This window comes from Pseudomonas entomophila, from assembly GCF_029478665.1.
GTDB lineage: Bacteria > Pseudomonadota > Gammaproteobacteria > Pseudomonadales > Pseudomonadaceae > Aquipseudomonas > Aquipseudomonas entomophila_F.
In genome coordinates, this window is record NZ_JARPQB010000007.1 from 53,229 (window position 1) to 101,342 (window position 48,114).

The following is a 48,114-nucleotide window of genomic DNA, read 5'->3' on the forward strand; positions in this document are numbered from 1 at the left end:
TGAGCTGGATATCGACCCTGGCCAGATGGTCGAGGGGTTGCGGCCCTTGAACGGCTGGCTGTGGTGCCGAAGCCTGCGCAATGGCGAACTGGGCTGGTTGCCATTGGCGAAGTTGCGGCTGATGGCCTGAGCTCAGTCAGTGGCCAGCACAGTGGCCGTGTCGAGGATACGGGCATAGTCCATGGCCAGGTTGCTCAGTGACAGGGCATGCACCTCTTCGGCAGGCCAGTGGCGGCCTTGCAGGTCGTGCTGGTCGAAGGTGTAGCAGGCATCGCCTACCACCACGGTGGCGAACCCCAGATTACCGGCCGAACGCGCAGTCGACTCCACTGAGTTGTTGGTGATCACCCCGACGATCACCAACTCGGTGATACCGCGTACCTGTAGCCAATGCTCAAGGCCACTTTGGCAGAACGCATCGGGCACCTGCTTGGTGAAGACGGCTTCGCTGGCCAGTGGCGTGAATGCGGCCTGGAACTCGCAGCCAGGCTGTCCGGGCCAGAACACCGATTCGGGATCGCGCGAAGCGTGTCGCACGTGCACCACTGGCCGGCCATGCAGGCGCCAGGCCACCAGCAATTCGTGCATGCGAAGCTCCGCCTCGGGGTTGTTGCGCCGGCCCAGGCGGGGGTGGTGGATGCCAGTTTGCATGTCGATGATCAGCAGGCTGGCGTTGCTGGTGAGGGCGGTCATGCGTGGGGCGCTCGTCGGTGAGTTTCACGGACCGTAGCACAGCTCGCGCCGGCAGCGGATCAGCGCTCCATCTGATCCGCTTTTTTTCCTCGAACCTGCATCTGTAACCGTATCAGTAAGGCGCTGACAATAGCCACCAGGCCCAGCCTTGCGAACCGGCGTGCTGGGCAGGGTGGCCTCCCTCGGCCGGCCCCGCCGTCTAGTCATCACATTGTAGAGGTTCCAATGGGCAAGCTCGCTCTGTTCCTGGGTGGTTTTCTGCTGCTGACCATCATGATTGGCCTGCTGGGAACCATCCCGCCAAGCTGACACGCACATTTTCCTTGTCTCAGCCCGCCTCGCCGCAAGGCGGGCTCGATCCCTCCCCCTGGCTGGCAAGCCGTCTTTTTGCAGTTGTCTGGACAAGCGGTAGCTGCAAGTCATTCTCAAGTGCAGGACGCTCGTGTAATCTCGCGCCCCCATCTATCAGGTCCGGGCACACGGGCCAATCACCTGCCTTGGAGTCGAAGTTCACTATGGAATGCAAGAAAGGCACTGCAGCGATGCTGGAGTGGCGCGGTCGTTTTCTTGGAGAAGGTATCCTGCACGAAGAAGATTATGACCAGGCACTGCGCCGTGCCGAGGCGTTGGAGCGTTCCGGGGTGATCAGCCCAAGCGAGTGGATTGAACTGGTCAGGTTGGCCAATGCGGCTTTGCTGCGATTGCGATAAGTCCTACAGCCCCTGCTGAAACTGTCCACAAAAAACGTGGGTAGGTCTGTGGATAAAACGCTACAGGCCAGTATTCGCAGGGGTTCTGTTAGATTGAGCAGAATTTGAACAGCCTTTTCACTCAGGTATCTGCGGCCGAGGATGAGCCTCGCGCAAGGCCTGCAGCAGTTCGCGAACCCGTGCAGGCATATTGCCTGCGGGGTACACCGCATGCATCTGTGGGTCATGGCCGCTACTAGAGGTCAGGTGGTACTCCGGGCAGATCTTCACCAGGCGTCCAGCCTGCACGTGTGGCTCGGCCAGCCAGTCGGCCAATCGCGCGATACCCGCGCCAGCCAATGTACTTTGCAATACGGCGACGCCCGAACCCAGCCGTAACCGTGGTTGTGGGCGCAGGCTGGTGATCTGGCCGTCGCGGCAGAAGTGCCAGGCCTTGAGGATGCGCGGGGCGGTGTGCAGGATCAGCGCGTGCCGCTCCAGCTCGTCCAGCGTTGTGGGTGTACCTGCGCACGCCAGATAGCGTGGGCTGGCATAGAGGTAGCGACGATAAGCCCACAGTGGGTAGCCGATCAGTTCACTGGACTGTGGAAAAGCTCCGCGGATGACGAAGTCGAACTTGCCCTGCAACGGGTCGAGCGCCTGGTCGCCGAACTGCACGTCGAGGGTCACTTTCGGGTGGCGCTGGGAGAATTCGGCCAGTACCGAGGGCAGCACATGCTGGGCCAGCGCCTCGGGTGCGGCCAGGCGGATCCAGCCCTGGGCCGAGCCGGTCAGTGCCGCGAGCTCGTCGGCGGCATCCCGTTGCACATCCAGCAAGCGCTCGGCGTGGGGCAGCAGCCGCTCACCGGCCTCGGTCAGGCTGACGGCACTGGCACTGCGATTGAACAGCTTGGCGCCGGTATTGTCCTCGAGCGCCTGTACCGCTCGGGTCACGGCGCTGGGCGAACGTCCCAGCGAACGGGCAGCGCTGATGAAGCTGCGCTTGTGCGCAACGCTGACGAAGGCTTGTATCTCGCGCAACATATCCAGGGCCATGGGTTTTACTCATTGCGGTTTTTGCAATATGGCATTTCAACACAAGCGCGATGCTTTGATTAGTCTGGCAGCCAGTTTTCCCCTGCCCGGACATTCAACATGATGGATATTGCCCTGCTTTCACTGTTCGCCTTCGCCGCCGGTTTGATCGATGCCGCCGTGGGAGGTGGCGGGCTGATCCAGATCCCGGCGCTGTTCAACGTGTTGCCGAACGCACAACCTGCCGCGTTGCTCGGTAGCAACAAGCTGGCGTCGGTGTGCGGCACAAGCTTTGCCGCGCGCTCGTTCATTCGCAAGGTGAAGCTGGACTGGGGGCTGATCGTGCCTGCGGCGTTGAGCGCCTTCGTCATGTCGTTCTTCGGCGCGGCCACGGTATCGCTGGTGCCAGCGAGCGTGATGCGGCCGATGGTGCTGGTGCTGATCGTGGTGATGGCGGTCTACACCTTCTGCAAGAAGGATTTCGGTACCCTGCACAAGCCCACTGTGATTGGCCGCAGGGAACAATGCCTGGCGGTGCTGATCGGTGGCGCCATCGGCTTTTACGACGGGCTGTTCGGCCCGGGTACCGGCAGCTTCCTGATCTTCCTGTTCATTCGCTTCTTCGCCCTGGACTTCCTGCATGCCTCGGCGTCGGCCAAGTTGGTCAATATCGCCACCAACCTGGCCGCGCTGGTGTTCTTCATCCCTTCCGGCAATGTGCTATGGGCCATCGCCCTGCCCATGGCGGTGTTCAACATCCTTGGCGCGCTGACGGGAACCTGGCTGGCTGTGCGCAAGGGGGCAGGCTTTGTGCGGGGGTTGTTCCTGATCCTGCTCTGCGTGCTGATTGCCAAGCTGAGCTGGGACCTGCTGGCCAGTTGACTCAGACCAGCTGGCGTAGCGTCTCGGCTTGCTCGATGCGATTGCGGCCATGCGCTTTTGCCCGGTACAAGGCCAGGTCGGCCTGGGCCAGCAGTTCGTCGAGGCTGGAGGATGGATGTTCGCTGGAGCAACCCGCCAGGCCGATGCTGACGGTGATCTGCAGGCGTTGATCCGCTTGGCTGATGTACAGCTCCTGCACCGTGCGGCGCAGGCGTTCGGCGCTGAACCTGGCCTGTTCGAGCGCAAGCCCGGGCATGACGATGGCGAACTCTTCACCTCCCAGGCGGGCGAACAGTTCGCCTTCATGCAACTGATCCTGCAGGGCCAGGGAGAATTGACGCAGCACCTGGTCGCCAAGTGCGTGGCCATGGCGATCGTTGATCGTCTTGAAGTGGTCGATGTCGAGCATCATCAAGGTCAGCGGCATGGGCTGGGCATCTTGCTTACGGCTCTGCAGCAGGGTGTTGGCGCGCTGGGTGAAGGCGCTGCGGGTGAGGGCGCCGGTCAGGTGATCGATGGAGGCCTGGTGCGCCAGGCGGGCCACCAGGTTGCGGTTGGCGCTGCTCACACAGGCCAGTACCAGCGGGCCCAGCACGAGCATGGCGATGCCCAGCCGCGCCGACATCAATGCGGTGACCCCAGGCTCGCTCTGCGGCACGCTGAAATGCATGAGGTTCTGCGCCACGGCGACGATCAGCGTGCTACCGGCGGTCAGCGCCAGCAGCGAAACCAGGAACGGCGTGTAGCTCAACGCACACCACAGCAGTGCGGCGATGGGGAAGGCGATGGCGCCGGGGCCGCCGAAGGCGATGCTCAGGGCGAGGGAGGCCAGCAGTACCAGCAACGGCGCAATAGGGATTGACTGGCTGCCGCTGCGTGTCAGGGCGCGGGGCGAGGGGGCGGTGAGCAGCACCGGCAAGACCAGCACGCTGGTGGATAACTGCTCGCTGAACCAGGCCAGCCAGGTGGCGCGCAAGGATTGCTCGAACCACGGTGTGGCCATCACGCAGGCCAGGCTGGCGGCCACCGCGGCACCGGCGGCGCAGGCGCCGAACAGGCAAAGCGTGCCGTGTGGTGTTCGCAGGCGACGGTGCTGGCGCGGCAGGCGTGATACCAGGTACCAGATGGTGGCGATGGCGCCCAGGTTGCACAAATTGAACCACAGGGCCGGTTGCCAGGCTGTCCCGCAGGCCAGGTCGGCGATGACCATGGCCAGGTAGACCAGGCCGAAACCTGCCGGCGTGGCTTGGCGTGGGTTGCGCAGCAATACGCCGGCGAGCACTGCGTTGACCGGCCAGAACAGTGAAAGGGACTCGATCGGCCGGGCCAGGATGCCGCCCAGGGTCAGAGCCAAGGTGAGGCCGAACAGGATCAGGGCTGGCAGCAGGCGCGAAGTGACTGGAGACACCATAGGCTCGACCGGCAAGCGAGGACGGAATCCAGGAAAGCGGCTGTAGGCACCTGGGATGATGTCGTGTCAGTGTCTTTCAAGTCGCCAATTGATGTCAATTCACGGAAAACCGTGGGGATATTGCCAGGGATTACAAGTCGAACACCCAGGGCACCATCAGCACGGTCACCAGCATGACCAGCAGCGTGAAGGGCACGCCAACCTTGACGAAGTCGGCGAAGCGATATTGTCCCGGGCCGAGCACCAATGTATTGACCGGTGACGAGACCGGCGTCATGAACGCCGCCGATGCGGCCAGGGCCACGGTCATGGCGAAGGGGTAGGGCGACATGCCCAGTTGCTGGGCAGTGCTGATCGCCACCGGGGCCATCAGCACCGCGGTGGCGGTATTGGAGATGAACAGGCCGATCAGCGCGGTGAGGGCGAACAGGCAGCCGAGGATCACGCCAGGGCCGGCGCCACCGAGCAGACCGACCAGCGCCCCGACCGCCAGGTCGATGCCACCGGTCTTCTGCAGCGCCAAGGCGAAGGGCAGCATGCCAACGATCAGCACCAGGCTCTGCCAGTGGATGGCGCGGTAGGCGCTGTTCATGTCGATGCAGCGGCCGGCCCCCATCAGCAGGCAGCCGATCAGCGCGGCGATGACGTTGGGTACCAGGCCGCTGACCATCAGCCCGACCATCACCGCCAGGCTGATCAACGCGTAGGGCGCGCGGGCGCGTGCCGGCGCCACCTGGTCGATCTCGGCGGGCAGGCTGAGCACCAGGAAGTCGCGTGGCTTGCCTTGCAGTTGGCGCACCGCTTTCCAAGGGCCGACCACCAGCAGGGTGTCGCCCAGGCGCAGCTTTTCGTCCACCAGTTGCCCTTCGATGGCCACCTGGTCGCGGCGCAGGCCGACCACGTTGAGGTCGTAGCGGGTGCGGAAGGCCAGTTCGAGAATGGTCTTGCCGATCAGTTGCGAGCCGGGCGGCAGCGAGATCTCGGCCATGCCCACTTCCTGGGACTGGTCGATGAAGTAAGCCGCCTTGAAGTGCAGCGGCTCGAGTAACATCCCCTGGCACAGGCTGCGCAGGTCGTCGCGGTTGGCGAACAGGTCGAGCAGCAGGATGTCGCCTTGCTGCAGCAGTGTGCCGGAGTCGGCGGGGATCACCCGGGTGGTGAACTTGTGCTGGCGCTCGATCCCCACCACGTTGGCGCCGTGGCGGGTGCGCAGCTCCAGTTCGCCCAGGGTGTGGCCAATCAGCGGCGAGTGCGGGCGGATGCGCAGGCGCCGCTCGCGACCGTTGAGCTTGTAGTCCAGGACCAGGTCGAGCAGGGTGCGACGGGTCTCCACCCGGCCATCCTTTCGCACCTCACCATTGAGCCAGTGGCGCGTCAGCAGCATGTAGCCGATGCCCAGCACCAGCACCACCAGGCCGAAGGGGGTAAAGCTGAAGAAGTTGAAACCCTGTTCGCCGTGGCGTACCAGCTCACTGTGCACCACCACGTTCGGGGGCGTGGCCACGAGGCTGAGCATGCCGCTGATCAGGCCGGCGAAACTCAGGGGCATCATCAGGCGGCTGGGCGAAAGCTGCAGGCGTGCGGCGATGCTCAGCACCACCGGGATGAAAATAGCGACTACGCCGGTCGAACTCATCACCGAGCCAAGGCCGGCCACCGCGATCATCAGCAACACCAACAGGCGGGCCTCGCTGTTGCCTGCGCGTTCGCTCATCCACTCGCCGATACGGTAGGCGATGCCGGTGCGGACCAGGCCTTCGCCGATCACGAACAATGCGGCGATCAGTACCACGTTGGGGTCGCTGAAACCGGCCAGGGCCTGTTCCACGCTGAGGATGCCAGACAGCGGGAGCGCGAGTATCACCAACAGGGCGACCACATCCATGCGCGGGCGGTTGATGATGAACAGCACGACGACAACGGCGAGCAGGCCTAGGACCCAGAGCAGCTCATGGTTCATGGGGGGAGGGGGTTCCTTCACACGAGGGCACGAAAGGTAATGGCACCAGTGTGGCAGCTTGGCGTGAAGGGGGTGTTGACGTGTTGCAGTATTTTGCCGGAGGAGCATCAGCACGGTGTGCGGGTCCGTCCGGTAGGCACCGGCTTGCCGGTGCCATTCACCGTGTTGGCGCCTTCGCGGACAAACCCGTTCTCATGGAGCAAAACCTATCCTGCTGACCAGGCACAGCCTCCGTAGGAGCGGCTTTAGCCGCGATCACCCGCAGGGCGGGTGCCAGAGACCGCGATGCCCGTATCGCGGCTGAAGCCGCTCCTACAGGACCGATTCAGTTTGGGCGGAGGCCTGAATCAGTGACGGTGCTTGTGCTTGCGGTTGTTGTCGCCCATGTGGTTGCCAATGGCACCACCGGCCGCGCCACCCAGGCCTGCGCCAATGGTCGAGCCATTGGAGCCACCCAGCTTGCCGCCGATCAGCGAACCGCCAGCTGAGCCCAGGCCGCCACCAATGGCCGCCTCGGTGCGGTTGCCCTTGCGCGCACCCACCGCGCTGCCGGCGGCGCCGCCCAGGCCGGCACCGATCGCAGCGCCGGTGCTGCCACCGATTTGTTTACCGACGACATTGCCCAGCGCACCGCCCAGGCCACCACCAATAGCGGCGGTACCGTCACCGGCGAAAGCGCCTTGGCACAGCAGCAGGCCGAGGGCGAGAGAAGGCAGAGTCAGACGCATGTTATGAACCTCAGGGGGAATCATCAGGGAAGTTGCCGCACGGTCAGCGGCGAGTCAGGGATGCAAAGACGTTTCAGCGGTAGTAGCGGTCACGGTACTGGCGGTCATCGTCATCGCGGTCGTCCCGGTCATGGCGATGGTGGTGCCGGTGGTCACGGTCACGCCAGCCGTCATCGTCGTCGTGGTAATGATGGCTGTAGCAGCCCCCAAGCAGCAGGAAGGCGGCAACCAGCGAGGCACTTGCGAGGCGCGAAATCATGAAGTAGGTCCTTGATCCGAATAGGTTTACCGGATATGCGATCAGACCTGGGCCGATTCATTTGGTTCTTTGTCGCGCAAAATTTTGTCGTGACGTATTCATGTGGATCGCACAGATCTTGGGCTCACTCATGAGGCCTGCACGATGCTAGAGTCGCCTTCTTTTTTGTCCCGAGGATGGAACATGCGAGCGATTCTGCCGATCACCGTGGCGCTGCTGCTGGCGGGCTGTGCGTCATCTACCATGGAGGCGGCGCGCAATGGCACGCCGACCGCGCGCCTTGACTCGCACAAGACCCCGGACGTGGTTGCCCAATGCATCCAGTTCAGTTGGCAGGAGGAGTCGTCGTTCGGTGTCGATGCCAGCGGTTACCTGGAGGCGCGCAAGCAGGGTGGATTTACGGTGTACACCCGTGAAGCGGAATCGTTCGTTGATGTCTATGCACAGGCGGGCGGGACGCGGGTGGACTACTACGCCCAGCGAGATGACGGCATGGCCCTGCGGCGGCGGGCGGCGGCCGCCACTTGCCTGTGATGGTGGGCAGGGCCAGCTTCCACTCCCGTAGGAGATGGTTACCCGGCCCACTGTAGGAGCGGCTTCAGCCGCGATGAAGGCACCGCGGTTATACCCGAGCTGTCAACCTGAGGTTGACGGAGTGGTTGTAAGGCGATTCATGGGCGGTTAACGTGGCGCCACGCCATCAAGCCAAGGAAGGACCGCATGAGCCGCTCACTGGAACTCAACCGCGCCAGCTGGGATGAACGAGCCCCCCTGCACGCCGCGTCAAAGGACTATGAGGTCGAGCGTTTCGTCAGCCACCCAGGGCATCTCTCCGAAGTGGTACGTTTCGACCTGCCGCGGTTGGGCGACATCCGTGGCTTGCGCGCGGTGCATCTGCAATGCCATATCGGTACCGATACCCTGTCACTGGCACGCCTGGGCGCCCAGGTCAGTGGGCTGGACTTTTCAGAGGCCTCATTGCACCAGGCGCGGCAACTCGCCGAGCGCGCCGGAGCACGCATCAATTACGTACAAGCAGATGTCTACCGGGCGGCCGAAGTGCTGGAGGCGGGCAGTTTCGACCTGGTCTACACCGGTATCGGCGCCCTGTGCTGGCTTCCCAGCATCGAGCGCTGGGCACGCACCGTGGCGGCGTTGCTGAAGCCAGGCGGGCGGTTGTTCCTGCGTGATGGCCATCCGATGCTGATGGCCGTCAACGAAGACCATCAGGACCGCCTGCAACTGGATTACCCGTACTTCGAGCGGGAAGCGCCGACGATCTGGCACAGCGACCAGACCTACGTCGACACCGACCAGGCCCTGACCCAGACCGAAACCCATGAGTGGAACCACGGCCTGGCTGAGGTCATCACGGCTTTGTTGGCCAGCGGCCTGCGGATAGCTGGCCTGGAAGAGCATCAGAGCATCCCTTGGGAGGCCTTGCCCGGGCAGATGGAGCTCGGCGCCGACGGCGAATGGCGCCTGCGCGAAGCACCTTGGCGCCTGCCGCTCAGTTACACGCTGCAGGCGCTCAAGGCCTGAACATCAGGACAGGAAGCCACCGTCGACATTGAGCGCGGTGCCGGTGGTGTAGCTGGAGGCGTCGCTGGCCAGGTACAGCACCGCGCCGGCCATCTCGCTCGGGTCGGCCACGCGTTTGAGCGGGATCTGTTGCAAGGCGGCATTGCGGATGCTGTCGTTCTTGACCAGCGCCGAGGCGAACTTGGTGTCGGTCAGGCCCGGCAGCAAGGCGTTGCAGCGGATGCCGAACTGCGCGCACTCCTTGGCGAAGACCTTGGTCATGTTGATCACCGCGGCCTTGGTCACCGAGTAGATACCTTGGAACAGTCCTGGCGAGACGCCGTTGATCGACGCGACGTTGATGATGCTGCCCCCCCCGTGCTCGCGCATCAGTTTGCCGGCTTCGACCGACATGAAGAAGTAGCCGCGGATGTTCACGTCGACGGTCTTCTGGAATGCGCCCAGGTCAGTGTCCAGCACATTGCAGAACTGCGGGTTGGTGGCCGCGTTGTTGACCAGGATGTCCAGGCGCCCGAACTGCTCGCGGATGCCAGCGAACACCTGCTGGATTTGCTCCATCTCACCGATGTGGCAAGCCACCGCGGTGGCCTTGCCGCCCGCGGCGATGATCGCCTCGGCGACCTGCTGGCAGCCGTCGAGCTTGCGGCTCGAGACGATCACATGGGCACCCTGCTGGGCCAGCAGGTGGGCGATGGCCTCGCCGATGCCACGGCTGGCGCCGGAGACGAAGGCGATCTTGCCGTCGAGGTCGAACAGGTGGGTCTTGGACATGCCGGGATTCCTTGTTGTCTGCCGGTGTTACAGGCTGGATTTGTCGATCAGCTGCAGGCTCATGTGCTCCAGCAGCCGGTTCATGTGGATGAACTGGGCGAAGCGCTTGTCCTGGGTCTGGCCGTGGAAGAAGCGGTAGTAGATCTGCTGGACGATGCCGGCCAGGCGGAACAGGCCATAGCAGTAATAGAAGTCGAAGTTGTCGATGCGGATGCCGGCGCGCTCGGCGTAGTAATCAACGAACTGCCGGCGGGTGAGCATGCCAGGTGCGTTGCTGGGCTGGCGGCGCATCAATTGCACGGGGGCCGGGTCGCTTGCCTCGATCCAGTAGGCGAGGCTGTTGCCCAGGTCCATCAACGGGTCGCCGATAGTGGCCATTTCCCAGTCCAGCACACCGATGATGCGCATGGGGTTGTCGCTGTCGAGGATGACATTGTCGAAGCGATAATCGTTGTGCACGATGCCGGGGCGAGGGTGGTCGGCGGGCATTTTCTCACGCAGCCAGGCGATCACGTTCTCCCAGCGTGGCGCATCAGGGGTCAGCGCCTTTTCGTAGCGGCTGGCCCAGCCCTCGATCTGGCGTTGCACATAGCCTTCCGGCTTGCCCAGGTCGGCCAGGCCGCAGGCGTTGTAATCCACCTGGTGCAACTCGACCAGCCGCTCGATGAAGCTCTTGCACAGAGCCTCGGTGCGGGTGGCGTCAAGGTCGAGTTCGGTCGGTATGTCCGAGCGCAGGATGATGCCCTTGACCCGCTCCATCACATAGAACTCGCCACCGATCAGCGCTTCGTCGGTGCAGTGCGCATAAGCTTTCGGGCAGTAGGGGAAACCTTCGTTGAGCTGGTTGAGGATACGAAACTCACGGCCCATGTCGTGGGCCGACTTGGCCTTGTGGCCGAACGGCGGGCGACGCAGGACGAACTCCTTGCCTGGGTAGGCCACCAGGTAGGTGAGGTTGGAGGCGCCGCCTGGGAACTGGCTGATCGCCGGCGTGCCTTCCAGGCCTGGAATGTGATCCTTGAGGTACGGATCGATGACGGCGGCATCGAGTTCTTCGCCGGGGCGGACCTGGGTGGACTGGTCGGTGAGCGTCATGCGATTTCCTTATGATCGGTAGCAAGGACTATTGGCTAATCTAATTTCCTGTGGCAATTGGTACAAGCGTGCCAGGCCGTTATAGGCCAGGGTGTTGCCGGGCGATCAATGGCTCTGATGGCCGGATCATTTCTGGCGCAAAAAAAAACCGAAGCGGGTTGGCTTCGGTCTTTTCTTTCTACGATACGCCCTGGTGATCAGGCCGGGAACAGCTCGCTGAGCTTCATCGACAGCATCATGTCGCCTTCGACGCGCAGCTTGCCGCCCATGAAGGCCTGCATACCGTCGGTGTCACCGCTGACAATGCCCTTCAGCGTCTCGCTGTCCAGCACCAGGGTGCAGTTGGCGTCGGCGTTCTCGCCTTCCTGGATCTCGCAGGTGCCATCCTTGACGAGCAGCGCGTAGTGCTTGTCTTCGTCGGTGATGTTGAAGCCGAACACCAGGTCCAGGCCGGCGGCCGCTGCAGGGTTGAATTTTGCCTTCATCGCCTCGACGGCTTTAGCTACATCGCTCATGGTGTATTCCTTGTTAAGTGATATTCGCGTCCGCAGGGACACAACAGACCGGGCTCATCGATAGGTGATGAGCTCCGGTGCCCGCAACAGCTGCACGTGGGCTTGGCTGTTGAAGGAAGCCAGTGCCACGTCGCGGCCCCGGAATTTCAGGTGGCTGAGCGACGTGTTGATGATCTGCCAGTTCAGGTTGAAGGCCTGCGCCGGCGTGACTCCGGTAACCAGGTGGAGCAGGGCGGCAATGGTGCCGCCTGAAGTGAACAGGGCAATGTTGTCACCACTGGCGGCGCTGGCGAGCAGCCGACGAAGACCATCGCCGACCCGGTAGATAAACGCCTGCCAGGTTTCCAGGTGATCATCGTTATTGTGCTCGCCGTCATGCCAGCGCTGCACCATCAGCGCGAACAGACGCTGGAACTCGCTGCGATGCTGCGCGCCATTGCGCAGGATGTGCAGCGCCTCGGGTTCGTCGGGTAGCAGGCCCGGGAGCAGGGCACGGATGACGCCATCGGCGTCGAACTCATTGAAGGCGGCATCGGTTTCTATGACGGGTACCGGGCTGCCGCTTTGCTGCAGCGCCTGTAGCGCCTGTAGCGCCAGCCGGGCAGTGTCCTGCTGGCGACGCAAGGTGCCAGCGACGCAGCGATCCAGGCGCAGCCCCAGTTGAGAGAGGTGCTCACCCAGGGCTTGGCTCTGGCGTTCACCCACGGGTGAGAGGACGTCGTAGTCGTCGGCACCGAAGGAGGCTTGGCCATGTCGGATCAGGTAGAGGTTGCCCACGAGGTAGTCCGGCCCGGTTGGAGGTTGCTGCGAGGTTAGGATGCCCCAGGCAGGCTGTCAACGAAAAAACATACAAGCGTTTGAAAAGGTCGTTTGAACTGTGTTGCCAGCGTTTTCCCTGGCTGGCAGCCGCTCATGCGCACCGGTATGCTTGCAAGCATTTCGCGCCCCTCGTGGCGCTGGTCTATCAAGGAGTCAATGTGGAGTTTCTTGCCGAATACGCAAGCTTTCTCGCCAAAACCGCCACGCTGGTGATCGCCATCCTGGTCGTGCTGTCGGCCATCGCCGGGCTGCGCGGCAAGGGTAGGCGCAAACCGGGCGGGCAGTTGCAGGTCACCCGCCTCAACGAGTTCTACAAGGAACTGCGCGAGCGCCTGGAGTCGGGCCTGCTCGACAAGGCCCAGCTCAAGGCCCTGCGCAAGCAGCAGGCCAAGGCGGAAAAACAGCAGAAGAAAAAGCCCGAGGACAAACGCCGGGTGTTCGTGCTCGATTTCGATGGCGACATCAAGGCATCGGCCACCGAGAGCCTGCGTAATGAGATCACTGCGTTACTCACCCTGGCTACGCCGCAGGATGAAGTGGTGTTGCGCCTCGAGAGTGGCGGTGGGCTGGTGCACAGTTATGGCCTGGCAGCCTCGCAGTTGGCGCGCATCCGCGAGGCCGGTATTCCGTTGACCATCTGTATCGACAAGGTGGCGGCCAGCGGCGGTTACATGATGGCCTGCATCGGCGAGAAGATCGTCAGCGCGCCTTTCGCGGTATTGGGTTCTATCGGCGTGGTGGCGCAGATGCCCAACGTCAATCGCCTGCTGAAAAAGCACGACATCGACTTCGAAGTGATCACGGCGGGTGAGTACAAGCGCACCTTGACCGTTTTCGGCGAAAACACCGACAAGGGCCGGGAGAAATTCCAGGAAGACCTGGATATCACCCACCAGCTGTTCAAGGACTTCGTCGCCCGCTACCGCCCGCAATTGCATATCGACGAAGTGGCTACCGGTGAAGTGTGGCTGGGTATCGCCGCGTTGAATCGCCAGTTGGTTGACGAGCTGGGCACCAGCGACGAGTACCTGAGCCAGCGTGCCCGCGAGGCCAACCTGTTCCACCTGCGCTTTGCCGAGCGCAAGACGCTGCAGGAGCGCATCGGGGTAGCGGCCAGTGGCGCGGTGGAGAACACCCTGGTCGGTTTGTGGAGCAAACTCGGGCGTCTGCGCTAACACCTTGAACCCCTTGAAGATTTTTTTCATAAAGGGGGTTGCAAGGTGCATCGAATGCCGACATAATGGCGTCCATCGAAACGCAGCTGACTTGAAAAAGACCAGCAGTTTCAAGGAGATAGCGAAAGCTGACTCCGACTTTGAGGCCGAGTAGCAAAGTGGTTATGCTCCGGATTGCAAATCCGTCTACGCCGGTTCGATTCCGACCTCGGCCTCCACCATTCGAAACCCCGCAGATCTAGGTCTGCGGGGTTTTTCTTTGTGCGCTGGAAAACACGGAAGTCCCAAAACAATTTACATGCAGTCCCAAAACTGTATCACTTGGAAGGCTTGGCTATGGCACCGACTCGACGGTAAACGCGCTCGGTGATTCCCTCTTTCGAGTGCCCCAGCAGCACGCTTGCATCGCTCAGATCGTTGATCTCTGATGCCGTCTTCGGTCGGATGTCCCTGAACTGGAACTGCTCCGCCTTCGGCAAACAACCCATTAAGCCCGGCCCTCGCGCCGGGTTTTTTATTGCCCGCTGAGGGCCTCAAGAGTTTCGCGAAGCCGGGCATCACCGGAGCATGTCGATCAGCGAATCCACTCAAGCGCGGTGGATGCGCCGAAGTTCGCTGAATAAAAACTTCAGAATACTGGTTGAATATACAGTACTTATGTGGCATAGTTTCCTACATCAGCGACAGGTCTGAGGTTGGTGAAACCTCGTCACCCCTGATCCTCGCCAGAAGACCTCGAGTCTCGAGCCATCGCCCATGAGCGCCATACGCCCAATACAGAGGCCTGAACTTAAATCAGCTCAGTAACGGAGTTTAAAATGGTAAACGCAAACTCAGCATCTCAAGCCTTGCAAGATCTTTGGACTCAAGTAGCACCGGTGGATAACACCGGCATGCTTAGGCGCGTGGTTTTTGCTGAAGGCAAGTTTTATGCGGCTGGTGGCAACGGTCTTCCCACAACCACTCAGCTTGTCAGCGGAGACGCAACTGGTACAGCGTGGACCAAGCTTAAGGGCGCCGTCACCTCTGATAGCGGAAAGGTCCTCAACGAGCTGTACTGGAACGGTCTTGGGACAACGCTTCAAGGCCTTTCTCAATCCGGCAATGTGGTCCACGGCAGCATTGCACGCCCTTTAAGGGATTGGACAGACCTTACGGCAGCTGCTCGCGCGTATGTAGACTTGCATGGCATTGTGTATTATCAGCCAATTTACGGCGACATCGCGACCTGGATACTGGTTGGGTCTAACGGTAAAGTCTTTTCCCGTTATGAGGATTGGTCAGGCACGGTGGAGCGCACTACGACCTTCACTTCTAGCGAGACTGTGTACTGCGTCAACGTCATTGGCGTTTTTGTGTTGATTGCGGGATCGAATGGGAAGCTGCTTAGTGCTGTGAAGATGCCAACGGGTAATCCGCAATCATTCGCGACCAGAACCAGCACCTTCGGCACTAGCACCATCCTTTCCATGAAGCTTTGCAACGGGAAAATGTTTATCGTTGGTGCGGATGGCAAGATGGCATATTCATCCGATGGGCTTAGCTGGACTGCTGTTGAAGATACCAGTTTCGGTGGAACCATCATCCGCGACATTGCTTACGGTAATGGCAAGTATGTAGCTGTCGGCGACGGCGGCAAGACAGCCGTTTCCGAGGATGGGATCGGCTGGGTTCAGCAAGCCAACACTTTCGCTGGAACCGATATCCGGAGCGTCGCCTACGGCAACGGCAATTTTGTAGCTGTTGGTGCAGGCGGCAAGATTGCTTACTGGACTCCATGATCTTCTATCTCCTTGCGTAATGGAGCCCAGCCGTCGCGCTGGGCTTTTTTCATTTCTGATTCAGGCTCGCCACAGCCAGGGTGGCCCTTCGGGGGATGCCTGGACGCGGATAAGCCGGTAGTGCCGCGCATCACGAAAAACATCGAGCAGCCCGCAGACCGGTTCCATCACGTTTTACCGGGGGGGCGCTGGACGCGCGGCGAGACTGGTTCAGTTGGGTGCCAGTGCTGCAAGCCCATTGGCGGACAGGCGGGGAGAGACCCCGCATCGAATTCAGTGGCTCCATGAGGGCCTATTCAGACCCTCGGAGTACTTATGGACCCTACCGATCTCGGCCCAGGCACAGCCGCCTGGCTGGGCGGAACGGGCACCGTCCTGCTGGGCGGTTTCCTTTGGCTGCGCAAGTTCCTGTCCAAAGACGCCGCTGACCGCGCCATGGACAATGCCGACATCGGCACCGTGCGCCGTCTGAATGAGCTGCTCGACTCCGAGCGCGAGGCCCGCAAGCTTGCCGAGACCCGCGCCGATCAATTCGCCAAGGAACGCAACGAGTTGGCCGCAACTGTCGGCAGGCTGGAGGGCAAGATCGAGGCCCTGACAAGCCAAGTCGGATTGCTCACTGATCGCGTCGCAGTCCAGAGCGAGGAAATCGCCCGCCTGCGCGGCAAGCTGGGAGGTACAACGTGATGGACAGATGCGTACTCGAGTACATCGCCAGGCGCTGGTGGCGTCGTCTTGAGGTCTGGCTAATCGCTGTCGTACTGATCGCGGGTGGTGCTGTGCTGGGCTGGCAGTCTGCTTATTGGGCAATGGCCAGTACCCAGGCTCACCAGGTGGATGAAATCCGCCATGCCTACGATGCGGCTATGGCGGAGCGAGACAAGCGCTTGGATGAGCTGACCAGCAAGGCCGAGAGTGCCGCGACCAAGGCGTCGAAGGCCGCCACCACCGCTACTCAGGCAGCCGACAAGGCTGATCGGGCATCCCCGTAACGCGGCGCCTACGCTGCCATTCATCTGCGACATCCCCCATGGTGCAGGGAGCGCCGCTCTTGATCCACGCCATGAAGGCTCGATCGAACTTGAAAGCCTCGCCACATTCTTCGACCAGAAACTGCCTGACTTTTTGGGTGTTGCGGTAGTGCTTGTCTAGCGGGATGTCGCGGGTGATTGGGCCTGCGTGCCAGTCGAAGCTCATTTCCTTTTCCCTGGATGGCGACACAAGACGGGAGCGTAGCACTGCGCGCGCCACAAAACACTGATGCGCCTTTTGGTGGCGCGACAACCTAAGGAACTCCCATGGACAACCAGCACAAGAAGATCACCGGCTACCGCGACCTCACCCAGAGCGAGATCGACGGCATGAACTCGATCAAGGCCCTGGAGGCGGATGTCGGCGAACTGTTCAAGCAGATTGGCCAGATCGAAGACGTAGACCAGGGCACCTTGGCCAAGACCAATCTGCAGTAGGGCTTCATGTGGTTTGTGCGCTCGATCGCCAAGCCGGTCGATCCATTTGCCTGACGTCCAGTATTTGGAGGTTAGATGGGTTCGTTCAGTTCGATATACCGGCTGACAATCTCACTTGGGTCGCTTGTTGGTTCGCCTACGTTATTACCGGTGTCGCAGTCGACCAGTCGATAAACCCAGGCCGTCCCAATTGGTACTGGGGAACCGCGGGAATCTTCTTTGGATGCTACAAAGATATTGCGAACAATTTTGAAGCGAGGCCTTGTGGCTGCCGAGCCTTTCGTACTCATGGTTGCACCTATGGATTTGGCATTGTCTGTGAGGTGCATCAAAACCTATTAATCCAGCGATTTCAACATTAGACTTGATGTGCTTGCGGAGGGCTACGGATGCTTAAAGCAGGGGCGGATACGGACTGGATTTGTGATTTCCACCAACACATCACGGATGGCCAAGTGAGAGACGCTTTCGCCTTGCTGATCGGTAGCCTGGTCTGTTCCAAGGGCGCCACCTGTGCCCGAAAGGCTCAAGGTGAAGTCCGATCAGTAGGCGTCGAGGTCGACGGCCAGTGTTGGTACTCGATCATGGTTGCTAAGCAATGGCTGACATTCCAGTGGCGACCGCCAGTGACCAGGACAAAAAGGTACCAAGCAGATCATTTACGTTCCATATTCCCAGATAGCTTCACCGACACGGCTCAGTCAGAACACTGGTCGATTAAAGTTGTCTCCCTTGAGGATGCCTTCAAGCTACTTCAGGTTCTCGATCTAGCCGGACCTCGACGTTATCGTTGACTAGGGAGCGGCGCTGGCGGGCAGCACAGGAGGGCGGGCCATACTCGTTCACTTATGAACCTTGGTGCTGAACGTGGTCTCGCAATTGAGGGGTACTCGAACTCGCCTTCGCACACGTCGCAGGCCATCGTCTTGTTGCCGTGGTATGCCGACTCCAAGTGGATGACGCTCGCGCAGTTGGGGCACTTGCCGTTGGGCGGTAGGTTGAACTGATCGCGCCGCCTATGCCGCGGCAGCAATTATCGAACTCTGGCCATTCCCTGGTACGGCGTCCGACTTGGTGCGTCGCACCCCCAACGTAAAATCCCGCAGATTCAAATCTGCGGGATTTTACGTTGGGGGTGGAGCGGGGGCCGGATAAACCGGCTTGCATGAATTATTCTTGTATCTTGTGCAGGCTCTGGATTATCGACTCGGACGCCAGAAGTGAACCATCAATAGACAGGTGGACGGCATCAGAGTACAGGATCTCGCCTTTAAGGGCGGCGCTGCAGACTCCATCTTTGCATAGATGATCAGCTGGATCTACATAGTAAGTGTTGGGGTGAGCGGCTGAAAATTCTTTTAACTTGTTGTTGAAAGCATGTGAATAGGACAGGTCGACCGGATATTCAAGTGCATTCTGACAGCCCTGATAGACGAATTGAGGTCTTAACAGGCAAGAGGCCGCAGAGTTTTCCATCGAGAAGTAAGGCTGGGTACCAACGATGAGCAAAGGCCTATTGCCAATGTCGGCGCGTAGTCGTTCGAGCATATCAATGATTACGCGGTTGTACTCGGCGTCGTTCGACGTATTGATGCGTTCGCCCCGGGCGTTGGCAATCATGCCCTTGTAACCCTCCCAGCTCTGCGCGAAGACAAAGGGCAGGTTATTGTTGTCGAGTTTGGCCATGGCGCTGCGGTAAGCATCCCGGCAGTCCTGCCTCGGCACATTATTGAGAAGACGCGTGTACTCACCCGACAGCAAGCAGCCATGCTGGAATACGCCGAGGACTTTCTCGCCTGTCGCCTTGAGATGCTTGTCCAGGCCGCTGGCGTACTGCAGCGCAAAACTGTCGCCGGCAACGATGGCGATGAGCTTGCCGCCCGCGTCTCCTATCGTTGTATCCAGCGCAAAGCCGGTCCCACCGTAATGGGTGGCATGGAAATTCGCCGGGTCGTCGGCGAACACCAGATAGTCCGCAGGCACCCTGTCTTTCATCCCGTTGTCTATGACGACCATATGCGCGAGGTAGGCGAGCGCGGCCACGCTGGAGGTGACCGTGATCAAGCCGACTGGTTTCACCCAGAGGTCTTTGCGCATAAAGACCGTTTCTACCAGACGGTACATCAGGTAGCCCAAGAGGATGGACGCGACGAGCAGCCCAGTTTTTTCTGGCCAGCTGACAGGACGGAAGACGTAGTATTTGTAGAAGACGGCAAGTGGCCAATGGACAAGATAAACGGAGTACGAAATCAGGCCCAGCTTCACCAGTGGCCAGGTCCGCAAGATGCCGGCTGTCGATGACCTGCCAGCATAGATGCAGGCCGCGGCACCGAGGCAGGGCACCAGCGCACGAACACCTGGGAAAGGAGAACCCGGATCAAGCAATAGCGCCGATGCCACAATGGCAAGCATGCCGATGAGCGCAAGGCTGGATTCAACTTTTGCACCAAGCCGATGGTGGCCGATGAAGACCAGTAGCGCTCCGATCGACAACTCGAACACACGGAAGGGCATCATGAAATAGGCGGCGGAGGAGTCGTGGTCAAGTATGACCTGGGAGGCAGCCAAAGAGAGCAGCGTCAGTATGACCAGTAAACCGAAAAGAAAACGGTCAGATAGCTTCAGGGCACCCCATACAACAAATGGCCACGCGACATAGAACTGCCACTCGGCGCCGAGAGACCACGTGTGAAGCAGAGGCTGGGTTTGTGCTGAAGCATCGAAATACCCCTGGTTCAGCCAGAAGTAAAAATTGGACGCGGAAAACAACGAGTACTTTGATGACTCCGCCAAGGCCTTGAACGCGGCGGGGTCCATGATCAGGTACCCGAACAGCAATGAAAGCAGTACGGTGACAATGAGTGCGGGGTGCAAGCGCAGCAAACGCCTTACATAGAAGTCGATGAAGGAAAAGCGCTCGTTCTTGATGGCGTTACGAATGACTTCGGTAATCAGGTAACCCGAAATCACGAAGAAAACGTCGACACCGATGAAACCACCGCTTACCCCAAGATCGAAGTGAAACAGCAGTACAAGGAATACTGCCAGGGCGCGCAGCCCGTCTATGTCTGGTCTGTACGCCAGCTTGTTGCCTTTCATTATCGGTTTCCCTTTCTGGGCCGTCTTTCAAGGCGCGAATGATACCGTTTGCTCGCCATCAGCGGGCTTCTTTTTGACTGCTGGAGAAGGAAGATGATGGGCACCGATCCATCGTTGCCCCTTGATGGGCGGCGCACTCCACTAATGCGACGACCCCTTCAGGGGAGTGATCAGGTCGCTTCCTTGGTTTCTGGCGTTTCCCACCGCAGGGCTCACCCGGTACCACTCGAAAACTTCGGCTGGCTCACCAGACACGAGCATCATCTGTTCGGCCTGCGCTGCAGATGTTGTAGTGGCGAGCCACTCGCGAGCCAAGGCCGGGGCTAGCACTACGGGCCGTCGGTCATGCACATCGACCATTCCACCTTGGGCGTTGGCAGTGATAATCACGAAGCCATCATGTCCAGTGCCGGTGAATTGGCCGATCGATGCGCATAGGGCAGGGCGCCCATCTCGACGCTTGATGAAATAAGGCTGTTTTCCGGGGCCGCCCTCATCAACCCATTCGAACCAGCCGTCCACCGGGGTGATTGCACGAGAGGGCCAGATCGCCCGAAAGAATGGGCCATGCGCAACCTTTTCAGCCCTGGCGTTGATCGGTGGTGCGCGGTCGGTCGCCCAGTGAGGTCGCCACCCCCAAGTGACCCACTCCGCACGAGGGCCGGTGTGTTCGAGCCGCAGCAGGACGACCGGCGCCGAAGGTGCAATGTTGTAGCGCTGCAGCGGCTGATTACCGACCGTGTTGTACCAGACGCCTTCCATGTTCAACGTGTCGGCAAACTCATGCAGGCCGCGATACTGTGAAAGTCTTCCGCACATGGGGCTTACCTCCGCACCTTGAGCATAGTTGCCGGTACGGTGGCCAGATGCAGACCTTCAAGCACTACCCAAAAAAGAAAACCCGCCGAAGAGGCGGGTTGAACAGAACGTATCGAAGCCAGGTCAGTCTGCCTTCACCAATGTCAGTGTTTCGTGAAAACCTGTGGGTAAGCGCTCCGGTAATCGTTACTGAATTTTTCTTCGATTCTGAGCCCTGCCGTTGCGCGCTGGCAGATGGATGCATGGCGTCGCAATGACGGGAGCTCGCAATAAAAAAGCCCGCCATGGAGGGCGGGCAAGAACGTTTCTGAAGGGAGAGCCACTAACCTGCGCCATGCCGGTTAAGGCAGGGTTAACCGTGTCGATGATTGACCAGGCGAGGCGCTCGGCTTATACAGGCGGGCTGTTGTTACCGGAGGCTGTGATGCACGACGAAGACGATTTGCCCGAACCCGAGCACGACCACCTGCTCGACCCTGAATTCCACGATGACTTCGACCCCGAGGCCGACGCCCATGGTGCGCTGGACGAAGTGGAGGAGGACGAAGAGCTGCTGGATGACTTCGACGACGAGGAAGGCCATCCAGCCTGGCATGACGACTACGACGATTGACGCCGTAGTCGCCGCGCAACGACCTGCTCAGCGCCGATCGAGTGAGAATCGGCCAGGGCCGCTGACCGCAAGCACGAGCAGCCCACCGATGATGCTCAGGTTCTTCAGGAATTGGGTCATGTTGGCGCTGCGCTCAGGGTCGACCATGTTCCAGAACGGGTGGCCGAGCAGTGCGGTGCCGAGTACGAACAAGGCGAGCAACAGGGCCAGCGGCCGGGTATAGAACCCGAGGATCAGCAGGATGGCGACCAGGAACTCCATGATCACCGCGATCGCCGCAGCCAACATGGGGGCGGGCGCGCCCAGTGACGTCATGTAGGCGACCGTGCCTTCGAAGCCGGTGAGTTTGCTCCACCCGGAAAGCACGAACAGGAGCATCAATAGAATGCGGGCGATCAGCAGGATGAAGTCACGTTGACCGTCGAGCAGGGTATAGCGCATGGCGGCGCTCCAGTGGACAGGGACATGTTCCACTTTAGCAGCCGGGCCTGTTTTTGACGGGCATGAAAAAAGGCGCCGCAAGGGCGCCTTCATCGAAAGAGGATGGTGCGAGTGGCGGGACTCGAACCCGCAAGGCTCACGCCGACAGATTTTAAGTCTGCTGTGTATACCAATTCCACCACACTCGCACGTTGACCGCCGCGCTTCATAGGCAGAAGGGCCTGACAATCAAGGGCGCTTTATAACCCATTGTTATAGAAGCGTCAACCGGCGCAAGATTCAGGCTTCGATGGTGTTGGTGATGCGGCGCATCTCGCAGGCTGTGTCACGCAGGCCTTCGACGTGCCCGTCCATGGCCTGTGCATCGGCCGTGTGAACCGAGTTGCGCAGGTACAGGGCGCGCCCACCCAATGTGGAACCGATGCGGGCCCAACTATAGATCAATTGACAGAATGCTACCATTACGCCACCTTCGGTTCATTGGATCCAATAGAGCGCGCTGTCATGCCTTCGTCTCCTTCCGACCCCGGTACTGTGCCTGGGCGCATTGTGCGTCCGCGACTGTTCTGGCGCCTGCTGTTCATTCAGGTCTGCCTGCTGGCGGCTTTTCTATATGCGGGCCTCATGTGTCTGGGCGGTTACCTGGTGATGTTGGCGATCGATGAACAGCACCCCGATCCACAGCGGTTCCTTGCCCTGTGCGGCGGCGCGCTGATTCTCCTGGTGGGCTTGTGGCTGCTGAAGGTGGCGATGCCACGGCGCCTGGTACCTTCGATGTTCGAGCGCGAGCGTTGACGATCGTCGCATGAGACCCTGTGCCGGCGGGACTTTTGACTACGCTCAATATGTCCTTTCGCGGTGCTTGTGGAGCTCGCATGGTGTCAGCGCAGCAGCCCGGCCAATCCAGCATGCCTGAAGCGCGCTATGAACAACTGGTTCAGGCGGTGGTCGACTATGCCATCTACATGCTCGACCCTTCGGGCCATGTGGTGTCGTGGAATGCAGGGGCCCAGCGGATCAAGGGCTACCGCGCGGATGAGGTGATCGGCAAGCATTTCTCCCTGTTCTTTACGCCTCAGGATTGCGCTGATGGCCGCCCTGAGCGCTTGCTGCACCAGGCGTTGGAGCAGGGGGTGGCGCAGGACGAAGGCTGGCGAGTACGCAAGGACGGCACGCAGTTCTGGGCACTGGCCGCGCTGGACGTCATCCGCGACGACCAGGGGAATGTCATCGGCCTGGCCAAGGTGACTCGGGATATCACTGACCGCCGCGAATCGGCCCTGCAACTGGACGCCATGCGCGCGCAACTGTTCCAGGCGCAGAAACTCGAGGCGCTTGGGCAATTGACCGGGGGGTTGGCCCACGACTTCAACAATTTGCTGACCATCATCCTCAGTTCCGCGCGCCTGGCGCTGAACAGTCGGGACACGACCCGTACCCAACGCCTGCTCGAACATATCCTCGATGCTGGGCAGCGCGGGACGCAGTTGACCCAGCAGTTGCTCAGCTTCGCCCGCCATCGCCAACTTAGCGTGACATGCATTGCGCCTGCCGACATGGTGGAGGCGACGCGTGGTCTCTTGGCGCATGCCTTGCCGCGGGACATCGAGTTGCATGAGCAGGTCGAGGCTGGGCTGCCAAAGATCGAGGTGGATGCGGGGCAGTTGCAGATGGTGCTTCTCAACCTGATGTTCAATGCCCGAGACGCGATCCAGGGTGCCGGAAATATTCGCCTGGTGGTCGAATGTGTCCAGCTGGCCGGCGAGGTGGACGACCTGCTGGGACGCTTCGTGCGCTTCGCCATACATGACGATGGGCAGGGTATCGACTCGAACGTGCTGCCGCGGATATTCGAGCCTTTCTTCACTACCAAGGCCTTTGGCAAGGGCACGGGCCTCGGGCTCAGCCAGGTCTATGGTTTCGCCAAGCAAAGCAATGGTGCGATCAGCGTCGCCAGCCGACCAGGCGAGGGGACCTGCATGAGCCTCTACTTGCCGGCCAGCCCGGCAGCCGACGATCTTGAGCCCGACAGGTAGACTGCAATGGTAGAACAACTCAAGCGCCTGCCCACCGGCATCCCAGGGCTCGACGCCTTGCTCATGGGCGGGTTGGTGGCCGGCGCCTCGTACATCGTCCAGGGGCATCCGGGCTCGGGCAAGACCATCCTGGCCAACCAGCTTGCCTGCAATCATGTCCGCGACGGTGGGCGGGTACTGGTGGCCACCTTGCTCTGTGAGTCCCATGAGCGCTTGTTCCAGTACCTGTCGACGCTGGCCTTCTTCGATCCGTCCCAGGTGGGCGACGCCATTCAGTTCGTCAGTGCCTTCGATACGTTGGAACAGGACGGCCTGGACGCAGTGGTTCGCTTGTTGCGTCAGGAAATCGCCCGGCAGCAGGCCAGTCTCCTGATCGTCGATGGCCTGCTCAATGCCCGTTCGCGGGCGGAGACCAGCCTGGACACCAAGAAATTCGTTTCCGAATTGCAGGGGCATGCTGCATTCGCCGGCTGCACCGTGTTGCTGCTGACCAGTGCGCGCCTGGAGGAGGGCAGCCCCGAACACACCATGGTCGACGGCGTGATCGAGCTCGGTGAGCACTTGGTTGGCAGCACTGCCGTGCGCCATGCCCAACTGCGCAAGACCCGTGGCAGCGGGGCAATGTCCGGACGTCATGAGTGCCTGATCGACGAGCATGGCCTGCAGATCTACCCGAGGCTGGAAGCGCTCTACAGCCATCCCGGCGGGGACGGTGGGCATACCATGATCCAGGTGACCACAGGCGTCCCTGATCTGGACACGATGCTTGGCGGTGGTCTTGCCGAAGGCTCCGTGAGCCTGCTGATGGGGCCATCCGGTGTCGGCAAGACAGCCTTGGGGGTCGCCTTTCTCGCTGCATCCAGCAAGGAATCGCCAGGGCTGCATTTCGGGTTTTACGAAACGCCGACGCGTCTGCGCCTGAAGGCTGCGGCGTTGGGCTATGAGTTGACCGGGCTGGAGCGCGAGGAGGCGGTGCGGTTGAACTGGCAACCGACAACCGAGGGGCTGCTCGACCAGGTCGGTGAGCGTTTGCTGCGGCAAGCCCGAGAGATGGGCGCGCGGCGCGTGCTGATCGACAGCCTTGGTGCCTTCGGACGCCTGGCGCTGGACCCGACCCGGCTGAATGCTTTTTTCCGCGCCTTGACCGGTGAGCTGCGATCACGTGATATCACCGTAATGCTCACCTGGGAGATGCGCGACATCTTCGGTTCGGAGATCACCGCCCCGGCCCCGGACCTGTCGAGTATCGTCGACAACCTGATACTGCTGCGCTTCGCCGAGCTGGAGGCCCGCGTGCACCGCGTATTGTCGATCGTCAAGGTGCGCGACAGCGAGCATGACCCGGCCCTGCAGGCGCTGCACCTCGGGCCCCATGGTATCAGCCTGGGGCGGGTGTTCGACGGTGCCAGCGGTGTGCTCAGTGGTACGGCGGTGCCGCAGGGAGATCGCTGATGGGATAGCGCGATGAATACCATTCTGATCGTCGATGACGAGTACCTGATAGCCGATATCCTGGGCTTTGCCCTGGAAGACGAAGGCTTTCTGGTGGAAAAGGCCAGTAACGGGCACAAGGCCCTGGATGCACTGAAGGAGAAACGGGTAGACCTGGTCATCACCGACTACATGATGCCAGTGCGCAATGGCCTGGAACTGGCGCGGGCGATTCGCGAGGACCCGCAATTACCGGACCTGCCGGTGATTCTCATGAGCGGCGCCCAGGCCAGCCAGGGGCGCGATTGCCCGGAGCTGTTCGCGGCGGTGTTCGACAAGCCATTCGACATGGACAGGATGATCGCCAAGGTGCGCGAACTGCTGGGCACCTGAGGCTCGAGGAGGGCTCCCCCGCGTGGGCGGGCAGTCGATCAGACGCGTCCGTGCGGCTTGATACGTGTGTCAGTGTTGCTCTTCGTCTTTGTGCGGCGCTGGACTGCCCGCCTGAATACGCTTGAAAATCTCTTCACGGTGCACCTGAACATCCTTGGGTGCATCGATGCCGATCCTCACTTGCATCCCCTTGACGCCCAGAATGGTGACTTTGATGTCATCGTTGATGACGATACTTTCGCCAACCTTGCGGGTGAGTATCAGCATGTAGTTCTCCTTGGTGGTGTAGAAAACCGCGGGGCCTGTGCCCAACGGGTGGGAGCTTGTCCCTCTTCCTTCTCATTAAAGACGCTTTCGGCGGATAGTAATTCCCTGGCGGACAAATTCTGTTGCCAGTCTTCAGGTGCAGGTGCCGATGAATAGGGCAAAACCATCATCGGCGAAGGTGCTCGGTGGCAAGGATAGGGTGCTTGGCGTCATATGGGAAATTTCTGTGCTCGATGGGTTAAATAGCCAGCGTCAATCATCGTTTAGGTTTCCAGGTCTTGAAGGAAGCGCAGCAGGACCACTTCTTCCCGCTCCAGGCCCTTGCGCTGACGCACCCGAGGCAGCCTGGCCAGATGCCCGAGCTGAAAGTGCTCAAGCACGGCGGGGTGGATGTAGCAGCGTCGGCACACCGCCGGGGTGTTTCCCAAACGGGCGGCCACCTGGCGGACAATTGCGGCCACCTGGCGCCTGGCCTCGCTGATCGGTTCCCATGCCAGCGGTTTCAACAGGTCGAGGGCCAGGCTGCTGCCCGCCCAGGTGCGGTAGTCCTTGGCTGTGAAGTCGGCCCCCGTGAGTTGCTGGATGAACTGGTTGACTTCGGTCGAGCCCACGCAGTGACGCTGCCCTTGTTCGTCGAGGTATTGGAACAATGCCTGGCCGGGTAGTTCGATGCAGCGCTTGAGCAATCCGGCCAGGCGCCTGTCCTGCAACAAGACGTCATGCTCGACGCCACGCTTGCCACGGAACTGGAAGCGCATGGTGCTGCCCCGCACCCTGACGTGGCGTGTCGCGAGGGTGGTCAACCCGTAGGAGCGATTGTCACGTAGATACTGACGGTTACCGATGCGTATCAGCGTGTTGTCAAGCAGGCTGATTACCAGCGCCATGACCTTCTCCCGGCCCAGGCCGGGGCGCGCCAGGTGTCGATCCAACTGTTTGCGCAGGTTCGGCAGGGCTTCGGCGAAGGCCAGCATGCGTTCGTACTTGTGCTGGTCGCGCAGTTCGCGCCAGAGGGTGTGGTAGCGATACTGCTTGCGCCCACGGGTGTCGCGTCCGGTGGCCTGAAGATGCCCCTGCGGATCGGCGCAGATCCACACATCGGTGTAGGCGGGAGGGATCACCAGCGCGGCGATGCGAGCGAGCGTTTCAGTGTCGCGAATTCGCAGGCCTTGCCTGTCGAAGTAATGAAAGCGGTCGCGCCAACGGCGCCGCGTCAGACCGGGCTGGGTGTCATCGACATAGTGCAGTGAGGCGGGCAGCGGGCAGTCAGGCATCCTGGCGATCCTGGCGTGGGTCATGCTGCAATGGACAACCGCAGCATGGGCTTTGCTTAACCGAGCAAAGCCACCGACTTGATCTGCGCCCATAACAGTTGGCCGGCTTGCACGCCCAATTGCTCGGCCGAGTAACGGGTGATCCGTGCCAGCAGCGGGTTGCCGGTGGCATCCAGGCTGACCAGTACATGGGCTGGGTTGTCGGCAGGGCGGCATTCGCGTACCCGGACCGGCAAGCGGTTGAGGATACTCGAGGCAGCGTCGGCGTTCAGCGCCAGGCTCACGTCGCGCGCCTGCACCTTGAGCCGCAGGGTACTGCCGACATGCAGGTCCGGATGGGCGATGCGCAGCAGTTGCCCGTCGCTGCCGGGCAGGCGCAGGTCGAACAATCCGTAATGCGGGTCATGGCCGACCACCACGCCTTCGAGCACGACGCCGGCGTCCTCGCCCTGGGCCAGCGACAGGTCGAGGCGGGCCAGGGTCTGGCCGATGGGGCCACTGGCCACGGCCTTGCCCTGTTCCAGCAGCACCAGGTGGTCGGCCAGGCGTGCCACTTCGTCCTGGGCATGGCTGACGTAGATCAGCGGGATGTCCAGCTCGTCATGCAGGCGTTCCAGGTAGGGCAGGATTTCGCGTTTGCGCGCGCTGTCCAGGGCCGCAAGGGGTTCGTCCATCAGCAGCAGCCGCGGGCTGCTGAGCAGTGCCCGGGCAATGCCGACACGCTGGGCCTCGCCACCGGACAGCGTTGCCGGTTTGCGCTCGAGCAGGTGGCCGATACCAAGCAGTTGGCAGGCCTGCGCCTGGCTGATCTTGCGTTCGGCGGGGGCGATGCGGCGCCAGCCAAATTCCAGGTTGCCGCGTACCGACAGGTGCGGGAACAGGCTGGCTTCCTGGAATACATAGCCCACCGGGCGTTTGTGAGGGGCGAGGAAATAACCGCGTGCGCTGTCTTCCCAGACCTCGCCGTTGACCTCGACATAGGCGCTGGCGGCACGTTCGAGCCCGGCCAGGCAGCGCAGGCAGGAGGTCTTGCCCGAGCCCGAGTGGCCGAAGAGGGCACTGATGCCACGGCCAGGCAGGCACAGGTCGACATCCAGGGTGAAATCGTCGCGGGCCAGTTTCAGGCGCGCCCGTATCGTTTTCGTCATTTCAGCTCCAGCCCGCCTTGCCACGGCGGCCAGCATAGAGCATCAGCAGCACCAGGAAAGAGAACACCAGCATGGCCCCGGCCAGCCAGTGGGCCTGGGCGTATTCCATGGCCTCGACGTGATCGAAGATCTGCACCGAGACCACGCGGGTCTTGCCGGGGATGTTGCCGCCGATCATCAGCACCACGCCGAATTCGCCCACGGTGTGGGCGAAGCCGAGGATGCTGGCGGTGATGAAGCCGGGCCGGGCCAGCGGCAGCACCACGTGGACAAAGGTGTCCCAGGGGCTGGCGCGCAGTGTCGCGGCCACCTCCAGCGGGCGCTGGCCGATGGCGCCGAAGGCGTTCTGCAGGGGCTGCACCACGAATGGCATGGAGTACACCACCGAGCCGATCACCAGCCCGGTGAAGCTGAATACCACGCTGCCCAGGCCCAGGGCCTGGGTAGTCTGGCCAATCCAGCCATGGGGGCCGAGGGCCAGCAGCAGGTAGAAACCGATCACCGTCGGTGGCAGCACCAGGGGCAGGGCCACCACCGCGCCGATCGGCCCGCGCAGCCAGGAGCGGGTGCGCGCCAACCACCAGGCGATGGGCGTGCCCACCACCAGGAGGATGGCCGTGGTCAGGCTGGCCAGCTTGATGGTCAGCCAGATCGCCCCCAGGTCACTGGCGTCGAGCGGCATCAGATTTCATAGCCGTACGATTTGATCACGGCGGCGGCTTTCGGGCCCTTGAGGTAGTCGACCAGTGCCTTGGCGGCCGGGTTGTCCTTGCCTTTGTTGAGGATGACCGCGTCCTGACGGATCGGATCATGCAGTTCGGACGGGACGATCCAGGCCGAGCCGTTCTCGATCTTGCCGTCCTTGTAGACCTGCGACAGGGCGACGAAGCCCAGCTCGGCGTTGCCGGTGGAGACGAACTGGAAGGCTTGGGTGATGTTCTGGCCCTCGACGATCTTGGCCTTGGTGGCCTCGGTCAGCTTGAGCTTGTCCAGTACCTGGGTGGCGGCCAGGCCATAGGGGGCGGCCTTGGGGTTGGCAATGGACAGGTGCTTGAATTCGTTCTTCTTCAGTACGTCACCCTTGGCATCGACATAACCTGGCTTGGCCGACCACAGTGCCAGGGTGCCGACGGCGTAGGTGAAGCGCGATCCCTCGGCGATCTCTTTTTCCTGCTCGAGTTTGGCGGGGGTGGTGTCGTCGGCGGCGAGGAATACCTCGAACGGTGCGCCGTTCTTGATCTGTGCGTAGAACTGGCCGGTGGCGCCATAGGCGGCGACCAGCTTGTGGCCGGTGTCCTTCTCGAAGTCCTTGGCGATGGCCTGGATGGGCGCGGTGAAGTTGGCCGCCACGGCGACCTGCACTTCATCGGCCAGGGCGTTGTTGACGGAAACCAGGGTGGCCAGGGCACTGATGGCCAGGTGGGACAGGCGAATACGCATGCAGACGGCTCCTTGAGGGACGGCGGGTTATCGTTATGTCGTGGAATATATAGCGATAAGCCATCTGCCGGGAAGAGGGCGGCCTTTAAAAACTTGATCAGAAAGTCAATTTTTCAAGGCGTTGTCCGCGATGTCCCGGGTCAACTCGCCGGCAGGCATGTACCGCCCAAGGCGCAGGGCCTGGCCGGACCACAGGTTGCTGAAGTCGGTGTTGCCCTGCGCATCGGTGATTGCCCGCAATGGCATCAGCGCGCCGCCTGCCAGCGGGAAGCGTGGGGCGAGGGTGTTCATCGGCCCAAGCTCGCGCATGAGCCGGTTGTTGATGCCCCGCGCGGGGCGGCCAGTGAACAGGTTGGTCAGCGCTGTATCGCTGGCGGGGGCCGTGTCGAGCGCGCGGCGGTGGGCCGCGGAGACTTTCGCTTCCGGGCAGAACAGGTAGGCCGTGCCGATCTGTACGGCCGAGGCGCCCAGCGCGAGGGCGGCGATCAGGCCGCGGTGGTCGCCGATCCCGCCGGCGGCGATCACGGGTACCCGTACGGCATCGACGATCTGCGGCACCAGGGCGAACGTGCCGATCTGGCTGGTGATGTCGTCGCTGAGGAACATGCCGCGATGGCCGCCGGCTTCATAGCCCATGGCGATGATTGCGTCGCAGCCCTGCTGCTCCAGCCAGCGGGCTTCCTCGACCGTGGTGGCGCTGGACAGTACCTTGGCGCCACTGGCTTTGACCCGCTGCAACAGCGCCATCGCGGGTAGACCGAAGTGGAAGCTGACCACTTCCGGGCGCAGTGCCTCGACCAGCTGGCAACCCTGTTCATCGAAGGGCGCGCGGTTGGAGATGGGAGTAGGCGCGTCGTAATCGGCGCCGACTTCGTCGTAGTAGGGCTTGAGCGCCTGTTTCCAGTGCCTGTCGCGTTCAGGGTCGGGCTCGGGAGGCCGGTGGCAGAAGAAGTTCAGGTTGAGCGGGCCCTGGCAGGCGGCGCGGAACGCCTCGATCTCGCCACGCACCTGTTCGGTCGTGAGCATGGCGCAGGGCAGGGCGCCCAGGCCGCCGGCATTGCCCACGGCGATGGCCATGGCCGCGCCGCTGGCGCCGGCCATGGGCGCCTGGAGGATGGGTACCTCGATGCCCAGCAGGTCGAGGATGCGGCGGTCTTGCCAGGTGCTCATGGGCGACTCCTTTCGTGCGGCGGGATCGGACGTGGTTACAGCGCCTTGCTTACCTGGATGTCGCTGATCTTGTCGGCATCGTCGCCGTGGATCTTGCGCAGGGCTTCCCGGGCTTGCTCGAGGGAGGCATCCGGCATCTGGGCGAAGTCCCAGCGGCGCTCGCCGTCGAGCTTGTACTTGATCACATACTTGATGGTCTGGGTCATGCGGTCTTATCCGAGTTTCGACGACGAGCGGCGAATGATCTTGATCTTGTGGGTGAGTGTTGGCTTGCGTGTCACCGAGATCGGCCGTGTGGTCACGGTGTCGATGGTGATGTTCCAGAAGCCGGTGCTGGGTACGGTGATCTTGGCCGGGAAGCGTTCGAAGTGGCCGCCGTGATAGGTGTGCCGGCCGCCGTTCTTGAAGCTGCGGAAGTTGGCGTCGTTCATCAGGCGGATGTTGCAGCGCTGGGAGCATTCGATGACGACGATGTCGTCCTCGTTCAGGTGCTCGCGCTGGTGTACGAATTTCATGGGGTGCTCCGCAAGGATTGGGTTCTGCAAAGGCGAAAGATATCACGATGTGAGGGTACACTTGCGCCCGGGCTGGCCAGGCCAAGGAGATTTCTGCCAGAGAAGGGAGCAAATCCGCCTGGATGTGGTCACAGGATGACTTTTGAAGTTGGAGATGGCGTGCATGAAGTGGATGGTAGCGGCAGCTGCGCTGGCGTTGGGTGGTTGTGTCAGTGTCGCGGAGCTGGAGCAGACCCACGCGACCCTGGATGTGATATCCGGCAAGACGCCGCGTGAATACGCAGATTGCGTGAAGCGCAAGCTTGCGGATACGCGGGACCCGCTGCAGGAAGAGGGGGCGGGCGATTCGCTGCGCCTGATCGTGCCGCAGAAGGTGTCAGCGGGGGTCGGCCCTGCCGCGCTGGTGGATATCGACAAGCGTGGGAGTGGCAGCGCCATCAAGGTGTATGAGCGGTTGAACAACTTCCCGCTGCGCCTGGGTGATGTGCGCACCGCGACGACCGCGTGCATTTCAGGTTCTTGATCCAGCTCAGCAAATGAGCGATTAAACGGCGGTTTGTCCGTTTCCTGCCCGGTGACGCGTTGTCGCATGCCGGGGAATAGGCCTAGTATTTCTGGGCTTATATCGTTTAAGCCTAAGCTTATAACAAGGAAATGGAGCCTCCGTGATGAAACCCCTGAGCCGTGTCGTGATCGGCAGCTTGCTGATCCTGGCCTGGCCCTCGGCGCACGCTGCCGATGGCCAGAAAATCTTCAATCAGGGCGGGCAGAACCCCGCCGCCATGGCCTGCCTGGGCTGCCATGGCGCGGACGGCAAGGGCATCGCCGCCGCCGGATTTCCCCGCCTGGCCGGCTTGCCTGCCGGCTATCTCGCCAAGCAACTGCATGATTTCCGCAGTGCCAGCCGCAAGCAGGCGGTGATGGAGCCGTTGGCCAAGGCGCTGGACGATGCGGAAATCGACGCCGTGAGCGCTTACCTGAGCGCGCTGCCGGCTGAGGCGGCCCCCGATCAGCGCCGCCAGCAGATTGCCACCAATCCAGTTGCTCGCCTGGCCCTGTATGGCGACTGGAGCCGGCAGATCCCCGGTTGTGTGCAGTGCCACGGGCCTGGCGGCAGTGGTGTTGGCGAGCACTTTCCACCCTTGGCCGGGCAGCCGGCCGGTTACCTGGTGGCGCAGCTCAATGCCTGGCGCGACGGCAGCCGCAGCAACGACCCCAACCAGCTGATGGTCAACGTCGCCAAGGCGATGACCGACGCCGAGGTCAAGGCAGTCGCCGAGTATTTCGCCCATCCCGCCGCCCAGGAGGCCAAGCCATGAAAGCCATGATTCCAACCCTGCTGTTGTTGGCCATGGGCGCTACCCAGGCGGCACCGATTGCCATGGAAGATCAGTCCCAGCTCAAGGTGCCCGGGGCCCAGGCCGCGCCGCAGTTCGTGCCGCCGAGCGAGGATGCGATCCCGGACAATGCCTTTGGCAAGATGGTCCGCCAGGGGCATGCGCTGTTCGTCGACACCCGGCGCCTGATGCCCGAGGCCGTGGGCAATGGCCTGAACTGCAGCAATTGCCACCTCGACCAGGGCCGTCTGGCCCATTCCGCGCCGCTGTGGGGCGCCTATCCGATGTATCCGGCTTATCGCAAGAAGAACGACAAGGTCAACACCTTCGCCGAACGTATCCAGGGCTGTTTCCAGTTCAGCATGAACGGCAAGCCACCGGCAGCCGACAGCCCACAGATGACCGCGCTCAGCGTATATGCCTACTGGCTTTCGACCCAGGCGCCTACGGGAGTGGAAATTGCCGGCCGGGGTTACCCCGAGGTGCCCAGGCCTGAAGGCGGGTATGACTTCAAGCGTGGCCAGCAGGTCTTCCAGGCGCAATGCGCGATCTGCCATGGCAGCAATGGCGAGGGCCAGAAGGTCGCCGGCGAGTACGTGATGCCGCCGCTGTGGGGCAAGGACTCGTACAACTGGGGGGCCGGCATGCACCGGATCAACACGTCCGCCTCCTACATCAAGTACAACATGCCCCTGGGCAAGCCCGGCAGCCTGAGTGACCAGCAGGCCTGGGACGTGGCGGCCTGGATCAATCGCCACGAGCGGCCGCAGGACCCGCGGTTGGTGGAGGGCTCGATCGAGAAGACCCGGTTGAAGTTCCATGCCAACGATGGGGTCAACCTGTATGGGCAGAAGGTCGATGGGGTGCTGATCGGGCAGGGGACCGAGGGCTGACAGCAGGTTGCCGTGATGAAAAAGTAATCGATGGGAGCGGACAAACCCGCTCCCATCGAACCAGGCAATGCGCCTGTGCAACCGTTCGGCACAGGCAATATTTACGATCCCCCGGAACTATCTACACTTGGATATCTCTATCATGGCATCGGCCAAGCGCGGGTGGGGCATTGTAAGGTGACCGCCGCCTGATTAGACTGCGCCGAATTTCGTACGCAAAGCCCTTGTTAAGGACGTTTATGATCAAAAAATGCTTGTTCCCGGCAGCCGGTTACGGCACTCGTTTCCTGCCCGCTACCAAAGCCATGCCCAAGGAAATGCTGCCGGTGGTCAACAAGCCACTGATCCAGTATGGCGTTGAAGAGGCATTGGACGCCGGTCTGCATCAGATCTCCATCGTCACTGGCCGTGGCAAGCGTGCCCTGGAAGACCACTTCGACATCAGCTACGAGCTGGAAAACCAGATCAAAGGCACCGACAAGGAAAAATACCTGGTCGGCATTCGCCGTCTGCTCGACGAGTGCTCCTTCTCCTACACCCGTCAGACCGAGATGAAAGGCCTGGGCCATGCCATTCTCACCGGTCGCCCGCTGATCGGCGATGAGCCGTTCGCCGTGGTGCTGGCCGACGACCTGTGTGTCAACCTCGAAGGTGACGGCGTGCTCGCGCAGATGGTCGCGCTGTACAAGAAGTACCGCTGCTCGATCGTCGCCATCCAGGAAGTCGACCCGCAGGAAACCAACAAGTACGGCGTCATCGCCGGTGAAGAGATCAAGGACGGCATCTACCGCGTCGACGCCATGGTCGAGAAGCCGAAGCCGGAAGACGCACCGTCCAACCTGGCCATCATCGGCCGCTACATCCTGACCCCGGACATCTTCGAGAAGATCGAACAGACCGAACCCGGCAAGGGCGGCGAAATCCAGATCACCGATGCGCTGATGAAGCAGGCGGCGGAAGGCAACGTGATCGCCTACAAGTTCAAGGGCAAGCGTTTCGACTGCGGTGGCGCCGAGGGCTACATCGAGGCGACCAACTTCTGCTTCGAGCACTTCTACAAGACCGGCAAGGCGTACTGAGTTCGCCCGCCAGGTCACCAAGCCACCCTTCGGGGTGGCTTTTTTGTTTGTGGCGGCCATCGGCGCTATGCTGGGCGACCGCCAAGGAGACTGAATACATGGCCTACGATTTTGATCTGTTCGTGATTGGCGCCGGTTCCGGCGGTGTGCGCGCGGCGCGTTTCGCCGCCGGCTTCGGTGCGAAAGTGGCAGTGGCCGAGAGCCGCTATCTGGGGGGCACCTGCGTCAACGTCGGTTGTGTACCGAAGAAACTGCTGGTGTACGGGGCTCACGTCGCCGATGAGCTGGAGCAGGCTGCTGGTTTTGGCTGGACCCTGGAAGAGGGCCATTTCGATTGGGGCACCTTGATCGCCAACAAGAACCGCGAGATCGAGCGCCTCAACGGCATCTACCGCAACCTGCTGGTCAACAGTGGCGTGACCCTGCTGCAGGGGCATGCGCGCATGACCGCTGCCCACGAAGTGGAAGTGGACGGCCAGCGCTACAGCGCCGAGCACATTCTCATCGCCACCGGCGGCTGGCCACAGGTGCCGGACATCCCTGGCAAGGAACTGGCGATCACTTCCAACGAAGCCTTCTACCTCAAGGATTTGCCACGCCGTGTGCTGGTGGTGGGCGGTGGCTACATCGCCGTGGAGTTCGCCGGCATCTTCCAGGGCCTGGGTGCCGACACCACGCTGCTGTACCGCGGCGATCTGTTCCTGCGCGGCTTTGACGGCTCGGTGCGCACGCACCTGAAGGAAGAGCTGGAGAAGCGCGGGCTGGACCTGCAGTTCAACGCCGATATCCAGCGTATCGACAAGCTCGACGACGGCAGCCTCAAGGCAACGCTCAAGGACGGCCGCGAGCTGCTTGCCGATTGTGTGTTCTATGCCACCGGCCGCCGGCCGATGCTGGACAACCTGGGCCTTGAGAACACCGGTGTCGAACTGGACGAGCGCGGTTTCATTCGCGTCGACGAGCAGTACCAGACCACCGAACCGTCGGTGCTGGCCATTGGTGATGTGATCGGCCGCGTGCAGCTCACGCCAGTTGCCCTGGCCGAAGGCATGGCCGTGGCGCGCCGGCTGTTCAAGCCCGAGCAGTATCGCCCGGTGGACTACCAGAACATTCCCACCGCTGTGTTCAGCCAGCCACCGATCGGCACGGTGGGCCTGACCGAGGAACAGGCGCTCAAGGCCGGGCACAAGGTGCAGGTTTTCGAGAGCCGCTTCCGGGCGATGAAGCTGACCCTCACCGACATCCAGGAAAAGACCCTGATGAAGCTGGTGGTGGATGCCGAGACCGACAAGGTGCTGGGTTGCCACATGGTTGGCCCTGAGGCCGGCGAGATCATCCAGGGCTTGGGTGTGGCACTGAAGGCCGGTGCGACCAAGCTGCAGTTCGACGAGACCATTGGCGTGCACCCGACGGCTGCGGAAGAGTTCGTTACGATGCGTACCGTGACCCGTTGACCCTGCTGTTCGCCGGCAAGCCGGCTCCTGCCTGGCCCGCGTAGGAGCCGGCTTGCCGGCGAACAGGCCGCGCAATCCTTTGCTCAGCCCAATCCCTTCTATTAATAATCCCCGCTTATAGCCAAAACCAATCACCAGCATGAGCTTTGCCAATGAGCCTTCGTCGGGACCAGCGGTTAGGATTCTTTCCGTCAACTGATTCCAACCCCATGAAGGAGCGTCTCTCATGCCGATCATCAACAGCCAGGTCAAACCGTTCAACGCCACCGCCTACCACAACGGCGAGTTCGTTCAGGTCAGCGAAGCCGACCTGAAAGGCAAGTGGTCCGTCGTGTTCTTCTACCCAGCCGACTTCACCTTCGTCTGCCCGACCGAATTGGGCGACCTCGCCGACAACTACGCCGAGTTCCAGAAGCTGGGCGTGGAAATCTACGGCGTGTCCACCGACACCCACTTCACCCACAAAGCCTGGCACGACACCTCGGACACCATCGGCAAGATCAAGTACCCGCTGATCGGTGACCCGACCCACGTCATCTCGCGCAACTTCGACGTGCTGATCGAAGAAGCCGGCCTGGCCGATCGCGGTACCTTCGTGATCAACCCGGAAGGCCAGATCAAGATCGTCGAAATCAACGACGGTGGCGTGGGCCGTGACGCCAGCGAACTGCTGCGCAAAGTGAAGGCTGCCCAGTACGTTGCCGCCCACCCAGGCGAAGTCTGCCCGGCCAAGTGGAAAGAAGGCGAAGCCACCCTGGCGCCATCGCTGGACCTGGTCGGCAAGATCTAATTTTCGTCCGATAAGCGCCTGCGCAACGACCATGCTGCGTTGAAAACAGGCTCGGAATGCTCATTGACAACCCGTCAAGTCGTGCGCGACTCCGACCGTTCCTCGCCTGTTTTCGCCTTGCCTGGTCGCCGCGCAGGCACTTCTCGAACGAAAATCCGGCCATGTGCACCCCGCGGGCGGTAGACAGCCGCCAAAGCTGAAGTACCTACCGCCCCGTAAAAGCGCCCGGGCGACCTCGCCTGGGCGTTTTTGTATCCGAGTTTTGAAAAAGGAATCGCCCGTATGTTGGACGCCACGCTTAAATCGCAACTGAAAACCTACCTGGAGCGGGTCACCCAGCCGATCGAGATCGTTGCCTCCCTCGACGACGGCGCGAAGTCCCGCGAATTGCACGACCTGCTGGTGGAAATCGCCAGCCTGTCGAACCTGATCACCTTCAGCGCGGACGGCAGCGACGCCCGTCGTCCTTCGTTCTCGCTGAACCGCCCCGGAGCCGATATCAGCCTGCGTTTCGCCGGCATCCCGATGGGGCATGAATTCACCTCCCTGGTACTGGCGCTGCTGCAAGTCGGCGGCCACCCGTCCAAGGCCAGCACCGAAGTGATCGAGCAGATCCAGGGGCTGCAAGGTGAGTTCACCTTTGAAACCTACTTCTCGCTGTCGTGCCAGAACTGCCCGGATGTGGTCCAGGCGCTGAACCTGATGGCGGTGCTCAACCCCAATGTGCGCCATGTGGCCATCGACGGCGCGCTGTTCCAGGATGAAGTCGAAGCCCGCAAGGTCATGGCGGTACCGAGCATCTACCTGAACGGCGAAGTGTTCGGCCAGGGCCGCATGGGCCTGGAAGAGATCCTCGGCAAGATCGACACCAGCGCCGGTGCCCGCCAGGCCGAGAAGATCAACGCCAAGGATGCCTTCGATGTGCTGGTGGTCGGCGGCGGTCCCGCTGGCGCCGCAGCGGCGATCTACGCCGCGCGCAAAGGTATTCGCACCGGTGTCGCCGCCGAGCGTTTCGGTGGCCAGGTGCTCGACACCCTGGCCATTGAAAACTTCATTTCGGTGCAGGAGACCGAAGGGCCGAAGCTGGCCACGGCCTTGGAAGAGCACGTCAAGCAGTACGACGTCGACATCATGAACCTGCAGCGCGGTGAGACGCTGATCCCGGCCACCGACGGTGGTCTGCACGAAGTACGCCTGGCCGGCGGCGCCTCGCTCAAGGCCAAGACCGTGATCCTGGCCACCGGCGCGCGCTGGCGCGAGATGAACGTGCCAGGCGAACAGGAATACCGCGCCCGTGGCGTGGCCTACTGCCCGCACTGTGACGGCCCGCTGTTCAAGGGCAAGCGCGTGGCGGTGATCGGTGGCGGCAACTCCGGCGTGGAAGCGGCCATCGACCTGGCGGGTATCGTCGCCCAGGTGACCCTGATCGAGTTCGACAGCCAGTTGCGCGCCGATGCCGTGCTGCAACGCAAGCTGCACAGCCTGCCGAACGTCAAGGTGATCACCAGCGCGCTGACGACTGAAGTAGTTGGTAATGGCGAGAAGGTCACCGGCCTGCGTTACAAGGACCGCACCAGCGACACGCTGCATGATCTGGCACTGGAGGGCATCTTCGTACAGATTGGCCTGCTACCAAACACCGATTGGCTCAAGGGCACGGTCGAGCTGTCGCCGCGCGGCGAGATCATCGTCGATGCCAGGGGCGCGACCAGTATCCCGGGCGTGTTCGCGGCGGGTGACGTGACCACCGTGCCATACAAGCAGATCGTCATTGCGGTGGGCGAGGGCGCCAAGGCCTCGCTGGCGGCGTTCGATCACCTGATCCGCACCTCGGCGCCTGCCTGAGTCTGATCGCTGGATAGAGAAACGCCGCCCCTTCGCGAGAACGGGCGGCGTTTTTTGTTGGATTGGCTGGCCCTTTCGCGGGTAAACCCGCTTCTACAGGGACCGCGCCGACCTTGTAGGAGCCGGCTTTGCCGGCGAAGGGGCCAGTGCAGGCTGAAGGCTGTCTATGATTAACCCGGACATCTTCAGGAACTCCCCCAATGACACCGATCAGCCGCGAACCCTGGTGGCTCGTGCCACCCCAGCCCGGTCAGAAGGAGCAGGACCTGCACTGGGGCTACCTGGAAATCTACGCCGACGGCCGCACCGTGTTCGTCGACCAGCGCCCCAGTGACAAGGAGCTGGCCGAGCGCAAGAGTTGCCGCAATTTCCCGGAAGCGGAGCAGTCCTGAGTCAGCCCTCCAACTGGGCCAGACGCGCCTCCAGTGCGGCGATACGTGCCTCCAGCGCTTCGATGCGTTCTTCCGACACACTGCCGCCAGCGCTACGCGTGCCACCTTCCTGCTGGCGTGCGGCGAGGATTTCCTCGATCTGTGCCGGATCGCCCAGGGCGTGGGTGTAGCGGTCCTCGCGCTGCCCGGTCTGGCGCGGCAGGTGCAGGGCCAGGCCACGGGAGACCAGGCGCTCCAGCTGGTGCTGAACCTGGTCGACATCCTCGAAGTCATGCAAGCGATTGCTGCGGGTCAGCAGTTCGTTGAGGGTTTGCGGGCCGCGCAGGAACATCAGCCCCATCAGCACCAGTTGCGCCGGTACCAGTTCCAGGGCCTTGTCGACCCGCTGCTCCCAGCGGTCGGCGCGGCTGCCCATCTGCAGGCGCGCCATCTCCTGGCCCTCGAGCGCGCGCAACGCCTGGCCGACCTGGCCGGGGGAGAGGTTCATCACGGGCTCGCGGCTGGTCTTCTGGTTGCAGGCCAGGACCAGGGCGTTGAGGGTCAGGGGGTAGGTTTCCGGGCTGGTGGCCTGCTTCTCGATCAGCGAACCGAGCACGCGGATCTCGATGCTGCTGAAGCGGCCTTCGCCGGTGGTTTGGTGTTCTGACATGGCCCTGTCTCGTTGCGAGGAAAAGGCCACTAGCCTAGGTAAAGCGCCCGGCTTAAGCAATCGGTGTGGCGGTTCGCCGGCAAGGCCGGCTCCTACAGGGAGACGGCCTTGCCGGCGAATAGGACCGGTCAGGCGCTACGTTGCTCCATGGCCTGGCACGCGGCTGCGGTGAACAGCACGTCGGTGGAGGAGTTCAACGCGGTCTCGGCCGAGTCCTGCAGCACGCCGATGATGAAGCCGACCGCCACCACCTGCATGGCGATTTCGCTGGGGATGCCGAACAGGCTGCATGCCAGCGGGATCAGCAGCAGCGAACCGCCGGCCACGCCGGACGCGCCGCAGGCGCAGATGGCGGCGACCACGCTCAGCAGCACGGCGGTGGGCAGGTCGACCGGGATGCCGAGCGTGTGCACGGCGGCCAGGGTCAGCACGGTGATGGTGATCGCCGCGCCGGCCATGTTGATGGTCGCGCCCAGCGGGATCGACACCGAGTAGGTGTCCTCGTGCAGGCCGAGCTTCTGCGACAGCGCCAGGTTGACCGGGATGTTGGCCGCCGAGCTGCGGGTGAAGAACGCGGTGATGCCGCTTTCGCGCAGGCACATCAGCACCAGCGGGTACGGGTTGCGGCGGATCTTCCAGAACACGATCAGCGGGTTCATCACCAGCGCCACGAACAGCATGCAGCCGATCAGCACGGCCAGCAGGTGCAGGTAGCCCAGCAGCGCGTCGAGACCCGACTGCGCCAGGGTGGCGCTGACCAAACCGAAGATGCCCAGCGGGGCGAAGCGGATGACCACGCGCACGATCAGGGTGACGCCGTTGGACAGGTCCTCGACCACGCCGCGGGTGGTGTCGTTGGCATGGCGCAGGGCCACGCCCAGGCCGATGGCCCAGGTCAGGATGCCGATGAAGTTGGCGTTGAGCAGCGCGTTGATCGGGTTGTCCACCGCGCTGAGCAGCAAGTTTTGCAGCACCTCGCCGATACCGCCCGGCGCGCTGAGCGATGCTTCGCTGGTGCTCAGCACCAGGCTCGACGGGAACAGCATGCTGGCGGCCACGGCCACCACCGCCGCGGCGAAGGTCCCCAGCAGGTAGAGCCAGAGGATCGGGCGGATGTGGGTTTCCTGGCCGTGGCGGTGGTTGGCGATCGAGGCCATCACCAGGATGAACACCAGCACCGGCGCCACGGCCTTCAGCGCGGTGACGAACACCTTGCCGAGGAACGCCAGGTCGCGGGCCACGGCCGGGGCGAACAGGGCGAGGGCGATACCGGCCAGCAGGCCGATGCAGATCTGCGTCACCAGGCCGGTGCGGTTGATCAGGCGAAGTACGGGGGTCATGTGCAGCACGGTCTCGGTTTTTGAAAAAGGGCGCGACTTTACCATAGACCTTGGTCGGGCTGTTCTGACGCTTGTCATGTCAGGCAACGGCCGCTACCACGCCAGCGGCCTGTCGAAGCCTTTCCAGCACAGCCAGCGACGGATCTCCCCATGCTCGCCGGTGCCGATCTGCCAATCGGGGCGGCCTCGGTCAAGGGCGATGAGCGAAATGAAACCGGCCTGGCTGGCCGCCACCAGGGTGCGGCCGTCCTGGCTGATGTCCATGGCGCTGATGGTCGAGCCGAGGTAGTGCTGCCAGTGCGCTTGGCCATCTTCGCCGAAGGCGCGTATATAGCCCTGAGCGTCACCGACGATGTACTCACCCTCACGGGCCACGCCGGCATGCAGCGGTGCGCCTTGTTGCAGCAGCGGCGCTTCGTTGTGGACGTCGCTGCCCAGGCTCGGCAGGTCCGCTACGCGCACGCCTACGGTCGTGCCGTGACAGCAGCGGCAGGCATTGAGCATCAACTGGTCGCCCCGATGGTTGAACAAGGCGAAATGGGGAGACTCGTCGCCCGGGCTGACTTCGGCAAGTTGGCGCAGTTGCCCATCGAGCACCAGGTGGCGGCCACACTGCTCGCCGAGCGCGATCAGCCGACCATCCGGCGACAGCGCGGCGTGCTCCATTTCCAGCATCAGGGGAACGTCGTCCGGGTCGGTGCCGTTGCGCAGCGCCTCGAGGATCTCGCTTTCCCGTGGCAACAGGCGGGTCGCCCCCTGGGCCGCCAGGAGAAAGATACCGTCGCTGCTGACCAGCAACACACGCTGGCCGTCGGGGAAGGGCAGCAGCGCGGTCGGCGTCGGTGGCAAATCGAGTGGGTCGAACGGGTAGCCCTTGGGCAGCCCCTCCAGCCCGTGGGGCCACGCCAGTCGTGTAACCAGGGGGCCGCCCCAGCCATCGGTGACGCGCACGCCATCGCTGTTGGCCAGGGCGTAGTAGCGACGCTGCGGGCAACGGCCGAAGTGTTCGACGCCGATCACCGGCGTGACGGTGTAGCCATCGATGTGCAGCACCCGGCCTCGGTCCCAGAGCCGGCCGATCCGCACCAGCAGACTGCCGTCGTCGAGCATCAGCAGGTGGCCAATGCCTTGGGCCTGCTTTTCCAGCAAGGGGAGCAGCGGCAGGTGCGCCGGCGGCCATGCTTCACGGAACAAGGCGCGCTGCCGCGCGTCGGTGCCGGGCCGGTTGATCGCTTGCAAGGCACAACGCCAGGCGTCGAGCAGGTGCACGGTGTCGGGTGCCTGGGGTTCATCGAGCGTGTCCCAGCCTTGTGCGCGGCCCTGCGCCACATAAGCGTTGATCGCTTCGGCGTAGGCGACTACGGCTGCGCGCCACTGCTGCTGGGGGTGTTGCTTGTCCATGGTCGGATCGAACTCCTTGTTCCGCGAGGCTGACCGGGTGCGTGCCACAAAAGGGTGCACGAATGCGCGCATGGTACTCCGTCCGCGCCCGTGGTTGTGAGGGCCAGGCCGGATGCGTACCATGCCGGCATCCTTCCAATAACAAAACGTGCGTCAGCCGCCTGTGTGCCCAGGGGGCGGCGTGTGTTCCCTTGCCTTGTCCGCGGAGTAAAGACTTCATCACATGAATGGCCCCGTCCCCTCGAACCTGCCCCCCACCGCCGGCAACGGCAGCTGGCTGAGCGTCATCGCCCTGGCGCTGGCGGCGTTCATCTTCAACACCACCGAGTTCGTGCCCGTGGCACTGCTCAGCGACATCGGCCGCAGCTTCGACATGACCACCGCCCAGGTCGGCCTGATGCTGACCATCTATGCCTGGGTGGTGGCGCTGGCGTCGTTGCCGATGATGCTGATGACCCGCAACATCGAGCGGCGTCGCCTGCTGCTGTTCGTGTTCGTGGTGTTCATCCTCAGCCACCTGATGTCGTGGCTGTCGCAGAGCTTCGCCATGCTGCTGGTCAGCCGTATCGGCATCGCCCTGGCCCATGCCGTGTTCTGGGCCATCACCGCGTCGCTGGCGGTGCGCGTGGCGCCGCCCGGGCAGCAGGCCAAGGCGCTGGGGCTGCTGGCCACCGGCACCACCCTGGCGATGGTCATGGGCATCCCGCTGGGCCGGGTGGTGGGCGAGGCGCTGGGTTGGCGCATCACCTTCCTGTGCATCGCCGGGGTGGCGCTGGCAACCATGCTCTGCCTGATGAAGTCGCTGCCGCTGCTGCCCAGCCAGAACTCCGGTTCCCTGCGCAGCCTGCCGATCCTGTTCAAGCGCCCGGCGCTGGTGATCACCTACCTGCTGGTGACGCTGGTGATCACCGCGCAGTTCACCGCCTACAGCTACATCGAGCCGTTCGCCCTGCATGTGGCGCAGATCGGTGGCGAGCGCACCACCTTGTTGCTGCTGTTGTTCGGTGGCGCCGGGGTGTTCGGGTCGCTGCTGTTCAGCCGCTACAGCGAGCGCTTCCCGCACGGTTTCCTGGTGATGGCCATCGCCGCCCTCGCGGCCTGCCTGCTGTTGCTGTTGCCGCTGTCGGGCAACTTCTACCTGTTCGCCGGGTTGAGCATGGTCTGGGGCGTGGCGATCCTGAGCTTCAGCCTGGCGCTGCAATCGAAGACGCTCAAGCTCGCCTCGGACGCCACCGACGTGGCCATGGCGCTGTTCTCTGGCATCTACAACATTGGTATCGGTGGCGGCGCGCTGCTGGGCAGCATTGTCAGCAGCCAGCTGGGCGTGGCCGATATCGGCCTGGTCGGCGGCAGTGTCGCGGTGGTGGGGTTGGTGCTGGCGCTGGCCAGTGCCCGGCGTTTCCGTGAAGCCTTGGGCCAAGGCTGAACCTCCATCTGCCATTGTCGCGGTTCGCCGGCAAGCCGGCTCCTGCAGGTATCGTGCGGTACACACGTACCGTAGGAGCCAGCCTTGCTGGCGAACCAGGCCACCGCGGTTGCTCAGATCAACAACGCCGACCACGCCGACACCAGCAGCAACCCGGCCAGCCCCTGGTTGAACCCACGCAGCCCTCGCGGCGAACGCAGCCAGCGTGCGCTGCCCACGCCCAGCAGCGCCCAGGCGGTCATGCTCGGCAGGGCGATCAGCAGGAACACCAACGCCAGCCAGCCCATCGACAGGGCCGGCGTGGCGAACAGCCCTACCATCGCCACCGCCGTCACCCACACCTTGGGGTTGACCAGTTGCAGCGTCGCCGCGCTCAGCGGCGACAGGCCGGCATCCTCACCAGCCTGCAAGGGCGTACCGGCAGCGCGCAGCAGGCGCCAGGCCATCCAGCTCAGCCACAAGGCCCCCACCCAGCTCATGGCGTGCTGCACCCTCGGGTAGCGCAGCAACAGCTCGCCCAGACCCAACCCCACCAGCAGCATCACCGCCGAGGCGGCGCAGCAGGCGGCCAGGATCGGCCCCACGCTGGCGCGCAAGCCGCGTTGGGCGCCATGGGCCAGGATCAGCAGGTTGGTAGGCCCCGGGCTGATGCTGGCGGCGAGGGCGAAGAGAATGAAGGGCAGCAACGAGTGCGACATGGTCAAGGCTCCGAGTGATCGAAGCACCATGCTCGCCGTTGCCGGGTGTTCAGTCTGGAAGCTTTGAGCAGCGCTTGCGGTAGTCGGCCGGCGTGAGCCGGTAGGCGCGGCGGAACCAGCGGCCCAGGTGGCTCTGGTCGGCAAAACCCAGCAGGCTGGCCACTGCCGCGGGTGTCTCGCCACGGGACAGCAGGCGCCGCGCCCGGGCCAGGCGCAACTGGATCAGGTAGGCGTGCGGCGCCAGGCCGAAGGCGGCCTTGAAAGCGCGGGTGAGGCGGAAACGGTCAGTGGCGCAGACGCGCGCCAGGTCGTCCAGGCCGATGTCCTGGTCGAGGTGGGCGTGCAGGTAGTCGCGGGCGACCTGCGCGGTCAACGGCAGGCGCGGATCCGGGTCCAGGCGCTGGCGCCATTGCAGGTGGCCGGTGAGGCAGGCCAGCAGGTCGTCGAGGGCGGTCTGGCGGACGATGCGCAGCTCCCCATGATGCACCGCCGTGAAGGCGCGGGCGGTGGCGCCGGCCAGGCGCGCGTCGCGGTGCAGCAGGGCGGCGAAGCTGGGCAGGGCGCCGGACGGGGCATGCTCGAACAGCGCGCGCAGTTCGGTTTCCAGCCAGTTGGCGTCCAGGTAGAGGGTGGAGTAGGTGAAGCCGTCGTCCGTCGGCGCATGGCCGTCGTGCAGGTCGCCGGGTTCGAGCACGAACACTTGTCCCGGCGTGCTCTGGTGACGCGCGCGGCGGCAGTTGAACTGTTGCACGCCCTGCTCGGTGACGCCTACCAGGAAGCTGTCGTGCCAGTGCGGGTCGTAGGCATGGCCGGTGAAATGGGCGCGGACCGACTCGATGCCGGTGTCGGCGTCCTGTCTGAGGTCGATCCAGTTGCTCATGGGGGCGGGCCGTCCGAAGTGATCGAACGACCTTAACGTAGAACCGCACCCTCTGCTTAGAACGTTTGTGCAGCCTTCAGCGCTGGGCAAACGCCAGGTTGATTCCCAACCCGGCGAACGACGCGGCAAAACCCCGGCGCAACCACGCCTGAACGGCGGGCGACTCGATCACCGCACGGCGGAACAGGTGGGCGAGCAGGCCGTAGAGCACGAACACCACGAAGGTCATGGCCATGAACACGGCGCTCAACCCAAGCATCTGCAGGGTGGCGGAGCCGGCGCGGGGGTCGATGAACTGCGGCAGGAAGGCCAGGAAGAAGAGGGTCAGCTTGGGGTTGAGGATGTTCAGCAGGCAGGCCTTGAGCACCAACTGGCCAGCCGAGGCGGGCGTGGCCTTTGTGTCCACGGCGAAGGCCGCGCGGTCGCGCCAGGTGGCGTAGGCCAGGTACAGCAGGTAGGCGACACCGGCAAACTTCAACCCCTGGAACGCCAGGGCGCTGGCATGCAGCAGCGCCGACAGGCCCAGCACAGAAGCCAGCAGGTGCGGGACGATGCCCAGGGTGCAGCCCAGCGCGGTCCACAGGCAGGCCCGGCGCCCGGCCACCAGTGCGCTTGAGACGGTGAGGATGACGCCGCTGCCGGGGATCAGCACGATGATCAGGGCAGTGACCAGGAATTCGAGGCTCGGCATCGGTGACAGCTCCTTGCAGTCGGGGGTGGATGCACTATACGCCGGGTGCCGGTGGCTGCAACACGTCTTCCGGGCGTAGCGCGGCGAAACGCTCGTGCAGCCATTGGTGCAGTTGCGCCACGGCCGGCGTCAGCTGCTTGCGGTGCGGGCAGACCAGCGTCACGGGGGTGAGTTCGCCGGGGTGTTCGGGCAGCAGCACCTCCAGCTCGCCAGCGGCGACGTTGGCGAACACGTCCAGCCACGACTTGTAGACGATGCCTTCGCCCTCCAGTGCCCAGCGCCGGACTACATCGGCGTCGTCGCTGAACAACGGCCCGCGCACATGCACGGTCTTGTGGCCCAGGCGCCATTTGTCATAGACCCGGCTCTGTTGCAGGTACAGCAGGCAATCGTGCTGCTGCAGCTCTTCGGGCGTGCGCGGGCGGCCATGGCGTGCCAGGTAGCCGGGCGAGGCCACCACCACCCGGCGGTTCCAGGGTGCCAGGGGCAGGGCAATGTAGTTGGCGTCTTCGTTGAGGCCGTAACGGATGGCGACGTCCACCGGGTCGCGGTACAGGTCGGCCATCTGGTCGGAGAGAAAGAAGCGCAGGTTCAGGCCTGGGTGTTCGCGGCGAAAGGCGCTGAGCCAGGGGCGCAGCAGGTTGCGGCCCATGTCCGAGGGCGCGGCGATCTGCAGCACGCCGCGCAGGCTGCTGTGGTCGCCGTGCAGGTCTTCGCGGCCCTGGCGCAAGGTATCCAGCACACGCTGGGCGGTGGGCAGGTACAGCTCGCCCTCGGCGGTCAGGCGCAGGCTGCGGGTGGTGCGGGCGAACAGGCGCACGTCCAGTTCACGCTCCAGGCGCTTGATCGCCGCCGCCACCTGGCCGGGCAGCAGGTCGGCCTCGTGGGCGGCGGCGGTGAAGCTGCCCAGGGCGCTGGCACGGGCGAACAGCTCCAGGTCGGTGATGCGCAGCATTTTCACACCAGGGATGAAAGTGTTGCTGCATTGTGCGGGTTTTTCTTTGCAGCCGGAAAGATAAGATTCGCCTCAATCACGATCCCACCGAGGAGTTACCGTCCATGGACACCGTTGCCCTGGCCAAGCGCCGCTACACCACCAAAGCCTACGACGCCAGCCGCAAGATCCCCCAGGCCACCATCGACGCGCTGCTCGAGCAGCTGCGCCACAGCCCGTCCTCGGTCAACTCGCAGCCGTGGCACTTTGTGGTTGCCGGCAGCGACGAAGGCAAGGCGCGCCTGGCCAAGAGCACTGAGGGAGGCTTTCCCTACAACACGCCGAAAATCCTCAATGCCTCCCATGTGATCGTGTTCACCACCCGTACCGACATGACCGAGGCCCACCTGGACGGCCTGCTCGAGCAGGAGGAGAAGGACGGGCGTTTCCGTAACGAAGAGGCCAAGGCCGGGCAGGACCAGGGCCGCCGTTTCTATGTCAACCTGCATCGACACGACAACAAGGACCTGCAGCACTGGATGGAGAAGCAGACCTACCTGGCCCTGGGTACCGCGCTGCTGGGGGCCGCCGCCTATGGCCTGGACGCCACGCCGATCGAAGGGTTCGACGCCAAGGCGATGGACGCCGAACTGGGCCTGCGCGAGCGTGGCCTGACCAGTGTGGTGGTGCTGAGCCTGGGCTACCGCAGCGAGGAAGATTTCAATGCCGGGCTGGGCAAGTCGCGGCTGCCGGTGGACAAGGTGTTCACTTTCCTCTGAGTCTGCTGCGGCAGGGTGTTTGGCGGGAGAGTTGCTGCGCCGGTCAGATCGAGCGC

55 protein-coding genes, 2 tRNA genes and 1 pseudogene (1 of these 58 cut by a window edge) are annotated in these 48,114 nt (G+C 62.7%); 26 read left to right on the forward strand and 32 right to left on the reverse strand.

Annotated elements, in window-relative coordinates:
* A protein-coding gene (locus P5705_RS05300; RefSeq protein ID WP_011533470.1) for an SH3 domain-containing protein crosses the window boundary here: on the forward strand, nt 1–130 show its 3' portion. 224 nt of this gene lie to the left of the window's left edge; only the last 130 of its 354 coding nucleotides appear in the window; the start codon falls outside the window, past its left edge; the stop codon is at nt 128–130.
* A gap of 2 nt (nt 131–132) precedes the next feature.
* On the opposite strand, the gene P5705_RS05305 is transcribed toward P5705_RS05300, so the two are convergent.
* Complete coding sequence (locus tag P5705_RS05305) at nt 133–693, reverse strand: cysteine hydrolase family protein (RefSeq protein WP_277459862.1); 561 nt, start codon at nt 691–693, stop codon at nt 133–135.
* Between the two features lie 515 nt (nt 694–1,208).
* Here P5705_RS05305 and P5705_RS05310 point away from each other — a divergent pair.
* Nucleotides 1,209–1,403: a hypothetical protein gene (locus tag P5705_RS05310; RefSeq protein WP_240063406.1), complete on the forward strand. Its 195-nt coding sequence runs from the start codon at nt 1,209–1,211 to the stop codon at nt 1,401–1,403.
* Nucleotides 1,404–1,520: 117 nt separating this feature from the next.
* Here the strand turns inward: P5705_RS05310 and P5705_RS05315 are convergent, their stop codons facing one another.
* Nucleotides 1,521–2,438: a LysR family transcriptional regulator gene (locus P5705_RS05315; RefSeq protein ID WP_277459864.1), complete on the reverse strand. Its 918-nt coding sequence runs from the start codon at nt 2,436–2,438 to the stop codon at nt 1,521–1,523.
* 99 nt (nt 2,439–2,537) lie between these two features.
* On the opposite strand from P5705_RS05315, the gene P5705_RS05320 reads away from it, so the two are divergent.
* The gene (locus tag P5705_RS05320; protein ID WP_277459865.1) at nt 2,538–3,299 is read left to right on the forward strand and encodes a sulfite exporter TauE/SafE family protein; all 762 of its coding nucleotides are present in this window, start codon (nt 2,538–2,540) and stop codon (nt 3,297–3,299) included.
* A gap of 1 nt (nt 3,300) precedes the next feature.
* Here the strand turns inward: P5705_RS05320 and P5705_RS05325 are convergent, their stop codons facing one another.
* From P5705_RS05325 to P5705_RS05340, 4 genes are all read right to left on the reverse strand, one after another.
* Nucleotides 3,301–4,725, reverse strand: coding sequence for a GGDEF domain-containing protein (locus tag P5705_RS05325; RefSeq protein WP_277459866.1), 1,425 nt, complete (start codon nt 4,723–4,725; stop codon nt 3,301–3,303).
* A gap of 115 nt (nt 4,726–4,840) precedes the next feature.
* A complete protein-coding gene (locus P5705_RS05330; protein WP_277459867.1) occupies nt 4,841–6,670 on the reverse strand; it encodes an SLC13 family permease in 1,830 nt (609 codons plus the stop codon).
* Between the two features lie 347 nt (nt 6,671–7,017).
* Entirely contained in the window at nt 7,018–7,398 is a 381-nt protein-coding gene (locus P5705_RS05335; protein ID WP_050706284.1) for a glycine zipper domain-containing protein, read from the reverse strand.
* A gap of 73 nt (nt 7,399–7,471) precedes the next feature.
* Nucleotides 7,472–7,657: a hypothetical protein gene (locus tag P5705_RS05340; protein WP_213660671.1), complete on the reverse strand. Its 186-nt coding sequence runs from the start codon at nt 7,655–7,657 to the stop codon at nt 7,472–7,474.
* 183 nt (nt 7,658–7,840) lie between these two features.
* Here P5705_RS05340 and P5705_RS05345 point away from each other — a divergent pair, with 183 nt between their 5' ends.
* Nucleotides 7,841–8,191, forward strand: a complete 351-nt coding sequence (locus tag P5705_RS05345) for a hypothetical protein (protein ID WP_277459869.1) — start codon at nt 7,841–7,843, stop codon at nt 8,189–8,191.
* A gap of 186 nt (nt 8,192–8,377) precedes the next feature.
* Complete coding sequence (locus P5705_RS05350) at nt 8,378–9,199, forward strand: class I SAM-dependent methyltransferase (protein WP_277459870.1); 822 nt, start codon at nt 8,378–8,380, stop codon at nt 9,197–9,199.
* 3 nt (nt 9,200–9,202) lie between these two features.
* Here the strand turns inward: P5705_RS05350 and P5705_RS05355 are convergent, their stop codons facing one another.
* The 4 genes from P5705_RS05355 to P5705_RS05370 form a co-directional block, all read right to left on the reverse strand.
* Complete coding sequence (locus P5705_RS05355; protein WP_011533483.1) at nt 9,203–9,970, reverse strand: SDR family oxidoreductase; 768 nt, start codon at nt 9,968–9,970, stop codon at nt 9,203–9,205.
* Nucleotides 9,971–9,997: 27 nt separating this feature from the next.
* Nucleotides 9,998–11,065, reverse strand: coding sequence for a phosphotransferase family protein (locus P5705_RS05360; RefSeq protein WP_277459871.1), 1,068 nt, complete (start codon nt 11,063–11,065; stop codon nt 9,998–10,000).
* 197 nt (nt 11,066–11,262) lie between these two features.
* Nucleotides 11,263–11,580, reverse strand: coding sequence for an SCP2 sterol-binding domain-containing protein (locus P5705_RS05365; protein WP_125464629.1), 318 nt, complete (start codon nt 11,578–11,580; stop codon nt 11,263–11,265).
* A 54-nt stretch (nt 11,581–11,634) separates the two neighbouring features.
* Nucleotides 11,635–12,357: a histidine phosphatase family protein gene (locus P5705_RS05370; RefSeq protein ID WP_277459872.1), complete on the reverse strand. Its 723-nt coding sequence runs from the start codon at nt 12,355–12,357 to the stop codon at nt 11,635–11,637.
* A 200-nt stretch (nt 12,358–12,557) separates the two neighbouring features.
* Here P5705_RS05370 and sohB point away from each other — a divergent pair, with 200 nt between their 5' ends.
* Both sohB and P5705_RS05380 read left to right on the forward strand, forming a co-directional pair.
* Entirely contained in the window at nt 12,558–13,574 is a 1,017-nt protein-coding gene (sohB, locus tag P5705_RS05375) for a protease SohB (RefSeq protein ID WP_277459873.1), read from the forward strand.
* A gap of 144 nt (nt 13,575–13,718) precedes the next feature.
* A tRNA-Cys gene (locus tag P5705_RS05380) sits at nt 13,719–13,792 on the forward strand.
* A 99-nt stretch (nt 13,793–13,891) separates the two neighbouring features.
* On the opposite strand, the pseudogene P5705_RS05385 reads toward P5705_RS05380, so the two are convergent.
* Nucleotides 13,892–14,038, reverse strand: a pseudogene (locus tag P5705_RS05385) (integrase); the annotation flags it as partial.
* Nucleotides 14,039–14,392: 354 nt separating this feature from the next.
* Between P5705_RS05385 and P5705_RS05390 the strand changes: the two are divergent.
* The 3 genes from P5705_RS05390 to P5705_RS05400 all read left to right on the forward strand — a co-directional run bounded on the left by P5705_RS05390 (nt 14,393) and on the right by P5705_RS05400 (nt 16,347).
* Nucleotides 14,393–15,355 (forward strand): hypothetical protein, encoded by a 963-nt coding sequence (locus P5705_RS05390; protein WP_277459874.1) that lies wholly within the window; start codon nt 14,393–14,395, stop codon nt 15,353–15,355.
* Between the two features lie 315 nt (nt 15,356–15,670).
* A complete protein-coding gene (locus tag P5705_RS05395) occupies nt 15,671–16,042 on the forward strand; it encodes a chemotaxis protein (protein WP_277459875.1) in 372 nt (123 codons plus the stop codon).
* On the forward strand, nt 16,042–16,347 hold the full coding sequence (locus P5705_RS05400) for a hypothetical protein (RefSeq protein WP_277459876.1): 306 nt from the start codon (nt 16,042–16,044) through the stop codon (nt 16,345–16,347). The genes P5705_RS05395 and P5705_RS05400 overlap by 1 nt, the downstream gene beginning before the upstream one ends.
* Here P5705_RS05400 and P5705_RS05405 read toward each other — a convergent pair.
* Nucleotides 16,307–16,552, reverse strand: coding sequence for a DUF6434 domain-containing protein (locus P5705_RS05405; RefSeq protein WP_277459877.1), 246 nt, complete (start codon nt 16,550–16,552; stop codon nt 16,307–16,309). The genes P5705_RS05400 and P5705_RS05405 overlap by 41 nt on opposite strands.
* A 101-nt stretch (nt 16,553–16,653) precedes the next feature.
* On the opposite strand from P5705_RS05405, the gene P5705_RS05410 reads away from it, so the two are divergent.
* A complete protein-coding gene (locus tag P5705_RS05410) occupies nt 16,654–16,824 on the forward strand; it encodes a DUF7681 family protein (protein ID WP_277459878.1) in 171 nt (56 codons plus the stop codon).
* Between the two features lie 1,170 nt (nt 16,825–17,994).
* Here P5705_RS05410 and P5705_RS05415 read toward each other — a convergent pair.
* The gene (locus P5705_RS05415; protein WP_277459879.1) at nt 17,995–19,923 is read right to left on the reverse strand and encodes an acyltransferase family protein; all 1,929 of its coding nucleotides are present in this window, start codon (nt 19,921–19,923) and stop codon (nt 17,995–17,997) included.
* Between the two features lie 141 nt (nt 19,924–20,064).
* Nucleotides 20,065–20,742: an SOS response-associated peptidase gene (locus P5705_RS05420; RefSeq protein ID WP_277459880.1), complete on the reverse strand. Its 678-nt coding sequence runs from the start codon at nt 20,740–20,742 to the stop codon at nt 20,065–20,067.
* Nucleotides 20,743–21,166: 424 nt separating this feature from the next.
* Between P5705_RS05420 and P5705_RS05425 the strand changes: the two genes are divergently transcribed.
* A complete protein-coding gene (locus tag P5705_RS05425) occupies nt 21,167–21,355 on the forward strand; it encodes a hypothetical protein (RefSeq protein WP_277459881.1) in 189 nt (62 codons plus the stop codon).
* A 27-nt stretch (nt 21,356–21,382) separates the two neighbouring features.
* Here P5705_RS05425 and P5705_RS05430 read toward each other — a convergent pair whose 3' ends face one another.
* From P5705_RS05430 to P5705_RS05440, 3 genes are all read right to left on the reverse strand, one after another.
* A complete protein-coding gene (locus P5705_RS05430) occupies nt 21,383–21,796 on the reverse strand; it encodes a DoxX family protein (protein ID WP_277459882.1) in 414 nt (137 codons plus the stop codon).
* A gap of 103 nt (nt 21,797–21,899) precedes the next feature.
* Nucleotides 21,900–21,984 (reverse strand) — tRNA-Leu (locus P5705_RS05435).
* Between the two features lie 91 nt (nt 21,985–22,075).
* Nucleotides 22,076–22,258 carry a hypothetical protein gene (locus tag P5705_RS05440; protein ID WP_277459883.1) on the reverse strand — a complete coding sequence of 61 codons (183 nt, stop codon included), beginning with the start codon at nt 22,256–22,258 and terminating at the stop codon, nt 22,076–22,078.
* A gap of 42 nt (nt 22,259–22,300) precedes the next feature.
* Between P5705_RS05440 and P5705_RS05445 the strand changes: the two genes are divergently transcribed.
* The 4 genes from P5705_RS05445 (at nt 22,301) to P5705_RS05460 (ending at nt 25,656) form a co-directional block, all read left to right on the forward strand.
* On the forward strand, nt 22,301–22,591 hold the full coding sequence (locus P5705_RS05445; protein WP_277459884.1) for a hypothetical protein: 291 nt from the start codon (nt 22,301–22,303) through the stop codon (nt 22,589–22,591).
* 80 nt (nt 22,592–22,671) lie between these two features.
* Nucleotides 22,672–23,832, forward strand: coding sequence for a two-component system sensor histidine kinase NtrB (locus P5705_RS05450; RefSeq protein WP_431196924.1), 1,161 nt, complete (start codon nt 22,672–22,674; stop codon nt 23,830–23,832).
* A 6-nt stretch (nt 23,833–23,838) separates the two neighbouring features.
* Nucleotides 23,839–25,284 (forward strand): ATPase domain-containing protein, encoded by a 1,446-nt coding sequence (locus P5705_RS05455; protein WP_277459885.1) that lies wholly within the window; start codon nt 23,839–23,841, stop codon nt 25,282–25,284.
* A 12-nt stretch (nt 25,285–25,296) separates the two neighbouring features.
* On the forward strand, nt 25,297–25,656 hold the full coding sequence (locus P5705_RS05460; protein WP_277459886.1) for a response regulator: 360 nt from the start codon (nt 25,297–25,299) through the stop codon (nt 25,654–25,656).
* Between the two features lie 69 nt (nt 25,657–25,725).
* On the opposite strand, the gene csrA is transcribed toward P5705_RS05460, so the two are convergent.
* From csrA to P5705_RS05500, 8 genes are all read right to left on the reverse strand, one after another.
* Nucleotides 25,726–25,923, reverse strand: coding sequence for a carbon storage regulator CsrA (gene csrA / locus P5705_RS05465; protein ID WP_277459888.1), 198 nt, complete (start codon nt 25,921–25,923; stop codon nt 25,726–25,728).
* 263 nt (nt 25,924–26,186) lie between these two features.
* Nucleotides 26,187–27,197, reverse strand: a complete 1,011-nt coding sequence (locus P5705_RS05470; RefSeq protein ID WP_277459889.1) for a DNA topoisomerase IB — start codon at nt 27,195–27,197, stop codon at nt 26,187–26,189.
* Nucleotides 27,198–27,253: 56 nt separating this feature from the next.
* The gene (gene modC / locus P5705_RS05475) at nt 27,254–28,345 is read right to left on the reverse strand and encodes a molybdenum ABC transporter ATP-binding protein (protein WP_277459890.1); all 1,092 of its coding nucleotides are present in this window, start codon (nt 28,343–28,345) and stop codon (nt 27,254–27,256) included.
* 1 nt (nt 28,346) lies between these two features.
* On the reverse strand, nt 28,347–29,027 hold the full coding sequence (gene modB, locus P5705_RS05480; RefSeq protein WP_277459891.1) for a molybdate ABC transporter permease subunit: 681 nt from the start codon (nt 29,025–29,027) through the stop codon (nt 28,347–28,349).
* The gene (gene modA / locus P5705_RS05485; protein ID WP_277459892.1) at nt 29,027–29,785 is read right to left on the reverse strand and encodes a molybdate ABC transporter substrate-binding protein; all 759 of its coding nucleotides are present in this window, start codon (nt 29,783–29,785) and stop codon (nt 29,027–29,029) included. The genes modB and modA overlap by 1 nt, the downstream gene beginning before the upstream one ends.
* A gap of 105 nt (nt 29,786–29,890) precedes the next feature.
* On the reverse strand, nt 29,891–30,955 hold the full coding sequence (locus P5705_RS05490) for an NAD(P)H-dependent flavin oxidoreductase (protein WP_277459893.1): 1,065 nt from the start codon (nt 30,953–30,955) through the stop codon (nt 29,891–29,893).
* Nucleotides 30,956–30,990: 35 nt separating this feature from the next.
* Nucleotides 30,991–31,161 carry a hypothetical protein gene (locus tag P5705_RS05495; RefSeq protein WP_011533503.1) on the reverse strand — a complete coding sequence of 57 codons (171 nt, stop codon included), beginning with the start codon at nt 31,159–31,161 and terminating at the stop codon, nt 30,991–30,993.
* 6 nt (nt 31,162–31,167) lie between these two features.
* On the reverse strand, nt 31,168–31,470 hold the full coding sequence (locus P5705_RS05500) for a DUF1883 domain-containing protein (RefSeq protein WP_008090281.1): 303 nt from the start codon (nt 31,468–31,470) through the stop codon (nt 31,168–31,170).
* A gap of 163 nt (nt 31,471–31,633) precedes the next feature.
* On the opposite strand from P5705_RS05500, the gene P5705_RS05505 reads away from it, so the two are divergent.
* The 8 genes from P5705_RS05505 (at nt 31,634) to P5705_RS05540 (ending at nt 39,260) form a co-directional block, all read left to right on the forward strand.
* On the forward strand, nt 31,634–31,993 hold the full coding sequence (locus P5705_RS05505; protein WP_277459894.1) for a hypothetical protein: 360 nt from the start codon (nt 31,634–31,636) through the stop codon (nt 31,991–31,993).
* Nucleotides 31,994–32,138: 145 nt separating this feature from the next.
* The gene (locus P5705_RS05510) at nt 32,139–32,789 is read left to right on the forward strand and encodes a c-type cytochrome (RefSeq protein WP_277459896.1); all 651 of its coding nucleotides are present in this window, start codon (nt 32,139–32,141) and stop codon (nt 32,787–32,789) included.
* The gene (locus P5705_RS05515) at nt 32,786–33,700 is read left to right on the forward strand and encodes a c-type cytochrome (RefSeq protein ID WP_277459897.1); all 915 of its coding nucleotides are present in this window, start codon (nt 32,786–32,788) and stop codon (nt 33,698–33,700) included. The genes P5705_RS05510 and P5705_RS05515 overlap by 4 nt, the downstream gene beginning before the upstream one ends.
* A gap of 239 nt (nt 33,701–33,939) precedes the next feature.
* Nucleotides 33,940–34,779: a UTP--glucose-1-phosphate uridylyltransferase GalU gene (galU, locus tag P5705_RS05520; RefSeq protein WP_277459898.1), complete on the forward strand. Its 840-nt coding sequence runs from the start codon at nt 33,940–33,942 to the stop codon at nt 34,777–34,779.
* Between the two features lie 98 nt (nt 34,780–34,877).
* Nucleotides 34,878–36,233, forward strand: a complete 1,356-nt coding sequence (gorA, locus tag P5705_RS05525; RefSeq protein ID WP_277459899.1) for a glutathione-disulfide reductase — start codon at nt 34,878–34,880, stop codon at nt 36,231–36,233.
* A 226-nt stretch (nt 36,234–36,459) separates the two neighbouring features.
* A complete protein-coding gene (gene ahpC / locus P5705_RS05530) occupies nt 36,460–37,023 on the forward strand; it encodes an alkyl hydroperoxide reductase subunit C (protein ID WP_011533509.1) in 564 nt (187 codons plus the stop codon).
* 282 nt (nt 37,024–37,305) lie between these two features.
* A complete protein-coding gene (gene ahpF / locus P5705_RS05535; protein ID WP_277459900.1) occupies nt 37,306–38,868 on the forward strand; it encodes an alkyl hydroperoxide reductase subunit F in 1,563 nt (520 codons plus the stop codon).
* Between the two features lie 200 nt (nt 38,869–39,068).
* The gene (locus P5705_RS05540) at nt 39,069–39,260 is read left to right on the forward strand and encodes a hypothetical protein (protein WP_277459902.1); all 192 of its coding nucleotides are present in this window, start codon (nt 39,069–39,071) and stop codon (nt 39,258–39,260) included.
* 1 nt (nt 39,261) lies between these two features.
* Here P5705_RS05540 and P5705_RS05545 read toward each other — a convergent pair whose 3' ends face one another.
* From P5705_RS05545 to P5705_RS05555, 3 genes are all read right to left on the reverse strand, one after another.
* Complete coding sequence (locus P5705_RS05545) at nt 39,262–39,909, reverse strand: YceH family protein (RefSeq protein ID WP_277459903.1); 648 nt, start codon at nt 39,907–39,909, stop codon at nt 39,262–39,264.
* A gap of 128 nt (nt 39,910–40,037) precedes the next feature.
* Nucleotides 40,038–41,249 (reverse strand): serine/threonine transporter SstT, encoded by a 1,212-nt coding sequence (gene sstT, locus P5705_RS05550; protein ID WP_213660698.1) that lies wholly within the window; start codon nt 41,247–41,249, stop codon nt 40,038–40,040.
* Between the two features lie 93 nt (nt 41,250–41,342).
* Nucleotides 41,343–42,650 (reverse strand): hypothetical protein, encoded by a 1,308-nt coding sequence (locus P5705_RS05555; protein ID WP_277459904.1) that lies wholly within the window; start codon nt 42,648–42,650, stop codon nt 41,343–41,345.
* A 223-nt stretch (nt 42,651–42,873) separates the two neighbouring features.
* Here P5705_RS05555 and P5705_RS05560 point away from each other — a divergent pair, with 223 nt between their 5' ends.
* Entirely contained in the window at nt 42,874–44,076 is a 1,203-nt protein-coding gene (locus P5705_RS05560) for a sugar transporter (RefSeq protein ID WP_277459905.1), read from the forward strand.
* Between the two features lie 113 nt (nt 44,077–44,189).
* On the opposite strand, the gene P5705_RS05565 is transcribed toward P5705_RS05560, so the two are convergent.
* From P5705_RS05565 to P5705_RS05580, 4 genes are all read right to left on the reverse strand, one after another.
* Nucleotides 44,190–44,774, reverse strand: a complete 585-nt coding sequence (locus P5705_RS05565; protein WP_277459906.1) for a LysE family translocator — start codon at nt 44,772–44,774, stop codon at nt 44,190–44,192.
* Between the two features lie 49 nt (nt 44,775–44,823).
* Entirely contained in the window at nt 44,824–45,654 is an 831-nt protein-coding gene (locus P5705_RS05570) for an AraC family transcriptional regulator (protein WP_277459907.1), read from the reverse strand.
* 76 nt (nt 45,655–45,730) lie between these two features.
* Nucleotides 45,731–46,345 (reverse strand): LysE family translocator, encoded by a 615-nt coding sequence (locus P5705_RS05575; RefSeq protein ID WP_277459909.1) that lies wholly within the window; start codon nt 46,343–46,345, stop codon nt 45,731–45,733.
* A gap of 34 nt (nt 46,346–46,379) precedes the next feature.
* Entirely contained in the window at nt 46,380–47,300 is a 921-nt protein-coding gene (locus tag P5705_RS05580) for a LysR family transcriptional regulator (protein WP_277459910.1), read from the reverse strand.
* A gap of 104 nt (nt 47,301–47,404) precedes the next feature.
* Here P5705_RS05580 and nfsB point away from each other — a divergent pair, with 104 nt between their 5' ends.
* On the forward strand, nt 47,405–48,058 hold the full coding sequence (gene nfsB / locus P5705_RS05585; RefSeq protein WP_277459911.1) for an oxygen-insensitive NAD(P)H nitroreductase: 654 nt from the start codon (nt 47,405–47,407) through the stop codon (nt 48,056–48,058).
* The last annotated feature ends 56 nt before the right edge of the window (nt 48,059–48,114 follow it).

What these genes read in the sequence shown, in the direction of transcription:
- P5705_RS05305 (WP_277459862.1), bottom strand. Translation starts at nt 693, where the DNA reads ATGACCGCCCTCACCAGCAACGCCAGCCTGCTGATCATCGACATGCAA.
- P5705_RS05310 (WP_240063406.1), top strand. Translation starts at nt 1,209, where the DNA reads ATGGAATGCAAGAAAGGCACTGCAGCGATGCTGGAGTGGCGCGGTCGT.
- P5705_RS05315 (WP_277459864.1), bottom strand. Translation starts at nt 2,438, where the DNA reads ATGGCCCTGGATATGTTGCGCGAGATACAAGCCTTCGTCAGCGTTGCG.
- P5705_RS05320 (WP_277459865.1), top strand. Translation starts at nt 2,538, where the DNA reads ATGATGGATATTGCCCTGCTTTCACTGTTCGCCTTCGCCGCCGGTTTG.
- P5705_RS05330 (WP_277459867.1), bottom strand. Translation starts at nt 6,670, where the DNA reads ATGAACCATGAGCTGCTCTGGGTCCTAGGCCTGCTCGCCGTTGTCGTC.
- P5705_RS05335 (WP_050706284.1), bottom strand. Translation starts at nt 7,398, where the DNA reads ATGCGTCTGACTCTGCCTTCTCTCGCCCTCGGCCTGCTGCTGTGCCAA.
- P5705_RS05340 (WP_213660671.1), bottom strand. Translation starts at nt 7,657, where the DNA reads ATGATTTCGCGCCTCGCAAGTGCCTCGCTGGTTGCCGCCTTCCTGCTG.
- P5705_RS05345 (WP_277459869.1), top strand. Translation starts at nt 7,841, where the DNA reads ATGCGAGCGATTCTGCCGATCACCGTGGCGCTGCTGCTGGCGGGCTGT.
- P5705_RS05350 (WP_277459870.1), top strand. Translation starts at nt 8,378, where the DNA reads ATGAGCCGCTCACTGGAACTCAACCGCGCCAGCTGGGATGAACGAGCC.
- P5705_RS05355 (WP_011533483.1), bottom strand. Translation starts at nt 9,970, where the DNA reads ATGTCCAAGACCCACCTGTTCGACCTCGACGGCAAGATCGCCTTCGTC.
- P5705_RS05360 (WP_277459871.1), bottom strand. Translation starts at nt 11,065, where the DNA reads ATGACGCTCACCGACCAGTCCACCCAGGTCCGCCCCGGCGAAGAACTC.
- P5705_RS05365 (WP_125464629.1), bottom strand. Translation starts at nt 11,580, where the DNA reads ATGAGCGATGTAGCTAAAGCCGTCGAGGCGATGAAGGCAAAATTCAAC.
- P5705_RS05390 (WP_277459874.1), top strand. Translation starts at nt 14,393, where the DNA reads ATGGTAAACGCAAACTCAGCATCTCAAGCCTTGCAAGATCTTTGGACT.
- P5705_RS05395 (WP_277459875.1), top strand. Translation starts at nt 15,671, where the DNA reads ATGGACCCTACCGATCTCGGCCCAGGCACAGCCGCCTGGCTGGGCGGA.
- P5705_RS05400 (WP_277459876.1), top strand. Translation starts at nt 16,042, where the DNA reads ATGGACAGATGCGTACTCGAGTACATCGCCAGGCGCTGGTGGCGTCGT.
- P5705_RS05405 (WP_277459877.1), bottom strand. Translation starts at nt 16,552, where the DNA reads ATGAGCTTCGACTGGCACGCAGGCCCAATCACCCGCGACATCCCGCTA.
- P5705_RS05410 (WP_277459878.1), top strand. Translation starts at nt 16,654, where the DNA reads ATGGACAACCAGCACAAGAAGATCACCGGCTACCGCGACCTCACCCAG.
- P5705_RS05415 (WP_277459879.1), bottom strand. Translation starts at nt 19,923, where the DNA reads ATGAAAGGCAACAAGCTGGCGTACAGACCAGACATAGACGGGCTGCGC.
- P5705_RS05420 (WP_277459880.1), bottom strand. Translation starts at nt 20,742, where the DNA reads ATGTGCGGAAGACTTTCACAGTATCGCGGCCTGCATGAGTTTGCCGAC.
- P5705_RS05425 (WP_277459881.1), top strand. Translation starts at nt 21,167, where the DNA reads ATGCACGACGAAGACGATTTGCCCGAACCCGAGCACGACCACCTGCTC.
- P5705_RS05430 (WP_277459882.1), bottom strand. Translation starts at nt 21,796, where the DNA reads ATGCGCTATACCCTGCTCGACGGTCAACGTGACTTCATCCTGCTGATC.
- P5705_RS05440 (WP_277459883.1), bottom strand. Translation starts at nt 22,258, where the DNA reads ATGGTAGCATTCTGTCAATTGATCTATAGTTGGGCCCGCATCGGTTCC.
- P5705_RS05445 (WP_277459884.1), top strand. Translation starts at nt 22,301, where the DNA reads ATGCCTTCGTCTCCTTCCGACCCCGGTACTGTGCCTGGGCGCATTGTG.
- P5705_RS05450 (WP_431196924.1), top strand. Translation starts at nt 22,672, where the DNA reads ATGGTGTCAGCGCAGCAGCCCGGCCAATCCAGCATGCCTGAAGCGCGC.
- P5705_RS05455 (WP_277459885.1), top strand. Translation starts at nt 23,839, where the DNA reads ATGGTAGAACAACTCAAGCGCCTGCCCACCGGCATCCCAGGGCTCGAC.
- P5705_RS05460 (WP_277459886.1), top strand. Translation starts at nt 25,297, where the DNA reads ATGAATACCATTCTGATCGTCGATGACGAGTACCTGATAGCCGATATC.
- csrA (WP_277459888.1), bottom strand. Translation starts at nt 25,923, where the DNA reads ATGCTGATACTCACCCGCAAGGTTGGCGAAAGTATCGTCATCAACGAT.
- P5705_RS05470 (WP_277459889.1), bottom strand. Translation starts at nt 27,197, where the DNA reads ATGCCTGACTGCCCGCTGCCCGCCTCACTGCACTATGTCGATGACACC.
- modC (WP_277459890.1), bottom strand. Translation starts at nt 28,345, where the DNA reads ATGACGAAAACGATACGGGCGCGCCTGAAACTGGCCCGCGACGATTTC.
- modB (WP_277459891.1), bottom strand. Translation starts at nt 29,027, where the DNA reads ATGCCGCTCGACGCCAGTGACCTGGGGGCGATCTGGCTGACCATCAAG.
- modA (WP_277459892.1), bottom strand. Translation starts at nt 29,785, where the DNA reads ATGCGTATTCGCCTGTCCCACCTGGCCATCAGTGCCCTGGCCACCCTG.
- P5705_RS05490 (WP_277459893.1), bottom strand. Translation starts at nt 30,955, where the DNA reads ATGAGCACCTGGCAAGACCGCCGCATCCTCGACCTGCTGGGCATCGAG.
- P5705_RS05495 (WP_011533503.1), bottom strand. Translation starts at nt 31,161, where the DNA reads ATGACCCAGACCATCAAGTATGTGATCAAGTACAAGCTCGACGGCGAG.
- P5705_RS05500 (WP_008090281.1), bottom strand. Translation starts at nt 31,470, where the DNA reads ATGAAATTCGTACACCAGCGCGAGCACCTGAACGAGGACGACATCGTC.
- P5705_RS05505 (WP_277459894.1), top strand. Translation starts at nt 31,634, where the DNA reads ATGAAGTGGATGGTAGCGGCAGCTGCGCTGGCGTTGGGTGGTTGTGTC.
- P5705_RS05510 (WP_277459896.1), top strand. Translation starts at nt 32,139, where the DNA reads ATGAAACCCCTGAGCCGTGTCGTGATCGGCAGCTTGCTGATCCTGGCC.
- P5705_RS05515 (WP_277459897.1), top strand. Translation starts at nt 32,786, where the DNA reads ATGAAAGCCATGATTCCAACCCTGCTGTTGTTGGCCATGGGCGCTACC.
- galU (WP_277459898.1), top strand. Translation starts at nt 33,940, where the DNA reads ATGATCAAAAAATGCTTGTTCCCGGCAGCCGGTTACGGCACTCGTTTC.
- gorA (WP_277459899.1), top strand. Translation starts at nt 34,878, where the DNA reads ATGGCCTACGATTTTGATCTGTTCGTGATTGGCGCCGGTTCCGGCGGT.
- ahpC (WP_011533509.1), top strand. Translation starts at nt 36,460, where the DNA reads ATGCCGATCATCAACAGCCAGGTCAAACCGTTCAACGCCACCGCCTAC.
- ahpF (WP_277459900.1), top strand. Translation starts at nt 37,306, where the DNA reads ATGTTGGACGCCACGCTTAAATCGCAACTGAAAACCTACCTGGAGCGG.
- P5705_RS05540 (WP_277459902.1), top strand. Translation starts at nt 39,069, where the DNA reads ATGACACCGATCAGCCGCGAACCCTGGTGGCTCGTGCCACCCCAGCCC.
- P5705_RS05545 (WP_277459903.1), bottom strand. Translation starts at nt 39,909, where the DNA reads ATGTCAGAACACCAAACCACCGGCGAAGGCCGCTTCAGCAGCATCGAG.
- sstT (WP_213660698.1), bottom strand. Translation starts at nt 41,249, where the DNA reads ATGACCCCCGTACTTCGCCTGATCAACCGCACCGGCCTGGTGACGCAG.
- P5705_RS05555 (WP_277459904.1), bottom strand. Translation starts at nt 42,650, where the DNA reads ATGGACAAGCAACACCCCCAGCAGCAGTGGCGCGCAGCCGTAGTCGCC.
- P5705_RS05560 (WP_277459905.1), top strand. Translation starts at nt 42,874, where the DNA reads ATGAATGGCCCCGTCCCCTCGAACCTGCCCCCCACCGCCGGCAACGGC.
- P5705_RS05565 (WP_277459906.1), bottom strand. Translation starts at nt 44,774, where the DNA reads ATGTCGCACTCGTTGCTGCCCTTCATTCTCTTCGCCCTCGCCGCCAGC.
- P5705_RS05570 (WP_277459907.1), bottom strand. Translation starts at nt 45,654, where the DNA reads ATGAGCAACTGGATCGACCTCAGACAGGACGCCGACACCGGCATCGAG.
- P5705_RS05575 (WP_277459909.1), bottom strand. Translation starts at nt 46,345, where the DNA reads ATGCCGAGCCTCGAATTCCTGGTCACTGCCCTGATCATCGTGCTGATC.
- P5705_RS05580 (WP_277459910.1), bottom strand. Translation starts at nt 47,300, where the DNA reads ATGCTGCGCATCACCGACCTGGAGCTGTTCGCCCGTGCCAGCGCCCTG.
- nfsB (WP_277459911.1), top strand. Translation starts at nt 47,405, where the DNA reads ATGGACACCGTTGCCCTGGCCAAGCGCCGCTACACCACCAAAGCCTAC.